Below are 57,671 nucleotides of genomic sequence, written 5' to 3'. Positions count from 1 at the left end.
GTTTCATCCAATGTAAACGATGTGTGGCAAAGAAAACAAGTTTATGATTAAACAAGGACATCATCGTTTCTTTCAATTCATATTCTGTTTCAATATCCAGATGGGCGGTCGGTTCATCTAGTAAAATGATCGGACGCTGGCAAAGAAAAGCACGTGCTAGGGCTATTCGTTGTTCCTGCCCACCACTCATCATTCTCCCACCATTTCCTATTTGTTCTTTTATCCCATCTGGAAAGCCTTCCACCAGTTCGGCTAAGCCTGCTTGTTCTAGTGCTTTTTCAACTTCAGCAACACTCGCATTGGGTTTATAAAAACGGACATTATCTAGAACACTCTGACTAAAAATATAAGGAGTCTGAGGAATATATGTAATATGCTTTCGCCACGCTTCATGTGTTAAAGAAGTTAAAGAATGTTCATTTTCTGATAATTTTATCTCACCTTCCGATGGCGTCATAAATCCACTTAAGATGTCAATTAATGTGGATTTACCAGCTCCACTCTCACCTATTATACCGACTTTTTTAAATCCCTTTACACTTAAATTGATACAGTTTAATGACATTTTCCCTTCTTCTTCTCGAAATACGGATACTTTGTTTAATGTCAATTCACTGTTTTCATCCCATTTACTTAAACTGAATAGATTTTTCTTTTTTTGTTCAATTGGAACGTCAATAATGGATTGGATAGCCTCGGCTGCTTCCTTTCCATTTAAAGTCGCATGATAATCAGCGCCAAGTTCGCGAACAGGAAGAAAATATTCTGGAGCAAGAATTAAGATCATAAGAGCTGAATTCAAGAAAATTTCGCCGTTAATTAATTGTAAACCTAACATAACAGCAACTGTAGCAACCGATAACATTGTAAAGAAATCAAGAGCAAAGGACGAAAGAAAAGCAAGACGTAACGTTCCCATGGTCATCGTACGATATTTCTCACTGACACGTTTAATGGAAGTTCCATGCTTTTTACTTAACCCTAAGAACTTTAGCGTCTCAATTCCCCTTAAAGAATCAACAAAATGATTTGATAAAGTTTGATAAGCCGACCACTGCAAATCCATTTTCTTTTGCGCGGCCAATCCCAATAAAATCATAAAAACAATTAAGATAGGCATCGTAACAAGTAATATGACCCCAGACGTTCTATTTTCAATAAAAACGACAGCAAGGATCACGACTGGCGTTATTCCCATACTAGACATTCTTGGCAAAATAAGCTCAATAAATGTTTTTACCTGACTAATCCCTTCCAATACTAGAGTAACAAGATTTCCTGTACCTTCTCTTCTAACAAATGCAGGGCCAAGCTGAAATAGCTTGGCCATCATTTGTTCTCTTAGTCTAGTTCCCGTTTTCTGAGCAAAACGATATGCTCTTCTTTTAATAAGAAGAGAAAGGGCATATCGTGCCGTGAACGCCATAGCAAAATAGATAATCTGATGTGAAACGCTAGAAAGACTATGCCCCGCAAATAAGCTGGATATAATATCAGACAACCATTTAGCTTGAAATACGATACAGATGCTTTGAATCATTGTGATAACACTAATCAAAGCTAGAATTAATTTGATTCCTTTATACGACATTAATTCGCGATTCATCAGTACTCTAAATGCTCCTCGGTCACCCTTTTACGGAAGATATAATAACTCCAAATTTGGTATCCTATTACAAAGGGGAGTAATGTAAGTGAAACGATCGTCATGACTTTCAAAGAATATGATCCTGAAGCGGCATTATGAATCGTTAAATCATTAGCCGCGCTAATACTGCTTATCATCACTCTTGGAAATAGTCCAATAAACATAGAACCAACAGCAAGAGCAATCACAATACCTGTCATAGCAAATGCAAAACCATCTCTCTTTTTATTCATAAATAATCCTGCTAAAACAAGGGCAATAACAACAGCTACATAGATGACTGATAATACGATCCCTTTTCTTGCAAAAATATCGGTTGATAAATACGTACCAACAACAAACGCAACAAGAAATAATCCCACAAAATAGATGAGTGTCTTGGCAAAATTCCGTGCTCGAGCTTGAATATCTCCTGTGGTTCTGAGTGTGATAAAAATGAGTCCATGTAATAAACATAACACTGTGACTGCGATGCCACCAATTAATGTATAGACATTAATATAGTCTGTAAATGAACCATGAATATTCATAGATTTATCAATAGGCATCCCTCTCAAAATCGCTGAGAAGGCTACTCCCCATAGTAAAGGGGGTAGTAAGCTGCCAAAGAAAATGACCCAATCCCAAAGATTTTTCCAGTTTGAATGTCTTACTTTTCCTCTAAATTCAAATGCAACCCCGCGTCCAATTAACGCAAGAAGCATCACAGCAAGTGGAATAAAGAACCCGCTAAACATAGTAGCATACCAGTTTGGAAAAGCTGCAAAAGTTGCTCCTCCTGCGGTTAATAACCAGACCTCATTAGCATCCCAAAAAGGTCCTATCGTATTTATTAAAAGTCTTCTTTCAAGATCATTACGACCTAAAAGGCGAACCGCCATTCCTACTCCAAAATCAAACCCTTCTAGGAAGAAAAAACCGATAAACAAAATAGCAACAAGTATAAACCATAACTCATTCAGCGAAAGCATGATAATCCTCCCCATCAAATGGATCATTAGAATTTGGTTCTTCTACCGTAGGTTTTGCTGGACCCTGTTTAATGACTCGAATAAACAAGTAGACCATAACACCAGCAAGGATGGCATACATAAATGAAAACGAGAGAAGTGCAAATAACATTGAACCAGCCGAGACGTTAGGTGAAACCCCATCAGCCGTTTGCATATACCCAAAAACAGTCCATGGTTGACGACCAATTTCTGTCATGATCCAACCTGTTGAACTTCCGATAAAAGGTAGGAAGATAGCTAGAATCATCAGGCGTAAGAACCATTTTTTCGTCATGATTTTTTTGCGCCAGACTAAAAACGCCCCATAGATGCCTAATAAACACATGATGCCTCCAGCAATGGTCATAATTCTAAAACTCCAGAAAGTTGTTTTTACTGGCGGAATATAATTTCCTTCTCCATATTTTTTGACGTATTGTTTTTGAAGGCTTTCCATTCCTTCGACGTTACCCGTGAATTTCCCATATGAAAGAAAATTTAATAGATAAGGAATTTTGATTTCTCCGGTGTTTTTATGATTTTTCTCATCGATAAAAGCTGTAACGGTCCAATCCCCGCGTTCACCGCCATCTTGCCATAACCCTTCACTAGCCGCCATTTTCATGGGTTGCGTTTTAACTAAATATTGGGCCTGTTCATGTCCAACTAGAGCAAGACCTATACCTGTAATCAATCCAATCGTAATAGCGATATTAAACGACCTCTTAAAGAAATCGAGATTTCTTTTCTTTAATAAGTTAAAAGCACTTACACCAGCGATGAAAAAAGCACCGGTTGCGAAAGATCCCAGGATGGTATGTGGAAATTCAACCCAAAGCTGACCATTTTTTATTAGAGCAAAAAAGTCATTCATTTCTGCTCTACCATTTCGAATAACCATGCCAACGGGGTGTTGCATAAACGAGTTAGCAGCTAGAATCCAAAACGCTGAAATCATTGTACCTATAGAAACTAACCAAATACTTAATAAATGAACTGGTTTAGACAGACGATCCCAGCCAAATATCCAAAGACCAATAAAAGTAGATTCCATGAAAAAAGCAAGTAAAGCCTCAATGGCTAGTGGTGCGCCAAACACGTCCCCTACAAAACGAGAATAATTTGACCAGTTCATACCAAATTGGAATTCTTGTAGAATTCCTGTGACAACTCCAACGGCAAAGTTGATTAGAAATAAGTGTCCCCAAAACTTCGCCATCTCTTTGTACACGTCTTTCTTTTTTACAACATACATCGTTTCCATAATTGCAATTAAAAAAACTAGTCCAATGGAAAGTGGAACAAAAATAAAATGAAAGAGTGTTGTCGAGGCAAATTGAATCCTCGATAATAATAAAGTATCCATTGACTTCCCCTCTTTATCTTTTTATTAAGGCCTTATATAAGTTAAGGGTCTATAAAATTTAAGGAAATAACTTAATTTCCATCCATAAAAGATTTAAAAAAATGTATTTGCTAACATTATTGGCCTTAATACAAGGTTACTACCGAATACCCGTCCTCGACATACCTCTTTAGAGCTATTATCGTGTCATTTCTGTGTCAAATATTTGTCTATTTTTTGAACACGTTTCAATTTTAGAACATTCATCCCATATAATTCTTCTTTTTATCATTTTAAAGCCACTAAAATGTTTCGATATTCGTAACTATCTTTTAGCGATCAACATTTCGAATAACTTGTGACATTTCTTTGTACTGTGACTTTTGATACTGAAACCCGTTTATAAGTTATCTCAAAAACTTGATTTGAGTCTTTTTCATTATGTAAGCGGTAACAAATTGATCCGTTTAATAACTAAATTCTTTCTTTTAATTAAACGATGTAACTCATGGATAAAACGGTTTTTAATTCCTTCATTTTAATTGTGACCTTTATCATTGAATTAATCGAGATTAGCATAGATCTATCGACTTCAAAGTCATTGGTCTAATAGGGCGATATACCTTTTAATCAACATGCTAAAGAATATAATATCTTTTTTGTTGCATAATAAGAAGTATTATATCCAACAGTCATGTGTTTTTGATAAATAAAAAAAACCCACATAATATTGTGGATTTATAAAAGTAAGACGTGATGAAATTAGAAAGTTTGTTAAACTCAAAGATGACGGTGATATTTACATCTTAGCGTTAATCATCCGAGAAGTTTAACTACAAAGAAAAAAGAAGCTTCGGCTATTGTCTCTTGTTGAAATAGGCATTTAATTGACCTCTTATCATGGTTTCCTTAACCGCATGATCATAACTTGAAGATTGCTTCATATTAAGTTCTTTTCTTAATTCAGACGTTTGCATGCCCTCCTCTATTTTATTGGCAATTTCCATTAATGCTTCAACGTCTGAAAATGAATACTTTCGATTACCACGTTCTGATCGTTCCGGGAAAATAAGCTTTCTTTTTTCATAATAACGGATTTGTCGTTCACTTAATCCCGTTAGTTCACATACCGTACCTATGGAGATTACTTTTTTAAAAATATATGATTCCGCCTTTGAAGACATTGGGCATCCTCCTAGGTCTTTTTCTTAATTATACGATAAATCTTAAATTAATCAAACTTATTTGTAAGGAAATCTTACATCAATAAAATTGCTCTTATTTTCTGTAAACATTTCTTACATTAAAAGTATATATTTTCAGCGTGATGTTTTTTTACTCGAATAATTGGGTATACGTATAGATAGTGGAAGATTTACCTATACATCGTTCGTAAATAAGAAAAAAGTTAGAAGGGGTTTTTCTAATGAGTACTTACCTCCACAAAGCAGAAGAGAAAAAGAAAAATAGATATATTAACAGGTTATTAAATTTAGGCGTGTATAAAACGAAGAATAGACAGCTATATGAACTATCACTTCAGCAGCTTGAACAAGAATATGATAAAGTTACCAGTAAAAATCCATGAAAAAAAGAGTCAATTCTATTGGCTCTTTTTTACGGTTCTAATTCAATCAGTTATTGTCTAAATTTGTCGTTGACAATCTATTAATTTTCATTTATATTTATAAATGTCCTAAAAAATGATCCGTTAGCTCAGTTGGGAGAGCGCTACCTTGACAGGGTAGAGGTCACTGGTTCGAACCCAGTACGGGTCACCATACATAAACCCATTAACAACGCGGTTTCTCGATACAGATCGAGGGGTCGCGTTTATTTATGCCTAAATTAAACCCTCATATGCTATTTAATTGTTGTCATTTAATTCTTCTAGATCTCGGATTCGATGTGCTAAACGACTAGATGCATTTGCCGCAATACTAGCGACAAGATCATCTAAAAATGTATTGACATGACCGCCTTCACCATTATCCAAACGTTTGATTATCCCTGTCTTCACTTTATCCAAATGGCCAAAAGTAGTTGCTGCTATGCTGCCATAACTTAAAACAGCCCCAATAGCAATCGTCTCATCAACGCCAAATAATCCTTCATCCTGCCTTATTATGGTCTGTAGTGGTTCGGATAATTTACCTTCTTCCGCTAACTTATCTAACTCTACTCCAACTAAAATGGCGTGTTGTAGTTCTCTTTTTTCAAGAACGGCTTCCACACTTTCTATACATGCTTCTATCGTTAAATTTTTTTGATAAGGGGCTTGCATTAAGTAAACAATATTGGCTATATCAATAATTTGGACTCCTCGTTCAATCAGCAATTCTTTTGTTTTTTCAAAGATAACATGACTTGGAACAAAATTTTCTTTCATTATAAAAGCTCCTTTTTCTATCTCTTTCTTGTGACTTGCCCTTTTGATATTCTTTTTAAAAATTTTTTATTTAATGAGGTATGATATTTTCAAGATTAAGAATCAAGCTATTGATGTATTTTTTCTATAATCAATTAATTAGTGAATAGTTACATAAAAATCACATGTATGGTCAATCTTAATCTGAGATACCTTTTGAAGTTGATTTTGGCAGGGGGAATTTTATGGAATCTTATCTATCATTAACTGTTGAACTCATTGTTGGACTGTTTGGTTTGCTAATACTTACCAGATTAATGGGTAGAGCGTCGATTTCAGAAGCAACACCTTTTGATTTTGTTTCCGTCCTTATCGTTGGGGATTTTGTCGGTGAAGCGATATATAATAAAGAAGTTAAAGTTTTTTTCATCCTATATGCCATTTTTCTGTGGGGACTACTCATTATCTTGATAGATTTAATCACACTAAAATTCAATAAAACGCGTTATATTTTTGAAAGTACGCCATCACTTATTATTGATAATGGTGTACTTGATAGAAAAGAAATGAAAAGAAATAAATTAGACATAAATAAGCTTCAAATGATGTTGCGGGACAAAGATGTCTTTTCAATAAGGGAAGTTGCTTTTGCTATTTTAGAGCCTAATGGTAAGATATCAGTTATTAAAAAGCCTAAATATGAATCGCCTCCAAAACTTGAAAAGTCTTCCTCTATAAACACTGTTTCATTACCTGTCACTCTAATAAGTGATGGTAAAATTCTGCTAAATAATATTAAAAAAATCGGGAAAACGAGTTCCTGGTTAACCGATGAACTTCATCTTCGAGGAATTCAAGATCCTAAGACGGTCTTTTTTGCTGAATGGCGACTTGAAGACGGTCTTTTCATTCAAACGTCTAGTCCCAAAACTTCCTAATTGAATAAAGTGAAGCTTCCATCGTGGGGGTTTTCTTCATCCCCCACTGATGGTTAGCTGAACCAATCGGACCTTTACGGGCAGTTGATCCCCCACCTACCTTCTTTGACTACTCAGAATCTTGAGGTGGGGGTCTTACTGCCCGTTAAGGCGGGATAAATCTAAAATTATATTTTATTAAACAGATAAAGCTTCAATTAGTGGATGTATTCATTATCACCAACATAGAATGCTTGGTTACGCTCCTTGTCTTAAGGTGGGAGTCAATACTCGCTGTTGATGCGGACAAGTTATCCGTCTATAATTGATAAAATTAAGGGAGAAATAACAGAGCAATCACGATTGCTCTGTTTGATCTTTCATGCTTCATATATTAAAATGCCTATTGCTTTTTAGATGACGATTCATCACTTTCTGTTTCAGCTTCATGGTGTGATTCATAGCGTGGAATCGGAAATCCCCAAAAATCCCTCATAATAGGCTCTTCGTTATCTACACGACTTGAATGGGGTTCATGATGACTAGGTTGATCGGACTTATGTTCAATGATCACTTTATCAGCAACAATACGAAGAGTATCAACATGGATTGTTTTGGGTTTATGCTTTTCTTCTGACATGTCAAGTTCCTCCTTTTTTTAGGTCACTTTCACTATATGCAGCTCAGTTGTATTTGATATAGACATACACCTACTTAGACATTAATAAGAATTTGATTTGCGCTTTTTACTTTATAATGATTATCTTGAAAAAAAACAAAACACTCTATCGATACATGATCGTTATACTCATTTTCTATTGGAATTTGAAAATCGGATACTTTTAGTGTTTCATTCGAAGCGAGTGAAAGAGGTTTTAAAGGATGAATCCATATTTCACCTCTCTCTCTTGCTTCTTCAGACCACTCATTTTCAAGGAATACCCATCTCACTTCATCCTCCTGGTCCAGACCATTGACATCAATGTCATTAGCATCGCTTATATGCCCCTTCAACAGGGCTGCATCGCCAGGATAAAATCTAAAACAGATAATCGGGTTACTAAGTGATTCTAAACCTATATTTTCAATAATGAGGTCTCCTCGGATGATTGTTTTTTTCTCTCCAAAAATAATGGCATAGTCTGTGTAAACCATGGCTCTGACTTTTGATTGTTTTGGTGTGCTGGTTATTTCTTGTGGCCTTTCTTTTATTATCCTGTCTCCATTTGCTTTTAATCTTTTTTCCAAAATCGCCATCCGTCTCTTGTATATATCAATCTCTTTCTCTTTTGCATTCATTTCCTCTTGTACCTCGGCTAATAAAGCTTCATATCCCTCAATTCGATGATATAAATCCTCTTGCTGCCGGTCATCTTCGGTTTTTTGATTTTTTTGAAGTTCATCGATTCTCTTCATTTGTTCGTCATGATCTTTTGCATATTGTTCTTTTAATGTATTATAAGAATTTAGTAGAGTTTGATATTTATTTTGAAGATCATGATTTAATGATGAAACTTTCTCTGATTCAATTTGAGATTCTTTTAGTTTTTCTTCTAATTGATGGAGCTTTTCATTAACAAATATAAAATCCTTTTCCAATTTCAAGGATTTTTCCATGTAATATTTATGCCGATTGACCAATCGTGCATAGCTAAGGACCTCTTTACCTTCATCCAAGACGTTTCCCCCTCAAACATGGTCTTTAGATAGTATATGAACCGTTCAGGCTAAACATGATTAATTCCATTACAAGCTGATCAAGAAGTGGTACTCCAGACACCGTCTAGAACCATTTAGGTTTTAAATAGCGAAGAGAGTGGTTACCCGTTGAAAGATTAAAAGTGACTCGTCTAAGTATCTTTACTTTACCTCTATTTAATTAGAAGCCCTTACTTCTTGGCATGTATTAATTGTTTATGGAAGAAAAAATGAAAGGTGCTAACTAAATAACCTTTTATAGAAAAAAGGTATAAGTCAGCACCCAACTTCGTTTATATCCAAAATTAAAATAGAGTGAGCCTACCTTAATTGACTCACTCTTGTAATGTTAGAAAGATAAATCTGCAGTTTCACTATCATCAATGACAATAGCTCCCTCTGTTACATCAACAACACCTGTATCAAACACTTTGCGTCCAGAACGTTCTTTTATAAGTTGTACTTGGAATTTATCTCCGTATTTGCTTTGAACAAGAGCAAGATTGAAATCTAGCTCATCGCCGTGATCCGTTTTACCTTCGCCACTAATAAGAAGCTTAACTCCACCTTTTACTTCATCCATTTCTAACGTGTCGGGATCAAATTCAGTCGCTACGAAGTTAAAACTTTTTAGTCCATCCTCGCGGGATCGATCATCAAAGGTAAACTTAAATTTACTGTTTGAGAGAACTCCTCCTGGACAAATATCGAATAGGATACCTGCTACTCCTTCTTCAGTTGCATCTTCTCCAGTTTCACCACTTGCTTCACCTTTCGCCTCCGCGTCACATGGTTTACCAGGGAAAATATCTGGACATTGTTTTGGAAATTCGATTGGTGGGCAATTTCCATCTGGATCTTCAATTGGATCAATGTCATTTCCACGAGGTGTACAGAATTTCGCAAGAACTTCTAACTTCACTTCAGCTTCAACCTGTACATCTACGCAAAAAGTAACTTCAAATTTCACGCGACTTGGTCCTGGAGCATTCAATATGAGTGATCCACTGGAAAGTTTTGACCAGATTTTTGATACACGGCAGAATAAATCAGTACCATCAGGATAGCAAAGAACAAACGATTCAAGAGCAGTCACATCAGTTTTAATTTTAGTTACTACTTCACCATGACGGTCAACAACTTTAACGATCACGTTTGCTGTGAATAGCAAGTCAACCAGCTCAGCATCAACAAATTCACCACTAATCGGTACCGTTACATCTCGTTTATCTCCAACTTGTTCACAGAAAAATTGACTATCTTTTAAAGATGATGATTCACTACCACTTATAGGAAATAAAGGAGGTACCGTTGGAGTTTTGACAACGATACGCAATGGACGACGAGAAGGGTCATCTAATGCACATTGAATGTCTTCTAATTGCTCATCTGTAAATCTAAGTTCCTTTTTCACTGTTAAACTATCCGTTACCCAGTCATAAACTTTGGGTACACGAATACATTCATCTTGAAGGCCAGAAGCCTTAGGGTGCATTGGTTTATGTTTGTTACCCATTTCATACCTTCCTTTCTAATCAACAACTATCATTGTTGGTTGGTTCCCTACATACTATGGGTATAACCAAGATATTGGCACACTTCTGATAGCCCAATTTTTAACCATTTACCCTAGTACCTATTATAAGCGGCTTAGCTTTACCTATATTTACCCAGTCTTATCTTAATTCTTTTAAATAAAATTAATGATGTTTAGACCAAATATGAAAGTGGTGAAAGAATGCCTACGATTTATATTCATGATCAACCGTTCGTTTTACATAGGACTGCCTTTGATCAATTAGTTAAACTTCTTCCCTATTGGGGGCTTCAATTAACAGACGACAATAAAATAATAGGGGCTCTCAAAGGGAAACGTTTATTTATCAAGACTCATCATCAAGAGTTAATTTCACAAGCAAACCATCTTTTAAAACATACATCGATCGGTCTTTATCCAGCGAATGATGACCAAATGGATCTGATAGCATCCTATGTTAATGACTCATCAGAGCCGTTCATGACCATTAAAGATACAGATAGAAAATATTGTCTCATACCCTCTTATCACCTTAATGTGAATCAATCTCGCTTTATCTATAAAGGAATCTGGATACCTAAACAAAATAAAAAGTATCATATAACGTTCCATTGTCCGTCTGTTTACTTGGCGAGTGAGTGGCTATCCTATTTAATTTTACTTCACCAATCTAAACATTTACCTTTCCTACCTCCATTCAAACAAGATTCCTATAACTATCTTGTCGATCACGTACTAAATAAAGTAAATCCATCATTTGCTGCCTACCAAAAACCGACTAAAACACAACCTGAATTTTTGTGGCCAGTTTTACCTCCTCAACAAACTCTAAAATCTAAGAAAAAACGGATTAATAAATTAAAACATGACACTATTCAGGCTTTTAAAAATGAACCCATGACAACAACTACTTTTAATCCTTTCAAAAAAGAACGGTCAACTAGTACAAAAATGAATCCGTTCACCAAAAAAAAGCATGATTATTGAAACGAAAGGCGTTTATCATGAATATACTTAAATTGGTTAAAATTTAACTTAAAAAGTGAGGGTTATCTTAAAGTGAATAAACATGAGGTTAAAAAACTTTATCGGAAAACCAAACGTAAAAATTATAAAGAGAGAGTAGAAAATTCTAAAAAGTCTCTCTTTGATCCGCCAGAGACGAAGGGTTGCCGTACTTGTGGTAAAGTCACTTGGAGACCCAATTAAACGTTACGGCTCGAAGATTTTGCTTTCTAGATTAAGGTTAGTTTAAATGTTTATGTATGGGTAACTCGTCATGGTTACCTGTGTGTGCGAATTTCAAGGCACTGTTTCTCTATTAAAATAGCCATTCAAAACATTAAAATAGAGCCGACATATTTAGTCGGCTCTTATTTTTGTATTATATACCAATCACGTGATAACCACTATCCACGTGAATAATTTCTCCCGTAATGCCACTTGCAAGCTGACTCATTAAAAATAGTGCTGTGTTACCAACATCTTCAGTTGTTATCGTACGACGAAGCGGTGAGCGTTCTTCAATCACCTTAACAACACTATTGAAGTCAGAGATTCCTTTTGCTGATAATGTACGGATTGGACCTGCTGATATCGCATTCACACGAATATTTTGTTTGCCGAGATCACTAGCAAGGTAGCGAACACTCGCATCCAAACTTGCTTTAGCAACACCCATCACGTTGTAGTTTTGAACGACCCGTTCTCCGCCAAGGTAAGTCATCGTCACAATACTACCGCCTTCAGTCATTAGCTCTTTTGCTTCTTTCACAACGGCCGTTAATGAATAAGAACTAATATTTTGGGCTAAAAGGAAACCATCGCGTGTCGTATTTAAATAATCGCCTTCTAACTCTTCTTTATTCGCAAAAGCGATACAATGGGCTAAACCATGGATCGTACCCACATCATCTTTAATGGCTGAAAAAGTGGATTTGATTTCTTCATCATTTGTGACATCACAAGGGTAGAATAAGCTATCTTTATTTTCTAGCGTTTCCGCTAATTTTTCAATTCCTGCCTTAAATCGCTCAGTGGCGTATGTAAAAATGAGTCTTGCGCCGGCTTTATCGAGTGCTTGTGCAATGCCCCATGCTATACTTCTTTTATTGGCAACCCCCATCACGACGATGGTACGTCCTTCTAAAGACAAATTCATTTGTTTACCTCCCGAAATCTTTCATAAAATCTATTAATCATATGAAAACAATTATATCACGAATGTCTGGATATTTGCCAACGTCACTGATTGCATTTAATTATAATCTAGTTCTTTTGACTCTATATCAAAGAAATAAGGTGGTAAGACTTACTTTATTTCCCAATTAAATTGAAATAGAGTTATCGTTTAGCTATATGAAATGTGTGTAAAGTTAAAGACTTCATACATGACCCAAAATTGTATATCCATTAAAAAACTTTTTATAAAAAGAAAAAGGCAAATCAAGGTATCATTCTCATACCTGATTTACCTACCTGCCTATTATTCCAATCGCTCTCTAAGTTTATCTACATGCTCTTTACTTCCAGTTACAACTAAGCGGTCGCCTACTCTTATTCGAGTATCACCTTGAGGAAGAATAGAATCTCTGCCTCTATAGATTCTTACAACGACAAGATCTCCTAAGAATGGTAGTCGACGCAACGTCGGCCCTACAATTTCTCTATTATTTACTTTAAGTGAATAGAGACCATTGTCTTTTTCATTTAGAAGTTTGACTAAGTCAGGAGATTGGATGATCGCTTTTAAAACGGATTTTATAGAGAAATACGTAGAAAACGTGTCAATGCCTTCGTCTTGTAGTTCTTTCATAAGTTCAGGACTTTCAATGCGTGAAACTATACGATTAATTCCACGTTCTTTCGCCTGTTTACATATTATAGCATTGGTATCATCTACTCCTGTCGAGGCGACAAGAATATCAGCTGCAAAACAACCGGCTTTTTCCAACGTTCTTTCATCGTAATTTTCCAATTCGATGACATCAAAATCGGTATCATCCTCATTAGACTCTAGCTTTTGTAATTTTGTATGGTATATTCTTGTTTCAAATGAACCTTCATTCATTTCTAGAGATAATGGCAAGGTTATTCTGTTAGCACCAATAAAGACAATCCGTTTCTTCTTATCCACTGTTGTTTTTGGAAAGACCTTTCGGAAAACGACAGGCGTAATAATACATGAAACAACAGCCAGTAGAATTAATGCTGAAGACATCTTATTATCTATCACATGGATACGTTCTCCAACTTTAGCTGCAGCCACGACAAGAGATAGGGTTGATGTCAACAAAAAACCTGATCCAATCACGGTTCGCCAATCATACCATTTTTTTAGAATTAAAACAGGAATTAACTTAGATACTAATAAACCTACAAATAAAACAGGAATCATAAGGAGAACATGAAAATCGCTAAATAGTTTCCAAATATCTAAATCGACCCCTATCATCACGAAGAAAATAGGAATAAGAAAACCGTAACCGAACGAGTCCAGTTGTTGAACCATTTCCCTATTAGGGGATAATAAAGATACTAATACTCCGGCCAGAAAGGCTCCTAATATATTTTCAGCACCAACAGTCTCCGATAGCCCAACAAGCAATATAATGAGAGCAAATATGGCACGCATCCCAATTTGCACAGTTCCTTTTGATAAAGATTCAAAAAAAGTTCTGTGACGCAAAGTCTTAGCGATGAAGTATATGACAACACCAACGACAAAGAGTATCAATAAGAGACCCATTCCGCCTGAACTTTTATCATAGAATGAGACAAAGACGGACAAGAGAACCATCGTAACGAGATCCGCGATAACCGTGATTAATAGAATGATTTGCCCCACTGACGTTTTCATCAGTTTTGCTTCTTTAAGAGTAGGCATGACAACGCCTAATGAAATCGTAGAGATAACGAGTGTCATGAAGTAATAATTGCTTGTTAAATTGACCAATACTAAAATAACAGAAATAATAAAGGATATGACGAGAATGGCTAGAAACACAAGACTAGATATAACTAATCCGTTAGGTTCGGTTTTTCTACCTTTCTCTTTCTTTTTATTTCCACTAGAGGTGAAGACTGAAAAATCAATTTCTACACCACTTAAAAACATAAGAAATATAAATCCTAAGGTTGACAGTGTATCAATCCAAGCACCATGTCCAACCAGGTTAAATCCACTTTTTCCTATAATTAAACCAGCGATAATTTCTGCCACAACGACTGGGATAATATTTAATTTAAATTTTGTTAATAAAATAGGGGTAACTAACGCTGCGAGTAATACAACGACTAACGAAGTAACTGTTGAATGCATACCTTCCTCCTACAAATATTTTTTTACTATTCTAATGAAATTCTTATTATCTTTCAAACAAAACAAAAAGTCCACTCATTCGACTTAGTTAGGTGCAGAAATTTAAGATATACGTTTCATAAAACGATTATTATGTAATTCTACAACGATGAATTATTCGATTTCTTCTATTTGGTTTTGGCAATCTAACGAACTATAACTATTATCAAAATCTGAAAAAGATCCTTTTTTTAAAACATTTCCGTTCCATACTGACTCAACATAAGGTATCATTGAATAGAACTCAGTTATTATTTGCAAAAAGGAACGGTATTATGAACAATCATCAATCCATTTTTTCAAAACTTGATTATACGATGATCTTTATCATTTTTTTGCTTTTTTGTATTAGTCTTGTGGCTCTGTATTATGCCCCTGATGGTGGAAGACATTTTATTTCCCCCCAAATTCGATGGTATTTCTTTGGATTCATTGTTTTTGTATTTTTCCTGTTAATCGATTATGAATACCTTAAACAGATTCATTGGTTCTTATATGGTTTTTGCATGCTATTATTGATCGGCCTTTCTTTGAAACAATTTCTCAATGCCCCCATACCTTTTGTTGCAAACCCAGAAGATACCATGGGTGCTCTTAGTTGGTATGCAATACCCGGAATTGGTAATTTGCAACCTTCAGAGTTTATGAAAATTTTTATGACTTTATCTATGAGTACGATCATTTTTAAACACAATGAAAATAATCCAATTAGAACCGTTCACGAAGATTTGGTACTACTAGGAAAACTTGCACTTATATCAGGACCGCCTTTTTTAATTGTCCTAGCACAACCTGACCTTGGAACAGCTCTCGTTATGTTTTCTATCATTTTTTGCATTGTGTTAGTTTCTGGAATACGTTGGCAATTCATCTTGGCGATTGTATCAACAATTATAGCTAGCGTAATTATGTTCTTTGTTTGTTGGTTTAAATTTCCAACCTTAATCGACCATGTTTTAGAATCTCACCAAAAAGCGCGTTTCTATGGTTGGTTAGATCCTGTAAAGTATTCAAATGAACAAGGGTTTCAATTAATTCAATCACTGCACACCATTGGGCCAGGACAAATGTTAAACTTCGGCCTAGATACAACGTCTGTTAATATGTCTGAGGGGCACACAGATTTTATCTTTGCGGTTATTGCAGGTAGTTTTGGATTTATTGGTGCCTCCATTGTTATTGGACTTTATTTTATCTTAATTTACCGTATGGTCCATGCGGCGATTTCTACTCACGATCATTTTGGAAGTTATATTATTACCGGATTCATCGGCATGTTTATGTTTCAGGTTTTTGAGAACATTGGAATGACCATCCAAGTTATGCCAATTACTGGAATCACCCTTCCCTTTTTAAGTTATGGAGGGAGCTCCATTATTACAAGTATGATGGCTATTGGAATAACTTTAAGTATTCAATCACGTAAAAGAACCTACATGTTTCATTAGGATTCCTACTTGTCTATGAACGATTATTTTTATTTACATTTAAAACTTCCTATTCACCTGTAGGAAGTTTTTTATTTTCATTATCTTATTACTTCATACTAAATTTATCATTATCATTTAATTAGGTTAATGTTATACTTTTTGTTATGGTAAACGATTCTAGGATTTTTAACATTAAGAGGTTTCTCTATGTTTGCCAATTTTTTTAATAAGTAAAATATATATACTATGGACAAAAAAACGGATACATGAAACGAAGGTTTTATATTGCCATTTTTGTATGGCAAAGGATGATGATTAATTAATGAAGAGATCTACAACTTAGACAAAGGAAGTTCATTTATGTATAAGGATACTATTTTCTCAAAACTAGATTATACACTCGTTTTCACCGTTTTCTTGCTTTTTTGTACCAGTCTTATTGCCATTCATCAGGCTCCTTTAGACTTTAATCTTCGTCATATCAATTTTGTTAATAAACAAATTCAATGGTATGTGATCAGTGGGATCATGGCTGTGCTGATTATTTTGTTTGATTATGAACGTCTCAGACAGATACATTGGTTTTTTTATGGGTTTGGCATATTTCTATTATTGGGTATTTCAATGGCTCAATTCTTACATGTACCCGTGCCTTTTGTTCACCCAATTAAAGGAGCATGGAGCTGGTATCAATTACCCGGAATTGGTCAAATTCAACCGTCTGAGTTTATGAAATTATTTTTGATTATTTCAATGAGTGCCGTTATCTTCAATCATAATGAAACATACGCCGTAAGAACGGTGCGTGAAGATTTTCTATTGCTCGGGAAAATAGCTCTTGTCGCAGGACTTCCATTTTTACTTGTTCTCGCTCAACCAGACTTGGGAACAGCACTCGTCATGTTTGCCATTATCTTTAGTATCGTTATCATTTCAGGGATCAGATGGCAGTTGATTTTAACGATGGTCCTCTCTTTAATCGTTGGAGTGATTGCCTTTTTTATAGCTTGGTTTCAGTTCCCTTCGTTGATTGGATTAATTTTAAAACAACACCAAAGTGCGCGGTTTTATGGATGGCTTGATCCTTATAAATATACGAATGACCAAGGTTACCAACTCATCACCTCTCTAAATGCCGTAGGAACCGGACAATTGTTTAACAAAGGACTTGACCCAGCCGTATTCTTTCCGGAGGCTCATACGGACTTTATTTTTTCTGTTATAGCGGGAAGTTTTGGATTCATCGGTGCATCCATTGTCATTGCCTTATATTTTATCCTTATTTATCGTATGGTAAGAGCAGCTTCTCTAAGTCATGATCCATTTGGCAGCTATATGATTACTGGATTCATCGGTATGTTTACCTTTCAAATATTTGAAAACATTGGTATGACCATACAAGTCATGCCGATTACTGGCATCACGCTTCCATTTCTAAGTTATGGGGGGAGTTCATTATTAACCAGTCTTATGTCAATTGGACTCATCCTTAGTATACAAGCTAGAAAAAGGACCTATATGTTTTCTTAATATGAATGACACATGCTACTATTTGAAAAGGACATTAATTGGATGTTCTTTTTTTATTTCTCATTATTAATCCCGCATTAATGACGAGTCTTGACCCCCACCTCAAGGTAATGAGTGGAAGTTTCATTTTATTCTTCTAAATGGATCTATTTTGATCCATGATATAGGTAAATGATGAATAACATTTTGAAGGAGAGAATGATCTTTGAAATTTGATATTATTGGAGATATCCATGGGTGTTATGACGAGCTCATTCATTTACTTAAAGCAATGGGGTATGTGTGGGAGAATAACGTCTTTAAACATCCAGATCGTCGGAAAATAGTCTTTGTTGGAGATATAACGGATCGAGGGCCAGCTTCCCTTAATTGTATACGTCTTGTCTATGATTTAGTTCAATCTGAAAAAGCGATTTACGTACCTGGTAATCATTGTAATAAATTGTATCGTTACTTAATTGGACGAAATGTCCAAATAAAACATGGTCTAGAAACGACCGTGGCAGAACTTGAAAATCTTAATCCGCGTGAAAGAAAAATCGTCTCTCATTCTTTTCGCATGTTATATGAAACTGCCCCACTCTACACTGTACTAGATGAACAAAGACTTATCGTCTGCCATGCAGGAATTAGAGAAGATATGATAGGTAAAACAAGTAAAAAAGTGGAATCCTTTGTTCTTTATGGCGATATAACAGGACAAAAAGATATCAACGGATTACCTGAACGCCGTGATTGGGCTAAATCCTATACAGGCAAGGCATTGATTGTCTATGGGCATACCCCGGTTTCCGAACCAAGGTGGAAAAATAACACAGTAAATATTGATACAGGATGTGTGTTTGGTGGAAAATTAACGGCTTTACGCTACCCAGAACGTGAAACCATCTCTATTCCTTCTGAGCAACCCTTATTAAAAGAAAAATTTAGATCGTTTCCAGATTGATGTCTTCCCCAATTAAGGCGCGCATATCATCCGGGTAATTAGCTCGAAATAACATCGAATTATGGGTAAAAGGATGCACAAAACTTAGCTCAAAACTATGAAGAGCCTGTCTCTCGATATAATTTAACGACCCACCATAGATGTCATCACCAGCAAGTGGATGACCTAAATAGGAAAAATGGACTCTTATTTGATGTGTTCGGCCCGTTTTTAACTGGACCATCACTGTACTATGATTATGCTCTTCTTTAATAACTTTATAATGAGTAATGGCCGTTTTTCCGCCTTTTTCTACGACTGTTCTTTCAATTATACTCCCTTCTTTTCGACCAATAGGCGCATCAATAACACCTTGTTTTTTATCTAGTGATCCTTCTACAACGGCAATATAACGCCGATGTACAAGATGATCTAGCTGCATTTTAAAAAAAGCATCATGGGCATGCCGGTGCTTTGCGATAAGAATAAGTCCAGATGTATCTTGATCCAGTCGTGTAACCGTATGGACGGTATAAGCTAAATTTTGTTTTTCCAAATGAGCTAATACACCGTTAGCAAGACTATGAGTAGGATATCGATAGGAGGGAATGACGGGCATTTGACTTGGTTTATTGATAACAAGGAGATGCTCGTCTTCAAACACGATATCTAGCGGAAAAGGTGTAGCAACTAATGACGTACTCTTCTCTTCAGGAGGAAAAAGAATCGTTACCTTGTCTCCTTCTGAGAGCACATAACGAACAGTCTGGTGCACGCCATTAACAAGAAGATCGCCCCCATTAAACTTAATTGATTTTAGTGCTGATTTAGATATTTTTTGTTCTTGTAACAAATAGTTTTTTAAGAGCAGACCATCGAATTTGGGGCTTATGACGGTTTCAACTCGATACGGTTGTTTCATTTTTGAGATCCTTTCAAAACTTTTAAATGTCTTTTTTCTTACCTATAAATGAATCTCTCACTCTGTTCCAAAAAGGGAAAGAACGAATACGAGCAAACTGGATTTTCTCAGGTGCAACTCGGCAATGGATGGATTTGACGTCATTATGTACCAGAAAAATATGATCAATTGATATATGATATTTCGAATTTTTCAATGGGTATAATTTCAAGACATGTTCTTTCGGCATGACAAGTGGCGAACCAATGGTACGATAAACTCGATTATTAATCGAGGCCATTTCAGCCAATTGAATGGCTTCAATTGATGGATGGATAATAGCTCCTGTTAAGGACTTATTATAAGCTGTAGACCCAGACGGCGTTGAAATACATAAACCATCGCCTCGGAAAGTCTCAAACAAATCATCTTTTATTTTTATATCCATAACAACAGAACCAACTTCACTCTTCACTGTACATTCATTTAAAGCAAGATATCGTTCATCAGGCTTCCCATTGTGATACTTAATGACCACTTCCAGTAAGGGATATCGTACGATTCTTAGTGGATCATGAACGATTTTATAAACCAGTTCTTCTATTTCAGTTGTTCTCCAATCTGCATAAAAACCAAGATGACCTGTGTGAACCCCGACAAAAGCGATTTTCTGGAGTGTATTTAAATATTGATGAAAAGCATGTAATAACGTTCCATCTCCTCCAACTGTAATGACAATGTCTGGATTCACATCATCATATTCTATTTGGTAACCTTCGAAACAACGAATAATTTTATCTCTTGTTTCATTGGATCGATCATCACCCTTTGATTGGATTGCATATTTCATTCGTTTCACCCTCACTAATCATTATCTTAAATTTCATAAGGTCTTTTTATTTTATTATCTTTTTCTTGCTCTTTGGCTCTAAAATGTTGTTGAGCGATCTGGATTTCTTCCCTGATATTTGACATTTCCTCATCTAATCTAAAGGCTGCTTCTGCCGCACGCAATAGTCGTGTTTGAATTTCCTCAGGGATTCGTCCTTCATATTTATAATTTAAGGAATGTTCAATGGTTGCCCAAAAGTTCATTGCTAGCGTTCTAATTTGTATTTCCGCTAGAATTTTGTGTTCTCCATGAATCGTTTGAACAGGATAGTCGACAATGAAATGGAAAGAGCGATAACCGCTTTTTTTCTGCTCATCTATGTAATTTTTTTCCTCTATAATTTTAAAATCCGTTCGACTTCGAATCAACTTTATGACTGTATTAATATCATCAACGAATTGACACATAACCCTTACTCCGGCTATGTCTTGGATCTCACTTTGGATCTTATGAATCGGTATCCCCTTTTTTCTAGCTTTGTGCTGAATACTTGCAACTGGCTTAACTCGACCTGTAACAAATTCAATGGGTGAATGCTGTGATGCGACTTCATATAAATCACGATAGCCACGTAATTTTATTTTCAATTCATTTACAGCTTGTGTATAAGGGGCAAGAAACTCATCCCATTTCATTTGTACATCACCTCGGAACTATTTTGATCCATTTATTCGATAGGCTTATTTCAAGAAAATATGAACATAAAGGTTTTATCTTTCATCCATCAGATTCCCCTGTTTGACATTGTTTCTACCCCTTCATTATGGCATAATTATAGTAATCATTCCAAATTATTTAACAAGATTAGCCTATAAAAAAAGTTTTAAAATAACTTCCTTATTGTAAGGTGCTTATTAGGAGAGTTCAATATGAAGCAAGAAATTGAAATAGAATTTAAAAATATGTTGAACAAGGATGAATTTCATCATCTTTGTCAGGCATTTAATATCACAGCGGCAGGTTTTAAAAAACAGACAAATTATTATTTTGATACAGAGACGTTTGAATTGCGAAAAAAACAGACTGCACTACGAATTAGAGAAAAAAAAGATCAATTTGTTTTAACATTAAAACAGCCACATCCTAAGGGAATATTAGAAACCCATCAATCTCTAACAAATCAAGAAGCTAAGCAGATGATTGAAAGTGGGCAACTTCCAACTGGAGATGTTTCACTTTTATTAGTAGAAAACAACCTTATCACGCAACCGCTAAAATCTCTTGGAGCCCTTTTGACCTATAGAGCTCAATTCCCCTATTTAAATGGTGAACTCTTCCTTGACCATAGCCTTTACCTCGGAATTGAAGATTTTGAGCTTGAGTATGAAGCAAAAGAACGGCATGAAGGAAAAAATACCTTTACGCAGTTATTGAATCAATTTGGCATTCCAGAAAGATCAACATTGAATAAAATAGTAAGATTTTATAAATATAAAATGGGAGACTTATCATAATGTCAAATTCATTGTTACCTCAAATTTTGCAATATGGCTTGTTTCAAAATATGAACAATACGTTAACTCCAGTGAATAATGACTCATCCCCTTTTGAAAGTGAGAATCGTTCATCTTCTTTTTCAACACTTTTCAGTTTGATCTTAAATGCTTTAGAACAGAAAGAGAATCTGCCGTTACCGGACTCATCATCTTCCAGAACAGGGACAAATTTTCTATCAAATCAGCTTAATTCAAGTTATTATGGCAGTGATCCTTTATCGAACGTTGTTTCTACTACCAATAAACCTGCTACAGATTTTAATAAAATAGATGATAACACCATAAACAATCTTATTAATCAAAGTGCAATTAAGAATCAGGTTGATCCGAAACTCGTTCAATCCATCATTAAACATGAGTCTAGTGGAAATCCTCATGCAACGAGCCCAGCGGGTGCAAAAGGAGTGATGCAGCTTATGCCGACTACAGCTGCTTCTCTTGGCATTACCGATGCCTACGATCCTAAACAGAATATCGAAGGAGGTACAAAGTACTTAGGTGACCTTCTTAAGAAATATAATGGAAATAAGGAACTCGCACTAGCAGCTTATAATGCCGGGTCTGGTAATGTCGATAAGTACGATGGTATTCCCCCTTTTAAAGAAACCCAAAAGTATGTACGTCATGTTCTAGATACATATTATAGTTAAGGGCTAATTAGCAAAATCAAAAGATAACCAATTTAAAAAAGGATTGTTTGAAAAACTTTTTTTCGAACAATCTTTTTTAGTTTAATCAACCGATTAGTCAAGCACCAACACATTGTCCTTCTCATAAACTAACCAGGTCTTAGATTTGATGAATGTGTCCATATCTTTAGGATAATAAAGATCCTCAAGCCGGAATAAGCTTGAGGATCCTAGAGCGTCCTTATCCTAATTTCTAACAATACTTTTTTTCACTTGTAAGACCGACTTATGATGTTGAATATAAGACGTTGAGACAGAAAATAGTATCGCAATGACGAGAAGGACCACGATTAAAGCGATGACACCAATCCAACCAAAATGGCCAAGAAAAACGCCGCCTGTTGCTCCTACAAAACTAGATCCTGTATAATAAAATAAAAGATAGAGTGATGATGCTTGGGCTTTTTGACTTTTTCCCGCTAAGATTCCGACCCAACTGCTTGTTACTGAGTGTCCACCGAAAAAGCCAAAGGTGAAGAAGCCGAGACCAATAATTTTTAAGACAAGAGGGCTAGATAATGTCATAATAGCACCTATGACCATCAACATAATACTGAAGATGATGACATTTGGTCGGTCGTGGTGGTCGGCCATTCTACCCATGAAAGTCGAGCTAAATGTTCCTACTAAGTAAATAATAAAGATAAAACCGACCAGAGTTTGACTTAAGTTATAAGGTTCTGATGTAAGCAAAACTCCAATGTAGTTAAAGAGAGTCACAAACCCTCCCATAAGAATGAAACCTATCCCAAACAATAGTAATAAGCTGGGTTGTTTTAATGTTTGAATAAAAGTTCTGAGATTCGTTTTAAATGTACATTTTTTATTTGTAAAATGATGTGATTCAGGTAACATCATTTTAAAGAAAATCCCAATGATAAGACTAATGATACCGAGTATTAAGATGGCGACTCTCCAAGAAGCTAAATCAGTTAAGACACCTACAATTAAACGACCCGAAAGTCCACCCACACTATTCCCACTGACATAGATCCCAATCACAAGTCCCATCGTTTTTTTATCAAACTCTTCATTGATATAGGCCATTGCTATGGATGGAAAACCAGCAAGAACGGCTCCTTGTAAAAAACGTATGGCAATAAGTAAATATAAGTTTCCTGTTAATCCAACACAGATTGATAATACGGCGGAAAGAATAAGTGAAACAGTCATTAACTTTTTCCGATCAAATGAATTAGAAACAAACGAAAGAATGAGTAAAAATAAAGCCAGCGCTCCAGTACAGAAAGATAGCGATAAACTAGCTATTGTCGGTGTAACTTGAAATTGTTTTGCAATAAGAGGAATAACCGGCTGAGTACTATACAAATCAGCAAATGTAACAAAACTTCCCAGAAACAAAGCTATAATTGTTTTTTTGTAGGCTTTGTCTGCTGGTTTTATGTAATCCATTTTTTTCAATCCTTTCGCATCTTGTGAATTCTTACTACCTATGGTATGTTGTTTAATTGATAATGTCTAATATGTTCTTTGCATGTGATTGATGCATTTTATACATATGTATTTTTTTCCATTTTATTATTCAAGGGATCAGGATAAATCTTTAAACCAATCTGGCCGTTTTATATAAGATGAATTAAACTTAAATTGAATGGAGTGAACAAATCTATGGAGTGGCAGCAAATTGAATATTTTTATACTGTAGCTAAAAGCCAGCATATGACCCATGCCGCAGAAGAGCTTTCCATTTCTCAACCGGCATTAAGTCGGTCTATCTCGCGTTTGGAAGATGAACTTGGTGTTCCATTGTTTCAACGACAAGGTAGAAATATTATTTTAAATCGTTATGGAAAACTCTTCTTAAATCGTGCTGAAAGGATATTGCGAGAATTTGAAGAAGGAAAACAAGAAATTCAAGATCTTTTAGACCCTGAGTTCGGAGAAATTTCTCTAGGGTTTTTACATACATTAGGGATCAACATTATTCCTGACATGGTTAGAACGTTTCATCAACATTATCCTAAGACTAAAATTAAATTACATCAAAATGATAGTGCATCCTTATTACATGATGTAGTATTAGGTGAAATTGATCTATGCCTCGTTAACCCTGTTGATGAGAAATTGAATGTTCATTGGGAAAACTTATGGAATGAAGAGCTGTTTGTTATGGTTCCAAAAAATCATCGTTTAGCTAAATACGATACAATCACATTTGAAGAAATTAAGGATGAACCTTTTATCTCTTTAAAAGAAGGTATCGCCCTTCGCTCTATTACAAATAAACTTTGTGATGAAGCTGGTTTTGTTCCAAACATGACCTTTGAAGGTGAAGAGATCACAACCATAGCGGGACTCGTGGCAGCTGGTCTCGGTGTAACCCTTATTCCTGATTCTAGGGAAATTGATAGTATTCCACTTGCCAAGCTACGCGTTCGCTGGCCAAACTGTGAGAGACAAATTGGTCTCGCTTGGGGAGAAAATCATTATATGTCACCCGCAGTGAAAGCGTTTCGCTCTTTTATTTTTGAACATTATCAGAGATAAAGTTTGATCAATCTAATTTGATCAAACTTTTTTTATCTTTAAAAACCCAAATCCTTCTTTTGTATTGTGATGAAGAGTCTTTTAGTCTTTGCTTGCATCAAGTACCTCCGGTTCGAGGCAACCGTTGTGGGGGAGCGCAAACGGCTCTTCGATGGGGTGGCATCTCCTTTCCATCTGCTCTCTTCGTTCGCACTTGCTTCGCAAGTTCTAGATACAAATCCTAAACGATTCGCCATGCAAGCATGGCTCGGTCTTGATACATACGGTTGCATCAAGCACCTTCGGTTCGAGGCAACGTTGTGGGGGCAAACGGTTCTTCGATGGGGGTGGCATCTCCTTTCCATCTGCTCTCTTCGTTCGCACTTGCTTCGCAAGTTCTAGATACAAATCCTAAACGATTCGCCATGCAAGCATGGCTCGGTCTTTTTAGGGTTTGTATCTAAGATGGAAAGGAGATGGGGCTTCGAGTAGATTGTTTGCTCTTGTGGTGTTAGGTTGATAAAATGTAGTTAAAAGAAATGATATTGGGGATAGATATATAATGAATAGAGAAATGCAATCTCCTTTTGAGGCGATTGGTGGGGGGAAGGTTGTGGAGCGTTTGGTCAAAACGTTTTATTCGCGAGTTCGTGTTCATCCAGATCTTGCACCACTTTTTCCGGATGATTTGACTGAAACGATGAGAAAACAGACTCAGTTTTTGACACAGTTTCTCGGAGGACCTTCTCTTTACTCTCATGAACATGGTCATCCTAGACTTCGGGCTAGACATTTAAGATTTCCGATAAGTCAAATTCAAGCGAATGCTTGGTTAGATTGCATGTCAAAAGCATTAAATGATGTCATTATTGATTCTGAATGGCGCGAAAGATTACTTGAACGTTTTACGTTAACTGCACATCACATGATAAATCAGCCTGCATCGAAAGACGACATCTAAGAGGTGAGTTCACATGAATAATACTTATATAGGTTCGATATGTGAGGGCACTCCTGGAAACTTCACTTGTTCAACAATAACCAAATCGAATCAACATAAACGTGTTGAAATATATGCCTTTATTGATCCTCTTTGTGCCGAGTGTTGGGGGCTTGAACCCGTTATAAAAAGACTGCACATCGAATATGGACAATATTTTACTTTTAGATATTTAATAACTTTAAAGAAACGTGATTTAGATAACCCAAAGCAATTATATAAAATGGCCGAGCATTGGAATAAAGTTGCACAATTAACGGGGATGTTTTCAGATAGTGATGTGTGGTTCGAAAGTCCTCCATGTGCTTCAAATATTGCTTTAGCTATTAAGGCCGCAGAATTTCAAGGTCGAGCTGCTGGATTACGCTTTTTAAGACGGATTCGTGAACAAATCTTTATATGCAAGAAAAGCTTCCATCGTTATGATGAATTTATTGACGTTGCCAAAATGGCTAAGTTAAATATTGAAGAGTTTGTTAGCGATATGATTTCAAAACGTCCTGAAAAAGCCCTTCTTTGCGATAAACGTTTTTCATACGAAATGGAAATTGAAGATTTTCCCACATTAGTTTTCTTTAATACAGACACAGATGAAGAAGGAATCAAAATACCTGGCCGCTATAATTACGATATTTATGTACAAGTGCTAACAGAGATGCTAGGTGAAACTCCCATACCACAATCTCCTCCTTCTCTTGAAAAATTTGTGAAAAAACATCCATTTATTGCGACTAAAGAATTGGCTACCATTTATAATCTGAGTGAGCAAAGTATTCGCTGTAAAATGAAAAAACTAAAATTAAAACAAATCGTTGAAGAAGTCCCTTTAAAGTTTGGAAGTTTTTGGCGTTATATTAATTAATCTCTTTGCATAAATATGTGCATACAGAAATGCAGAAACATGGTTAGCTATTTGTCTTGCTTGTTTCTGATTCTAAAACATAGAGGAAAAGTGATGTGATATAACGTGAGACGACTACTTCAACTTCTCTTTACTTTTTTAACATTATTAACATTTGGATTCTATTTTCTAGGCTTAATGCATTTAAAACCTCTTTTCTTTGTTGGGCTTCTCTTTTTCACTTCATTATTAATCACTATTTATCTTTGGACAAATTACCCTAAACACAAAAAGGATAAATTGATTAAACCTTTCGATAAAACCTCCTTAACAAAAAGTAACAATGGTATGGAAAAACAATTGTGATTAACTGTCTTAAAATTTGAGTCAATATTACTTCAATCAGTGGGGTCAATACTCGCTATTACTTCGGGACAAAGATGAATTCCATTAAAACTACTCTTATATATTTTTTACGAGGTTTTTCGTTTTAAAAAAAGTTGAAAAAGGACACCCATGCAAGCATGGGTGTCCTTTTAGCCTTATTTTTTAACCAAATAATAATTTTTCTGTTTCATCTAGGACAGATTCGAAGACTTGCATGGCTTCTTCGATTGGTTTAGAGGTTGTCATATCCACTCCTGCCCCTTTCAACACTTCAATTGGATAATCTGAGCTTCCAGCTTTCAGATAGTTTTTGTAGCGCTCAACAGCAGGTGCACCTTCTTCTAAGATTTGTTTTGATAGTGCTGCAGCGGCGCTGTAACCTGTAGCATATTGATAAACATAAAAGTTGTAGTAGAAATGCGGAATTCTTGACCACTCAAGTCCAATTTCTTTATCCACTACAAGATCTTTTCCAAAATAACGTTCATTAAGTTCATAATAAACGGATGTTAATAATTCCGGTGTTAAGGCTTCACCAGCAGCCGCTTTCTCGTGAATTGACTGTTCAAACTCTGCGAACATCGTTTGACGGAAGACCGTCCCTTTAAAACCTTCTAGTTGATTATTAAGTAAATATAATTTTTTCTTTTTGTCATCTGTTTCATTTAATAAGTAATGGTTAAGTAGAGCTTCGTTACAAGTCGATGCCACTTCCGCTACAAAAATGGAGTAATTTGCATATGGATAGGGTTGATTTTCTCTTGTATAGTAACTATGCATGGAATGTCCAAGCTCATGGGCTAGTGTAAATACATTATTGACGTTATCTTGCCAATTCAACAAGATATATGGCATCGTACCATATGTACCAGAAGAATATGCACCACTTCGCTTGTTTTTTGTTTCTCTTACATCAATCCAACGACTTTCATAACCTTTTTTTATGATATTCGTGTAATCCTCACCTAAAGGTGCGAGACCTTTTAATACTATTTCTTTTGCTTCTTCATAGGGTATTTGCATTTTAACATTTTTAACCAATGGCGCATATAAGTCATAGATGTGAAGTTCATCCAGCTCTAAGGCTCTTTTACGTAAGCTGACATAGCGGTGAAGCAAATGTAAATTATCATTGACTGTTTTTACAAGATTTTCATAAACAGCTTCAGGGATATTATTTCCTGAAAGAGCTGCAGCCCGAGCTGAAGGATGATTTCGTACATTAGCATAAAAGTTATTGCGCTTAACTTGGCCACTAAGCGTGCTTGCAAACGTGTTTTTAAAAGAACCATAAGTGGAATATACAGCGTCAAACGCATCTTTTCGAACTCTACGATCTTCACTTTCCATGAATTTTGAATAACGGCCATGAGTAACTTCGATTTCTTCACCGTTTTCATCTTTAATTTCAGGAAATTTTAGATCCGCATTATTTAACATACCAAAAGTATTTGACGGATTACTTGTCACTTCACTTGCTTGAGCAAGTAAGGCCTCTTTTTCTTCATCTAAGACATGAGGACGCATCCTTGTGATGTCATCTAATCCATGTCGATATAATTGCAAATCTTTATTTTCATCTAAAAATCGAGCCAATTTTTTTTCATCAATATCAAGGATTTCAGGAACGGCGTAAGCTAATTTACTCCCCACCATCGTCGCCAAATTTCTGACGCGGTCATTCAAGGCTTGATAGGTTGAATTTGCGGTATCACCATCTGCTTTCATGTGCGAATACGCAAATAGCTTGTTTAGAATAAGATCAAGTTCATCTTGTTTTTTTAACATGTTAAAAAGTGTATCCGGGCTCTCTCCAAGTTTTCCTTTGAAAGATTCAAGTTCTGGAATAAGTGACTTCACTTTCTCAAAATCACTTTCCCATTCATCGACTGACGGATAGATCGCTTCTAAATTCCATTTTTCATTTTCAGGTATTTGATCTCTTGTTGGTAATGATTTTTTAGATTCCTCACTCATAAAAGCACCTCCGCAACAATTAGGAATATATATGGACTTGTACCACATACATAAAAATGGACTAAAATATTCCTTATTTTTATACTACTTCATTTTTATTATATACACAAAGAATTAATGTTATTTATGTTTATTATGAAGGTTACGCAGAATTTCAATATCTTTTTGTAAAAGAGTTTCAATCGGTGCCCTGTCATAATTGGGCCAATCCGGATGAATAAAAAAATTATTTTCAACTTTGTATAAAACCCTCAAATAACAAAGCTGATTCAAATATACTTTAATGACGAATTCGAGACTTGGGGCAAAGATATTTTTACGTTCCCGAAGAATCCCTTTTTGAATACGGTCTTTCATTTCCTCAATAATTCTTTTTATTGATAGGTGTTCATGAGATTTCGTATTATTGATATAACGGAGAAAGATCCAATATTGCCAATGTATGGGGGATGTTTCTAAACGAATATACGAATAATGCGGTAAGCCGATAAAACTTGGAAATTGGCTATATACTCTATTCTTCTTATAACAGAGGGTACGAATATAATGTTCAGTTGAGCTCGTATATTTACGGGGAATTAGCCGTTCACGTTGTTTGTGTTTGTTCCACACGTTCATTAGCGGTTTTGGTAAATGGCTCAATGGCATGGTAAAAAGATGGTTTGGGTTAATATGATTCATCATAATATCTTTACGTTCTGAAATAAATTGTGTAGGTGTCAAAGGGATAATATGATAGATATAAGTGAAGATTTTTGACGAAGGATTGAAAAATAGGAGCTTATAGGGTGAAACAAAAGGAGATTGATTTAAGTTTTGAGAAACTGATTGGTAATGCATCATCATCAGATCCATCTGTGATAACTTAATTTTTAATCCTTTCCGCTTGAGTCGGTTCTCCCCAAGTATCCAAACGCTGGCCAGTTTTTCTTGATGATAACCTTTGATTCTTCTTGTTATAATCTCCAAAGACATATTACTACATTGATACTCAATAGCTACACGTTTCTGAGGTAAATAAAGATCTGGCCTTTGATGTAACTCAGGTAAATAATGTTCCAATATGGGTGCATGGTGATACGTCTCAAACCAAGCAAAAAGTTCTTTTTTCCCTTTGAGATGCCGCTCCGACTCTGCTTCACATTGAGTAAGTGTACACGGAAGATGATAATGATGGGCAAAATGCCAAATCTTTTTTTGTCCTAATTTGAGGATAACTTTTTGTTTGCAGACCGGACAATAAAACTGAGTGGATTTTCTTAGAGAGTGGAGAAATTCAGGAGTATAAATTGGCGTGACTAATGAAACAACTTGACCTTTACTCGTATGGGCAACGAGCATTTGATCACATCCTTACAGAGGTATACTTTAGTTTAAGGGGTTATTAGAGGAAAATACTAAATATCTTACATATCTATATTCTTCGAAAAAAGCTGAATCCCTCCTAACTATAACCGATTTTTTATTAACTTTTGGTTAATGGCTATAAAGTAGGAATTCAAACGATATGATATAAGCAAATATAATCGACGCAGCCAGTTTTACCAAAGCTTAAAAAAACCCTAGTTTTAAACTAGGGTTCTTAAAGCAGTGGAGAGAGTAATCTAGACGTCGATTCTACCACTCTGAAAAGTATGGATCGCTTACTAAAATCTTCTTGATCAATTTCATTTGAATTCTCGAAGTCGTCAGTGAAATCAATCACAATGTCTAAAATGCTCTCTGTTTTATAAAGAAAAGCATTCACTTCAAAATTCAAATGAAAACTTCTCATGTCCATATTTGCTGTTCCAATGGAAGCCAATTCATGATCAACAACGATTAATTTACTGTGCATAAAGCCGTCCTTATAGGCAAAAATTCGTACACCTGCTTCCAATAAATCAGGAAAATAAGATCGACTGGCATAATAAACGATTTTCTTATCTGGATGCCCTGGTACGAGAATGCGTACATCAATATCTGATAGAGCTGCTACTTTTAAAGCACTTAGGATATCTTCATCTGGAATTAAATAGGGAGAAGCTATCCAAATGGATTTTTTAGCTGAGGTAATCATGGAGAAGAATATATTTTTGATTTCTTCCCATCGACCATATGGTGATGAAGCGATCATCTGCACAGCCCCTCGGTGAATTGAACCCGTCCGTTTAGGTTTTAGATAGACATCATCAACTATGGCATGGCCAGTCATGTAAAACCAATCTTGCAAGAAAACCAACTGTAGACTCTGTACCCCTTCTCCTTTTACTTTCAAGTGGGTATCGCGCCAAAAACCATACGCTTTATTTCTTCCTAGGTATTCATCCCCTATATTCAATCCCCCAATAAAACCAACCTCATTATCAATGACAATGATCTTCCTATGATTTCTAAAATTAATTTTATTATTTAAAACAGGAAGTTTTACAGGAAAGAAAGGAATAATGTCAACGCCCGCTTCGGTTAATTCACGAATAAAACTTTTAGATAAACGCCAGCTGCCAACAGCATCAAACATAAAGCGAACAATGACACCCTCCTGTGCTTTATTGATCAATGCATCTTTAATCTTATTACCAATATGGTCGTTCCGCACGATGTAATATTCAATATGAATATGATGTTTAGCGTTACCTATGGCTTTCAGTATGGCTGAAAAGGTTTGCTCTCCATTCGTTAAGATTTTGGTATCTGTCGCAAATGAAACCGGATACGCTCCAAGTTTTTGAGCAAGATTCATTAATGCCCGATGATGATAGTCCAGATTATCAAGTTTACTTCTCTCAACAGTCATCGAGGGTTCTTCATGGAATTGTTCAATATCATCTAAAAAAGCGTGCTTTTGGAACAACCGTTTCTTCCTTGCACTCTTTCCAAAGACAATATAAAAAATAAATCCGACGACAGGGAAAACAACTAAGACAAGAAGCCAAGTAATCGTTCGTGAGGGCTGTCTATTTTCTAAGAAAATCACAATAGCAATGAAATAAACAGTTAATGTAATCCCAATATTTAATGATTCTAATAACCATCTTTGCCAATCTTGGACGAAAAGTAATAAAATAAAAATACCAATAACTAAAGCTAATAATTGTAATTTACGCTTCATGGTGGATCTCCTTCACTACAATGACAAGACTCTGCATACATATTGTACCCCAATAAATCTTAGAAGGAAATGTGATTGCATTTGCCTAGTTTGTTAGCGCTGTCATAAGGGATTAACTTCAATCAGTGGAAATTTTTTGATCTCACTGATTGAAATCCTGAACTAATCGGGCTCATACGGGTGTGATCCCCCACCTTGGATTACTCTGTTGCACTCGTTACATTGAAGTTGGGTTCAAACGTTAATAGCGATAAAAATAGACGACCTTAACGCTAAATTTTTAGGCCGCCATGAATTTAACTACAAATCCTGTTTGTTATAATTATTTTGTAAAGCTTTTTCTGATATTTGATAAAACGTCTTTTTCTAAGACCAGTTTCCCGTATTCTTGTAAATAAGCTAATGTACGATTGGTTTCAAAACCATATTCTAAAATAATACTTAAACAATTGTCTTGATCGATTTCTTCTAAGAAGTCATTAAATTCAACATTTAAGAAATAATGATTGTCAAAGGCATAGAGTGACGTGTTAAATAAGTTATTCTCTACAAAAACTTGACTTAAGGAAATTAGGTCTTCGAAATCCTTAAAACAGATCACGAACGCTAATGATTCAGCTTCATTTGCACGATCTTCTTGTTCATCTTTGCTATCTATTGTTAGTTGTTCATTAATCAATTGTTCAAGCCCATCTTTAACAGGTATATCGAGATGTTTTTCAGGAGAGATAGGTAATTCAAGGTTAGTACCATCCTGAGATACCTTGGCTCTTGTAACAATAATCTCCATACCCTTCTCTAATGCCTGAACTTGAATCCATAATGGACCCTCAAGTGGAAACGATTCTTGATTATGGGCTTCATCCATCATTTGCCAAAACAACTCTTCGCTTCTTTCTCGATTGTACCAGATTTCTTCTCTGTCAAAACCTCTTGTCTCTATATCTAGATAACTAATATAAAACTTCAATGTATTCTCATTAATTCTTTCAATTTTCATAGTAACTCTCCCTTCCTTAATGTATTGTGGGGAGCAACGATTCCATAAAGGGACAACATCGTCATCTTGTACTTCTATTGTATGATAAATCTTCCCCAAATGAAATAAAAAAGATTGTAATTTCTGATAATCCACGTTTGCCCTTATTAAGTTGTGGAGGCTAAATGAAAAAGTTGTGTACGTCACACCTACGCTATTTTCACCGCCTTTGTTTTTCATTAACTCCATTTATAGGGATAATGCACCTTTCTTCATAGTACTTATCCAATACAAGGATTATGCATGTATCATCCGGAATAATTAAAATATATTGTTTATGATAATTTAAAAGTAATCATTATAAACATTGACATGAATAAGGACAAGTCAGCATATGCTAAACCATACATAAGAAAGGAGCTTTATGATATGTCTGTCGATCTCCTCTCCATTTTAAATATCATATTTATAGATATTATCCTCGGTGGTGACAATGCGGTCGTCATTGCTTTAGCTTGTCGACGATTACCTGAAACTAAACGAAATAAAGCCATCTTTTTAGGCACAGGTCTTGCAGTTATTTTAAGAATCCTCCTTACAGCTGTGTTAGTTTCATTGCTAAATGTCCCGTTTCTTTTGTTTATTGGAGGCATCTTTTTAATTATTATTGCAATAAAATTATTAATTAATCACGATGAAGGTGTAAATGTACGTGCTGGTCAATCTCTATTTAGTGCTGTGCGAACCATTGTATTTGCAGACCTTGTCATGGGACTTGATAATATTTTAGCTATTGCTGGAGCTTCCAAAGGACACATCGGATTGGTCGCCATTGGTTTAATCTTCTCTGTTCCGATCATTGTATGGGGAAGTAAGCTTATTCTTATCGCTATGGAAAAAATTCCGGGATTAACTTATATTGGAGGAGGCGTGCTAGGATATACCGCCTCTGAGATGATTACAGAAGAACCAAAAATCCAGTTTATCTTTGAAAACAATCCGCACTTACAACATATACTGATGACGAGCATTATTGTTAGCATTTTGATCTTCGGTTGGGCTGTAAATGTAATAAAAAATAGAGGACATGAAAGGCGCACATAATATACAGTGAGTTCATATATATACTAAAATAGCAGGACATTCACTTGAGGAATGCCTGCTATTTTTAAATTAATTGACAAGACGTTGTGCTTCCTTTAATTGAAATGTGCGAACTTTTCTTGGTAAGAAACGACGAATCTCATCATCATTATAGCCTACTTGAAGTCGTTTATCATCAAGGATGATCGGTCTTCTAAGCAAACCAGGATTTTCGCTTATCAATTCATATAAATCTTGAATTGACATGGCATCTAATTGTATATTTAATTCTTGAAATGCTTTCGAACGTGTTGAGATAATTTCATCTGTTCCATCTTCTGTCATGCGAAGTATTTCTTTTATTTCTTCGATTGATAAAGGTTCCGAAAAGATATTTCTTTCTTGAAAAGAGATGTTGTGTTCCTTGAGCCATGCTTTAGCCTTTCTACAAGACGTGCAACTCGGTGACGTATATAAAGTGACCATTGTTCACCCTCCTTAAAGGACTTATCACTTACTCTCTAGACTACCTTTTAATATTATTATATTATAATATTTCTAATTTGGCTAGTCTATATTTTTCTTTAAAAAATTAATTTTTAACTGACTTTATTATAATTGTTTAACTAATACCCCTTCTTCCTTAAGAATAAACTCTTATTATATATTTTTTATGAATATATCGTTGAATAATTAAATAAATATAAATATGGCTATTAAGGAATTCCTAACGATAAAATTGGAATTTTTATAAAGAATATTAAAGATAAAAAAAAGAGACCTTATCAGTCTCTTAAGCAGGTAATTTACTGCTAGATGCAGGTGTTTCTTTAGTTTTTGGTTGCCAATGTCCTAATTGTTCTCTAAGCCATTTTTTTAGTGCGTTTTTTCTTTTCCGAATAGCTGTTTTATGTTTCATTTGGTTCGCCTCCTTTTCAGACGAAATAGCCTTTTCTCCCAAGATGCAGCATTTGATTTAATTCTATTGTCAACCCTTTTATCGGAGCCTGTCAACCCCATATCCTCATCATTTTCAAAAAGATAAACCTTTTCTCAATAAGCTTCAATTTTTTATTAAGTCCCTCTATAATAAATTACGCCGTTAAACATTAGATGTGCTAAATGAGGGCACTTAATTTGGCAACCATTGGTCAAGGTCTTTCTGATTTATGACACCAGGAAATGTACGAATGATTTTTCCATATGGGTCAATTAGAAAAGAGATGGGTATACCATAAATTCCATATCTTTGTTTTACGATTCCTTTTGTATCAAAGAGAACAGTGGCTTTCATGGGCTCATTTCCTAAAAAGCGTTTCACATTCTCTAAAGATGTCTCTTCGGTTGTTAAATTAACAGCAAGGACCTTTAACTTATTTTCTGGATAATGTTGTTGAATATGATGGAGGGTTTCTAATTCCTCTCTACACTCCCCACACCACGTTGTCCATGCTGTCATCAATACAGTTCTTCCTTTAAAATCACTTAGACGGACCGTATTCCCATGTCGATCTTCCAATGAAAATGGTTTTGCATCTTTGTAGGAATTATGAACAATAGATGTCGCATGCACAACTTGTCCATTTGGTTCACTTTTTGATACGAGGACGGTATAGAAACCAATAATCATCACAAACAAAACTATAATTGATCTCATTGTTATTTTCTTGATATTCATTCCCTTTGCTCCCTGTGAGCTCCTTATATTGGTTTCCTCTTTTATTTTATGTATTTATTGTTGATTTATGCTAAAAAAATGTCTAAGCTTATAGAGCAGCAGAAAGGATGTGTGCTTGTTTGACTAGAATACTTTTAGTATGTTCTGTACTTATATTGTTAATATTGATCTTTCTTCAATACTTTTTCCACATAGAATATCCCATTTTATTAAAAAGTTCATTAATCGTAACGATTATTTTCTATATTGTTTATTCCCTACAAAAGAAAAATCGAAACCGACAATGATTGTTTCAATCAGCTCCTAAATACATATGCTAAAAAAGATGTCGAAATAAATTTCGACATCTTTTTTTTAAAAATTAATCTTCTTTTGTTTCGTTAGCTTCTTCATTATGAAGATGACAAGCCACCCAGTGTCCCTCTCTTGCTTCATGCCACTTAGGTCGTACTTTTGCACATATTTCCATAGCCATTGGACAACGTGTACGAAAACGGCAGCCTGAAGGTGGATCAATTGGACTTGGTACGTCACCTTCTAGAATAATACGTTCACGAGTACGTTCAATCTCAGGATCAGGAACAGGTATCGCAGATAATAAAGCTTGAGTATATGGATGAAGTGGATTATCGTATAATTCATCACTTGGTGCAAGCTCAGCCATATTACCTAAGTACATAACGCCAACACGATCACTAATGTGTTTGACCATTGATAAGTCATGGGCTATAAATAAATAGGTTAAGCCATGCTCTGCTTGAAGTTCTTGAAGCAAATTCACCACTTGAGCCTGAATAGATACGTCAAGCGCTGAGATTGGCTCATCCGCAATAATAAATTCAGGTTCTACTGCTAGGGCTCTAGCAATACCAATCCTTTGACGCTGGCCACCACTAAATTCATGCGGATAGCGGCTCGCATGTTCCCGGTTTAAACCCACTGTTTCAAGCAACTCATAGACACGTTCATTTCGTTCCTTTGTACTTTTGGCTAAATCGTGAATGTCAATACCTTCCGCAATAATATCTTTAACCGTCATACGAGGGTTTAAGGAAGCATAAGGATCTTGGAAAATCATTTGCATTTTTCGGTTGAGTTCTTTTAATTCTTTCTTAGATTTTCGCCCGTGTACATTGTTCCCATCGAAAATAACTTTCCCATCAGTAGCATTATACAACCGGATAATGGTTCTACCTGTTGTTGACTTTCCGCATCCTGATTCACCTACAAGCCCAAGTGTTTCTCCCCTATAAATATCAAACGAGACACCATCAACAGCTTTTACAATGACATTGTGGCCAACATCAAAATATTGTTTTAAGCCTTTTACCTCCAGTAATTTTTCTTTATTCAACGTCACCATTTTATTCCCCCCCTATTCCAATGGTTGCGGGTGGCTTAACTTTTGGAGCCCTTTCATCAAGAAGCCAACAGGCTGTTTTTTGTGTATCAGACTCTTCGAAATAATCCGGCATGTACTCAGTACATACTTCCATCGCATGTGGACATCGAGCAGCAAATGGGCAACCTTTTGGTGGATCGGATAAATCAGGAGGTGTCCCTGGTATAGCAATTAATTTATTTGAATGATTATGCAGTTTCGGCATAGACGAGAGTAATCCCCAAGTATATGGGTGCTTTGGATTGTAGAAAATCTCATCTACTGTTCCCGTTTCAACAACTTTTCCTCCATACATAACAGCAACTTTTTGTGCTAGATTAGCCACAACACCCAAATCATGTGTAATGAGTATGATGGCAGTCTCCATTTTTTCTTGTAAATCCCGCATGAGGTCTAAGATTTGCGCTTGAATTGTCACATCAAGTGCCGTTGTTGGTTCATCTGCAATGAGTACTTTTGGGTTACAAGCAAGCGCAATGGCTATAACTACACGTTGTCTCATCCCACCTGAGAATTGGTGTGGATATTGTTCAACTCTTGCTGTTGGATTTGGAATCCCTACTAGCTCTAAGAGTTCAATAGCCCTTTGTTTTGCATCCTTCTTACTCATAGATTGGTGTTTAATTAATCCTTCCATAATTTGCGCACCAATCTTCATGGTTGGATTAAGAGCCGTCATTGGATCTTGAAAGATCATTGAAATTTCTTTACCTCTAATTTTTTGCATATCACGCTTGGAATAATTTAATAGATTCTTTCCTTCAAAATTTATTTCCCCACCCTTAATACGCCCTGGTGGTGAAGGAATTAACCCCATAATGGCTTTTGAAGTCACTGATTTACCTGAGCCAGATTCTCCAACAATCGCCAATGTCTCACCCTTTTGTAGTGTCAAGTTCACACCACGAACTGCTTGTACTTCACCGCTAAATGTATCAAAAGAAACCTTTAAATCTTTCAGTTCGAGAATATTTTTCATGTAAATTCACCTACCTTCTTTGCTTAGGATCAAATGCATCTCGCAATCCGTCGCCTAACATGTTAAATGATATTAATAGAATACAGATAATAATTGATGGATAGAGTACTTGGAATGGGAAGCTTTGCAAATTTGCAAATCCATCATTAATAAGTGAACCAAGGGATGCGTTTGGCGCTTTAATACCGAGACCGATGAAGCTAAGAAATGCTTCAAAGAAAATTGCATTTGGAATGGTAAACATCGTTGTAATGATAATTTGACCCGTTGTATTTGGAATCAAATGCTTCATGATTAACCGTGGACTTCTAGCACCTAATGTTCGCGATGCTAAGACATACTCGGAGTTTTTCAATTTGAGAATTTGTCCCCGAACAATCCTCGCCATGCTCGTCCAACCGGTCAGAATCATGGCAATAATAATTGATGTGATTCCTGGTTTCAACACAATGATAGCTAAGATGATCACAACGAGATTGGGTATGCCCATCACAACCTCAATGATTCGTTGCATAATATTATCAACACGCCCACCATAATAAGCGGATATTCCGCCATAAGCGATACCAATGATTAAATCAATAAGTGCCGCAACGAGCGCGATAAATAGTGAAATTCTTGTTCCGCTCCATACTCTTGTCCATTGATCTCGTCCAAAACCATCTGTACCGAACCAAAAATTTTCCTTAATATTTCTTGATTTATACTGATCAACGCCGTTTTTATCTATACCATCAAAAGGAAGTAAGTGAATATTGGCTAGAGCCCCTATTTTGGGTGGCATATTTGCTCGCGTTAAGTCTTGATCATCAATATTATATTTATTCATATGAGGTCCAACAATAGCCATAATGACGAGGATAATAATTAAAATCGTTCCAACAAGTGCCCCTTTATTATTAAACAAACGGTGCATGACATCTTTTCCAAAACTTAAACTTGGCTTTCCAATTTTCTCATTGACAGATGGGTCAATATGAGCGGGCTTAAAAGAAGCTTTTGTGATGTTTGAATTGACATTTCTCATATTATTTCCCTCCTGCCAAACGGATTCTTGGATCAATCACACCGTAAAGAATATCAACGATGAATATAATTAAAATAAACATCGCACTATAAATAATCGTTGTCCCCATGATCATTGGATAATCGTTTGTATAAATAGATGTTACAAACTGTTCCCCAATACCTGGGATTGCAAAGATTTTTTCAATAACTAGGGAACCTGTAATGATATTGACAAATAACGGTCCCAAAATTGTAATAACAGGAATAATCGCATTACGAATGGAATGCTTAAAAATAATTTGCATCGTCGTGATACCTTTTGCTTCAGCTGTCGTAATATAATCCGACTGCATCACTTCCACCATTTCTGTTCGCATGAACCTGGCGACGGTTGCAATAACGACAGTTGATAAAGAAATGGCCGGTAGTATCCGGTTGGCTGGTGTTTCCCAATAAGCAATTGGAAATATTTGGTATTTCACACCTAACCAATATTGAAGTAGAGCAGCGAAAATAAAGGATGGTATGGAAATACCTAATACGGCAATGACCATTGAACTATAATCCCATATTGTATTGCGTTTTAATCCTGCAAAAATACCAAGTAGTAAACCAACGACCACTCCTAGGATAATCGCTTCCACACCAAGTTCAATCGATATAGGAAATTTTTCACCTATAATTTGAGTGACAGGTCTTCCGTCATATTGGAAAGACTCTCCTAAATTCCCTTGAAGCATATTGCCTACATATTTCAAGTATTGAACTGGTATTGGTTTGTCCAAACCATACGTTGCATTTAAATTTGCAATTTGTTCTTTAGTCATCTTTGCAGCATTGCGATACGGCGTTCCAGGCAGCAGTTTCATTGAGAGAAAGGTCAAGGTCACAATAACAAAAAATGTCACAACCATATAACCAAATCGTTGTAATATATACCGAATCAAACTCGTATTTCCCCCCCGTTTGTTATAAACACTCATTCACTCAAACAAAAGCTTGTCATAATTCAGTTGAAAATAAAAAGAAGGAGGGGTATATGTTTCATGACATATACTCCCCCCTCCAAACCTTGATATCTCATGTCGTCCTAATTAATGTTTTAAAATTTTAGCATGTTCGAAGTTTTCTTCAAAACCAGATGATGGTCTGTAGAATCCTTTAACATAAGGTTTAGTTACAAAAGATGAACCTTTTTGATAAGTAGGTGCAACTGCTTGGTCTTTTTCAAGCAAGATGCGTTCTGCTTCTTGAAGTTTTGTAAAACGTTCTGCTGGTTTGTCACCAAGATTTTGAGCATCTTCAATTAATTTGTCGTATTCTTTATCTGAATAGCCAAATGGATTGTAGACACTATCAGATGTGAACAAGTCAAGGAACGTCATTGGATCAAGATAATCTGGTGACCAGCCACTTGTATTCATTTGATAGTCGCCAGCTGTATCAAGTTTCAAGAATTGTGCCCAAGGCTGTTTGTTTACTGTAATTTTCACGCCTGGAAGATTAGAACTAATTTGATTTGCGTAATACTCAGTCAGTTTTGCTGCTAAATCATTGTCACTAGTTAAAAACTCAAGGTTAAGTTTTTTCACACCTGATTTTTTCCAAAGTTTTTTGGCTTCAGCTTTATCTGTTGCATTAAAGCCATTTGGATATTTATCACGGTAGTCTTTACCACTTTCATCTTTTGCAAATCCTTTTGGCACGATATAATTAGCACCAACTGCACCATTATTCAAAAGTACTTTTGCCAAGTTTTCACGATCAATTGACATTGAAAAAGCTTTCCGTACATTCACATCTTTAAATGCTGGTACCGTTTTTTGATTAAAACGAATCCAATAAGTACCTGCAAACAGTATATTATGGAATTCATCTTTGTTGTTTTTGTATTCATCAACAAATTGTGAATCTAAAGGTGCATAATCAATTTTCCCTGTTTTATAAAGGTTAACCGTTGTTGCTGTGTCTTTAACAACTTTAACATTAACTTTCGTTAAGTGTATGTTTTTTGCATCCCAGTAATCTTTATTTTTTTCGTAAGTCCAACCTTCACCATGTTTCCATGAAGTTAATTTAAATGGACCGTTGAAAAGAAGGGTATTAGCTTCTTGACCAAATTTTTTCCCTTGTTTTTCAACAAAAGATTTCTTAGCTGGGAAGAACGCAGCATTAGCTAATGAGCTTAAGAAATATGGAGTTGGTTTGTCTAATTGTACTTCTAAAGTTTTCTCATCTAATGCTTTAATTCCAAGTTGATCGACTTTATCAAATAATTTGCTTTTTTTGTCTTCAATTTGAGCCGCATTTTTAACATTTACAGCTGGAAAAATGAAAGCATATTGGGAAGCTGTTTTTGATGCTACCATCGTTTGCCATGCATAAACAAAGTCGTCAGCGGTTACTGGTGAACCGTCAGACCATTTCGCATTATCACGAATTTTAAAAGTATAAGTCTTTTTATCATCACTGACTTTAGGTGCCTCAGCAGCCATATCAGGCTGTGGAACCATATTCTCGTCCATTCTCATGAGCCCTGCATTCACATGACCAAGAACTGTTGAAGATGTTGTATCTGTTACTTGACTCCAGTTTAATGATGGAATGTCAGCAGATGAAGTGTAACTAAATTCTTGTTTGTCTGCTAATTCATTTGAACTCCCTTTACTATCTTTCGTGCTAGATTTACTTCCGCCACAAGCGGAAAGTACTAAACTCAATACTAAAACGATTGATAGCACGAGTGACCACTTTGCTTTACCTCTCATAAAGTAATGACCTCCCTTTAATTTTAAAACTTTGATGGATGTTTATGTATTTTTCTGACTATTTAAACAGTAATCATCCACAAAAACTATTATACAATTAAAATATAACTTTTGCATCTTTTTTTTACATTTATTTGATTTATTTAACATCTTTTGACGAAATAAGTAACTTTATTTGAAATTATGTAAAATGTTCTTAACTCTTTTTCTAAACATTGAATATAGGTCATATATTCGCTATGATTGAGTTTGGAGGGTAACCGTTTATGGCAAATTATAAGAGAACATTTATACTATTTAGTATCATTTTTTTAATAGAGAGCATAGCTTGCCTTGTTGGACTGGCGTATGTATATCACCATTATACATTTCTTTATCTACTAAATGCGTTGTCGATGACAGGTCTGACCTTTTTAGCCTTAGGTTTAATCATTTTTATTGTACAATCGGGTTTTTTTGATGCTACTATTTATAGTTTTCATCGTTTTTTTAAATCAAACAGAAAAAAACAATTGATCGATGACGAAGATGAAATAGATGATAACTTTGCACCTCAGTTAAATAAGAAAGCATCCAGAGGGTTTGCTGTTCCTTTAATAAGTGTTAGTTTGATTTTTTTTATCATGTCCCTTATTTTATCAATTATTTTCTATTGATAATTAGCATACATATATGAAATCAAAGTTGCAAATCATTTATGAAATAGTCGAAAACACTTGTGACTTTAGTCATGAGATGAATCGGCTTCGGATACGGTCTACAACCAGTAGATACCTGCAAGGATATCGGTTGTAGGTTAAGTATCCGACATGGTATAATCCCCCTATAACGTTTGCCACGTATCAATCTTAAATAATAGTCTTGAATCGGGCTAACAGGACGCTAATCGATACACAGGTATCGTTGTCCACGAAAGTCTAAGGGAAACCAAACAAGTGGTTGGTGTCAGCTTTTCACTTAGTGGAAAGTCATCCAAAAGAAGTTTGGTCAGTACCTTAGAACCTCGTGACTTTAGTCATGAGAGATTCAGTAATTCGCTATACTATTGCACAATAAAACATATGAATGCGATGAGAAAGAATAGTAAACAACTGAGAAGCGTTTAGAGAGCCCGTGTTGGTGGGAACCGGGTCGTGGATCGTTGTTGAATGGGCTTTTGAGCATCTTCCTGAACGTGATGAATGAATGCTATTAGGGTAAGACGTCTGCCAAACGATATCTTGGCTCTAGTGTTCTTTAAGTGCGAGTTCAAAAAGTGACAAATGCTTATCATTTTGGTGACTTTTTGAACAACCTCTTTAACTAGACTTAAGTGATTCTTATTAAGTTAAGAATTATTAGGGTGGTACCGCGGTCTAATCGTCCCTTTTTGGGTGATTAGACCTTTTTTAATTTTATTAATAAAAATTAAGGTTGGTGATTTTAATGTCCATTATTTTTTCAGGAGTTCAACCTACATCTACTCCAACGCTAGGAAATTATCTTGGTGCAATTCGTAACTTCCCAAATCTACAAGAAGGAAATGAATGTTTTTACTGTATCGTCGATCAGCACGCCATTACCGTTCCACAAGACAGTCAACTGCTTCGCGAACGGATCAGAAAACTTGCTGCCATCTATCTTGCGGTTGGCATTGATCCGAAACAATCCACTCTATTTATTCAATCGGAAGTTCCAGCACATGCTCAGCTCGGTTGGATTTTGCAGTGTAATTGTTATATTGGTGAACTCGAGCGGATGACTCAGTTTAAAGATAAATCAAAGGGAAAAGATGCTGTATCGACGGGATTATTGACATACCCACCTCTTATGGCAGCAGATATTCTCCTTTATAATACGAACCTTGTTCCTGTTGGTGCCGATCAAAAACAACACCTCGAATTAACACGTAACGTTGCTGAGCGTTTAAACAATAAATTTGGCAAACTTTTTACGGTTCCTGAGGTTTACATTCCTCCTGTAGGCGCCCGTATCATGTCTCTTGTTGAACCTACCAAGAAGATGAGTAAATCTGATGATAATCAGAAAGCAACGATATTTATTTTAGATTCTGAAAAAGATATAACAAAAAAAATTAAAAGTGCCACAACGGATTCTGATCAATCCATCTATTATGATAAAGAACAAAAGCCTGGCATCTCGAATTTACTGGATATTTATTCATTATGCTCTGGAAAATCTATTAAAGATCTTGAAAATGAGTACCGTGATCAGGGATATGGATCCTTCAAAACAGATGTCGCTGAAGCGGTAGTAAATACTCTCAAACCAATACAGGAAAAGTATTTCAACCTTATAGAAACGAATCAATTGGATGAAATCCTGGATGAGGGCGCAAGTAAAGCCCAATCCGTCGCAGCAAAAACCTTAGCTCGTGTTGAAAAAGCCATCGGATTAGGTAGACATTCGTAATAAACTATAGAAGCCTAGTAAAAAGCAAAAGGCAGGTAAAATACATTACCTGCCTTTTGCCTATTATAAAACATAACATTATTAATGAATGAAAAGTTTAGGGCATCTACTTGAATAAGTACCCTTTTGATTTAATTAACGGTTGTTCCATGTTCGAGTTCCCAAATTTTTTCAAAGTACGTTTGACCTTTGATCAGACGTTCACAAATATTATGATGTTTTTCTGACCAACCAGCTTTAACGGCGTCATAAAGTGCTTCCCATGCTTCTTCTTTTGTTAAATGGCGACTTTCTTGGTACTGTTTTGGGAACCATTCCGTATACCAATATCGTATCTCCTCGATGTTTCCTGTGGTATGTAATTGGTCTAACGCCATAAATAATAATTGTTTAAGTTGGCGCTCTTTTCGTGTTAACCCAAACATAACCTCAGGATCTGGCGACAAAATATGATATTCTCTTCCTCTATAATTTTTCGGAAGTGGATAACGTATGGTTTCACATTTTTTGGCTTTATCAATCACCATTTGTTCCTGTCTAGGCACTAGCCGACTTTTCCGAATAGGAATCGTGTAACCTAAAGTGTCAACAACGAGATGTTGTTCTCCATCGGTGACTAAAAAGCAGTACTCGATCACTTCTCTTTGATTGTTTTTTCTTATGTAGCTTTTATTCCGGATAGTATCTAACAATTCATAAGGAAGATCTCTCAAATCATTCTCGATGTAATGAAAAAAAACTTTGTCCACTTTAACTAAAGGTACTTGATCTAAAAGTTCGATAAAATCATGTCTACGCCATTCATGGAATTCGCATACGTTATATCCATTCTCTTCACCTTCAAACCAATTAACCCAAACATCTCCGATTAGCTCCATGATTATCGTCCCTCACTTTTAACTATTTGAAAACAGTATGGACAGTCTATAGAAAAATTATTCCAATTAATCATACTAACTCTCTTATTTTCTTTTATGAGTAGGCAAATAAATACTTAACCAAATGGATGTCATCCCAATGATGAAGAGGTAAAAGGATCCTTCAGTGAAAATATATTGGGCATAGTGAACAATATTATGCCCCGTTCTCAGCATATTCATAAAAACAATGATGGTTACTCCACCTGAAACAGCGAAACCAAATCCAATCATGAGAAAGAAAAGTCGTATTAACATGTTAATCACCGCTATTCATATCTTGATTGCAGCTTGTCTCTATTAACATATGCCTTGTTAAATCTATTAATAACCTAAATATCGAGTCAATACGTTATTCAAAATTTGATTTTTGATCGTCCAACATTTTTAATTAGTTAAATAGCTCTTATTTGTCTAAAGAAACCGAGAACTATAAAAAAGAACGCTGAATGTCAGCGCTCTTTCCTTAAATTATTTATTTTTTTATTATGCCTCGTACTTCTTGAAAATGAGTGTTGCATTATGTCCACCGAAACCAAATGAATTCGTCATAGCAACATTAACTTTTGCCTTTCGTGAATGATTTGGTACATAATCTAAATCACACTCTTCATCAGGAGTTTCATAGTTAATCGTTGGTGGAATCATACCATTTTCGATCGATTTGATTGATAGAATCGCTTCGACCCCACCGGAAGCTCCAAGAAGGTGGCCCGTCATAGACTTTGTTGAGCTTATAGCCAGTTTATAAGCGTAATCACCAAATAGAGTTTTAACCGCAGCTGTTTCATTGGAGTCATTAAGAGCTGTACTTGTGCCATGAGCATTAATATAATCGACATCTTCCGTACTTAGTTCTGCATCATCAAGTGCCTGCTTCATGGACCGAACAGCACCAGTCCCACCCGGTGCAACAGCTGTTACATGGTAGGCATCGCTTGTTGAACCATACCCCACGATTTCAGCATAGATCTTAGCTCCACGAGCAAGTGCTGAATCAAGAGATTCAAGTACAATGACACCTGCTCCTTCACCCATAACAAAACCATCTCTATTCTTATCAAACGGGCGACATGCTTTTTCCGGGTCCGGATTGGTTGACAAGGCTTTAGCTGATCCGAATCCTGCAAATGCCATATTCGTTAATGGCGCTTCTGCTCCCCCAGTAATAATAATGTCATTGACACCACGTTGGATAGCTTTAAAAGCATCACCAATCGAATTTGTGCCTGTTGCACAGGCTGTTACCGTGCAAGAATTAATTCCTTTTGTTCCAAGTTGGATTGATACTTGTCCAGACGCCATATCTGGAATCATCATAGGCACAAAAAATGGGCTTACTCGGCGAAAACCTTTTTCAAGACCTTTTTTTAATTCGTTTTCGTATGTTTCCATACCGCCAATACCTGAACCAATCCACACACCCACGCGTTCCGTATTATCTGAATCAATGGTTAGGTTGGCATCCCTAACCGCCATTTTTGAGGCTGCTACAGCATATTGTGTAAAACGATCCATACGTTTCGAATCTTTTTTATCCATATATTGCAGCGGATCAAAATCTTTCACTTCACCCGCGACTTTTGCTTGGAATTCATCCATGTCCATTCTTGTTACAAGTCCGATTCCGTTCTTACCCTCAATGGCATTTTTCCACGTTTCCGCCACGTCATTCCCGAGGGGCGTAACGGCACCTAATCCTGTCACGACGACTCGTCTATTCATCATGCGTTTCAACTCTCCTTTTTATTTTCCCCATCGAAGGGCTACGGCTCCCCAAGTAAGTCCACCGCCGAAGCCAACTAAAACGAGTACATCACCATCTTTTATTTTTCCATTTTCGACGTTAACGGCTAACGCTAATGGAATTGATGAAGCCGATGTGTTTCCAAATTTATGAACTGTTTTTATTAATTTTTCTTCTGGAATATCCAATCGTTGCCGGGAAGCTTCCATAATTCGAATGTTGGCTTGATGAGGAATTAAATAGTCAATATCTTCTTTCGTTAATCCTGCTTTTTCAACAACGTGAACGGCTGACTCACCCATTTGCCTTACAGCAAATTTGAATACTTCTCTCCCGTTCATGACAAGCTTCGATCCTTCTTGATAGAGATACTTTCCTCCACTTCCATCTGAACCAAGTTCAAAAGAAAGGATTCCTTTATCATCACTGACAGGTCCCATTACGGCTGCTGCTGCAGCATCACCAAAGAGTACTGCAGTACCCCTATCATTCCAGTCCGTAATTTTAGATAACTTCTCCACACCCACAATGAGAATATTTGTATATGTTTTTGTATCAATAAACTGTTTTGCGGTGATCATACCATACATAAATCCAGAACAAGCAGCACTAATATCCATTGCCGGCACGTGATTTGCCCCTAATCTATCTTGTAACATACATGATACAGACGGAAATGGTTGATCAGGTGTCACAGTGGCAACCAAAATTAAATCTAAGTCTTTTGCTGTTATCCCAGCATTTTTAATGGCTTCTTTCGCCGCATAATAGGCCATATCTGATGTGTCTGTGTTATCATCAGCGATTCGCCGTTCTTCTATACCAGTTCTGGTTTTGATCCATTCGTCAGATGTATCCATCATTTTTTCTAAATCAAAATTGGTTAATACGCGTTCAGGAATATATTTTCCGATTCCTAGTATTCCAGCACCCATTAATCTTGCTCCTCTCAAAAACTTAACAGTAAACATTATGACTTGGTACTAATATTAATATGAATTTATAAATTTGTCCAATACTCACTCAGAATAATAATACACTATTGTTTTAGAATTATCATCCTTTAGGAAGAATTACATTCTTATTTCTTTAAAAAGCTTACCTCATAGAGTATTATTTTTTTGATCTGAAAAACAGGTAATCATGCCCCTTCACAACTAATCCAGTACAATCATATTTTGTAATATAGATGAGTGTTCAAAAGTGTTTATCATAATGAATCACTCATACCTGAACACCATGTAATAAAGGAGGAGATATGCCATGCCACAATATAACCATCATCCACAAGATAGACCCGTTGATCCCTTTACACAAATGATGTTTGGCCAACCGTATCATGGTCCATATTCAAATCAAGTACCATCAAATAACGTTCAGCAACAACCAAAAGAATTGCCACAATTTATGAAAATTTTCTTCAATGATGAAGGCAAATTCGACTTTAATAAGATCAAACATGGAACCGATACAGTATTTAATGTGATTGACAAAACAGGTCCAATGATTAAACAAATTTCACCTTTTTTAAGTATGTTCAAAAAGAATAAATAAGTTCTAACCCTTTTATCTATTTAATTATAAAATTTAAGAACAAGAAAAAAGCCATCAGATCGGACTCTTTTCTTGTTCTATTTTTCTTTTCCATATAAGAAGTGACATCTATGGCACTTTAATAATTAATCGGATATATCAACTGTAAGCATCTGTTGAACATCTTTCATGTCATCGGATGAAAACAATGTTGTAACCTTTGAACAATCCCTATCGTCTAACGATGTTTGGATAATTTCTAAACGATGAATAGCTGCATGAACCGTTGTCTTAATAATTTGGACAAGCTCATCAAATGTTGATTCTGCCATACCATTCGATCTGATAATGGCGATTTTATCATGATGTCTGATTAAGTCATTTTGGTTTAACTTTGTTACCATCTGTTTTTCTATTTTATTTTTCAGTAGGACAGGACGTTGACTATTGGTCTCAGGTGAAGTAGATGAGGACACTAAAATAAATAAAATAGGTTGTGATTGTTGGATAACTTTATTGTAAATGGAATCTATATTAATGTGTTGTTTATCATTTTGATGTGTTAATAAAAAAACAGTTGATATGGATTGATTAATCTTATCTAGTTTTTCAACATGTTTAAACAAAGCATTTCTTCCTAAAAACAGTTCATTTTCTTCTTCTAATTCACGTTCTTCTTCAGTAGAAGCTGAAGAAACCGAAAGAATAGGCATATCATCGTCTAACAATGATTCACATAGGTTCAATCCTAAGGGAGTTAAACCACCATAAACAATTGAACATTTATTTGTCATGCGTCATCCCTCCCTTTTCATACTGATCAAAATGAATAGGTTCCCTCTCTAGAAATCCTCAATGATTCTATTTTTCGTTAAAGTTTTGATATATATCTTGGAGTTCAGATAGGCGTTCTAAACCAAAAGAAGTCAAATTACTCAATTCTTGTTCTAATAAAGCGATTAACTCCTCGTATTCTTCATTTAACACTCGCGCCTGCACCTACTTTCTAGAAGCACTCATCTTGAAGTGTATGCAAATATCCATGATTAAATGAATAAAAATCCATTGAAATTTGAAAGGAGTAAGAGAAAAAGCTGCCCTATTTAAAGGCAGCTTACGTTTTTTTTATTATGAAATACCTAAAGCAATTTTTGCATAACGTGACATTCTGTCTTTTGACCATGGTGGATTCCACACAATATTGACCTCTACATCATTTACCTCTTCAACGACTGAAAGTGCTCGCTTCACTTCATATTGAATTGACGCAGCAAGCGGGCATCCCATGGCAGTAAGTGTCATCGTTACAACGGCATCTCCGTTGTCTTGTATATCAACCCCGTAAACGAGACCTAGATTAACAATATCAATACCTAACTCTGGATCTATGACTTCTTCCAAAGCTTCCATAACTTTATCCTCTAAATTCTGAGACATATAGCATCTCCTTTCTATCCTTTGCTATTAGTATAGTACAACTTTTTCACCTATTTATGCAATGAATGTGACAGTCTTTTGACCTTAAGTTATATTTTTATGATCAATAGGTCCAAGTATATAGATTCGCATTCCTGGTATATTAAGATAGGGATGTTTTGTTATAATGTTAATTAACACGATTTATTATATCCAATTTGAAAAGAACCTAGATAGTCTTACCCATTGCATCCTAAGGAGTGAACATTAGTTGCGAAAACATTTAATTGCAGTAGATCTAGACGGAACACTCTTAACTGAAGAAAAAACCATATCAAAAAGAACAAAAAAGGTGTTACAACAAGCCGCAAGTGATGGTCACGTTGTTGTTATTTCTACCGGAAGACCTTATCGTGCAAGCAAAATGTATTATCATGAATTAGGTTTAACTACACCAATAGTAAATTATAATGGTGCTTATGTACATCACCCTTTAAACCTTCATTGGGGTGTAAAACATACTCCTCTTGACAACAAGACAATAAAAACCATTTTTCAAACATGTTCAGCTTATGACCTGCAAAATATTATTGCTGAGCATCTTGATGATGTGTATATCAGGAACGATGAACCTGACACTGTCTCTTTTTTCAATGTTGGAGATCCCAAAATTTATAAAAATGAAAACTTAAGAGAAGAATTGACCATTAATCCCACGTGCCTTTTAATTCAACCAAGGCCGAAAGATATTGTTTCTTTGACTCAAGATTTGTTTAATTCGCATTCTGATCAAATTCATCACTGTACCTGGGGAGAGCCTTGGAATATTATTGAAGTCTATAATCCTATTGTAAATAAAGCATATGGTCTTCAAATGATTGCACAAGATGTCGGTGTCACCCCTGAGGATATTATTGCCTTTGGTGACGAAGAAAATGACATTGAAATGCTCCAATATGCAGGAAAAGGGGTTGCCATGGGGAATGCAAATGTTAAAATTAAGTCGATCGCGGATGACGTCACTTTATCAAACGAAGAAGATGGTATTGCGACTTATCTTGAACGTGTATTAAAATAGAGTTATTGTGAAAGGCCATTGACTTGACATCCTCAACACTCGCCTAATCTCTTGACATAGGTTACAATACATATATAATGAATTGAATCTTTTCTTTTTATAGAATGGATTTCTGTGCTTTGATCATCTGATAGCTATAATAAAAACCTCTAATTTCTATTAGAAAAGATAAAGTGAAACTTCCATCAGTGAGGGGCTTTCTTCATCCCCCACTGATGGTTAGCTGAACCAATCGGACCTTTATGGGCAGTTGATCCTCCACCTATCTTCTTTGAATACTCAGAATCTTGAGGTGGGGGTCTCTACTTGCCGTTAAGGCGAGATAAAAAACCAGTCAAAAAATAAATAGACTTTCACGTCTTATATTTCTATTGATAATGACTTATTAAAGGAGAGAAAGTTTCATTATGGAAATACGTGCTGAATCAACACCAAATCCAAATGCTATTAAATTTACTTCAGTAAATGCTCTTTTCGAAAATCGAATTTCCGCCAAAAAAGGTGAGGATATTGATCACCCTCTTGCTTCAAAAATTATAAAGTTAGAAGGCGTCGATAATGTGTTTGGATTTGGCGACTTTCTTACAGTAAATAAAGTATCAGATGTATCTTGGGAAGATTTACTACCAAAAGTAGAAGCCATCTTCAAAAATTATCAAGGTTAAGCCTTCTCAAGCCGAAGAACACCCTACACACGGAGGTAGGGTGTTCTTTGCTTTATCTAAGCTTAACTTTAATCAATCTGTTTTTCTAAATTGGCCAAACACGCTAACCGTTTCAATGATATTTGTAAAAGCTTGAGGATCAACCTTTTTAACAATCTGTTCGAGAGTAAAAAGTTCATACCGTGTTAAGACAATTAGAAGAATATCTTTATCTTGATTAGAATAAGCGCCTTTTGCTGGTACTTTAGTGATCCCCCGGACCATTTTTTGCAGAACGGCTTGTTGAATTTCTTTACCATGATTGGTAATAATCATGGCCGTTAGTTTGACATGACGAGTATGTATAACATCGATTACTTTTGAAGTGGCATAAAGGGAAATTAATGTATACAAGGCTTTCGTCCAACTAAAAAAGAATCCAGCCGATAGGACAATTAATGCATTCAGTCCAAAAAAATAAATGCCCATAGGTTTATCCTTTTTTCGAGATATAATCATCGCAAGAATATCTAAACCACCCGTTGATGCCCCGTATTTCAAAGTTATTCCTACTCCTATTGCTAGGATAACTCCGCCAAAAACACTATTTAGCATAATATCTGGTGTGATACTTTTTACTGGTATAAAGTTTAAGAAAATAGTGGTTAAAATAACACTCATGATGCTGTATAATGTAAATCGTTTTCCAACTTGACGCCAACCTATCCATGCTACTGGAATATTGAGTATAAAAAGAATGGTACCCGTACTAATGGGAAAAGGAGAATGTTGAAAAAGAATAGAAAGAAGTTGGGAAATTCCTGTAAAACCACTTGATAATACTTTCGCTGGTATCAAAAACAAATTAAGGGAAAGAGCATTTAGAAATGACCCAATACTAACAATAGAAACCATTTCTATGTTTAAATGTTTTAAATAAGTCAACGCCATCCTCCTTTTCTCACTTTACTTAGTATTGTGGGTTTTGACGGTATTGATTATACTTTATTATTTCTTTGAGTCATTCGGCTACATCTTTTGTTTCCACACCATCATTTACTAACTTCATTTTTAAGAAAAACGATGTTTCCTTATCATTTGTGGTTATATAGATTTCCCCTTGATGTTTTTCAATAATTTGTTTACATACAGACAACCCTAAACCTGTTCCTAATTCTTTGGTGCTCACAAAAGGTTGAAAAATATTTTCAAGAAGGTGTTGTGGTATTCGTTTACCATTATTTGAAATTGTTATAGTTGCTAAATCATCTGTACTCTCTAAATTTATATTTATTTTTCGTTGATGATGATGATCGATTTCAATTACCGCATCAATGGCATTGCTCATTATATTTAACAACACTTGATTAATCTGTTCCGGAACTCCATACATCATTATTTTTTTATCTGGTATACGTATCTGTAAGTTAATATTTTCAATAACAGATTTAGGCTTCATAAATTCAGTCGAATATTGGACTAATTCACCTAGATCAAAATGAGTCATTTCATCGCTTACATTTGGCATCTTAGATAAGAAAAGAAAACGGCTTACATTACTCTCTAAACGATCAATTTCCGTATTGATCAAATTGAAATAATGACCCATTTGTTCATCATCATCATATTTTCTTTGAATTAATTGAACAAAACCTTTAACTGTTGTTAAGGGATTCCGAAATTCATGAGCAAAACTTGACGATATTTTCCCAAGTATAGTCAAACGATCGCTATTCATTTCTTGAATAAATTGCGACTTTTCAAGAATAATACGATCTTTCATTTTTGTATATTGACGAACGACGTAATAAATATATCGGTCACTAAATTGATTGATAAAAATAGTTGTTCGCAAAATAATGTCTTGTTCAAGAGATGATTGACATAATCTTTCTAATAGCACTTCTTTGCCTATTTGAATATTCATTAAAAAAGTACTTAAATCAACATCTGCTTCAATTCGTTGAGTGACGATTTGCTTTGTCATTCGTCTAAGTAATGAATCATTTCGTTTTCTTAAAAACAATTTAAGGATACGGAGGCTACTTATAATATTCCCCTCAATATAGTGTCTATTTTTATCGTTCTCACTAATTTTCATTTTAGTTAAGCACGTTTTTTTAAACGGGGTTTCTTCCTGATTTAAAAATTGGATGACTTTCTCTTTTTCATTGATTGATAAATAAGTTCGCATTTGTCTCTCCCCCCTTATGGAAAAAGGTTCTATCATATATTTTAACGGTTTTAGCCAATCTAAAGAAGAAATATAAAAACTTTTCCATATAAAACTTTACCGAAATTTATTTTGTAATAAAAGTGTCCTATGGCCTGGCCAAATAATATAGTCAATTTTTTGATAACGCGATTGATAACATATGTAAACAAAAATTCCCACATATACTATTAATGGAGAAAAAAATGCAAAGGAGATGCCAACATGCATACGATGTGGAAAGGGTCCATTCGTTTCGGTTTAGTTCATATTCCTATCAAACTATACGCCGCAACAGAAGAAAAGGGGGTCAAATTTAGACTCCTTCATCAAAAATGCTCGACGCCAATTAAGTACTCAAGAGTTTGCCCTCATTGCGATGTTGAAGTATCGAATGATGATATTGTTAAAGGCTATGAGTATGAACCCGGTCAGTTTGTTACGTTAGAACAATCTGAATTAGATTCTATAAAAGGTGACGTTGTTCGTGCAATTGAAATATTGGATTTTGTCAATCTTCACGATATTGATTCCATTTATTTTAATAAATCGTATTTTATTGGACCTCATGACAACGGTGAAAAAGCCTATGCCTTGCTTAAACAAGCGCTGCAAGATACTGAAAAAATTGGTATGGCGATGATCACCCTTCATTCAAAACAACATCTAGCCATCGTTAGACCATATGAACAAGGTTTACTTCTTGAAACCATTTATTACCCAGATGAAGTCCGATCCGTGGCAGATGTGCCAAATATTCATTCCCTAGGTGAGATTAATTCTAAAGAATTAAAGACCGCCATTCAATTTATTGATCAACTTACCGTTCCATTTGATCCCGCAGCTTATCAAGATGATTACCGTGAGAAGGTCATGGCCCTCATAGAAGAGAAGGCTACTGGAAAACATGGGGTTACAAAACAAAAAACTAAAGAAAAAACAAATATGGTCGATCTTTTATCAGCGCTTGAAGCTAGTATAGCTGAAACAAAGCCTAAAGCAAAGTCAACAACAAAGACAACAAAAACAAAACGAAAAACCAAAACCATTAAGAAAGCAAGTTCATAATGAACTCTCTTACACCGTTTTCACCTATGTTGCCAACTTTACATCACATCATTCCAACAGGTTCAGATTGGATTTATGAACCTAAATATGATGGATACCGTATGCAAGTGATATGGCAAAGTGAAAATAATATTCATTTCTTTAGTCGCAGGTTAAGAGAAATAACCGATCAATTCCCGGATATTGTTATACATTTTAAAAACTCATCTCAACATTTTCTCCCCTTCCTTCCACTTATCTTAGATGGGGAATGTTGCATTCTAAGTAAAGCCTATAAAGCAGATTTTTCTTTAATCCAAACGAGAGGAAAAGCCAAAAAAAAAGAACAATCGATTTACTTTGTCAAAATGTCCCTGCTTCTTTTGTTATTTTTGATGTACTTTATCAAAGTGGAAAAGATTTAAGACCACTTCCCCTTCAAAAAAGGCGTGACATCCTAAATCAATTTCCCATTATCACTTTAAATGAAACAACATTTACTTCACAAGGAATATATAAGATTGAATCTTTTAGTGATGCAGATAAATTATGGACTCAAATAATGCAACATCATGGTGAGGGAATCGTCTCAAAAAGAAAAAATAGTAAGTGGCTTGCAGGAAAAAGGACGAACACATGGGTTAAGGTGAAAAACAAACAGCATGGCTTATTTATTTTAACGGCTTACAATAAAGAAAACGACTACTTTCAGGTAGGTTTGGTCAAAAACAATCACATTGTTACGGTTGGATCATTTACCCATGGATTAAACGACATGGAACGAAAGGCCTTAAAAACAATAATCAAGAAGCATACCATTAAAGAAGATCAAACGTACTTATATATCAATCCTGGCCTTTGCATCGAACTTAGTTTTTTGGAATGGACCAAAGAAGGTTTCCGTGAACCAAGATTTGAGTCGTTTCAAATGGATAAAAACTGGGAGGATTGTAGATGGGACAAGATCATGATAAACAACCAGTCATAATCGAAGGACATTCAATCACACTTACACATCTATCGAAATTACTTTGGAAAGAGAAAAAAATGTCAAAAGCCCATTACTTACACTATTTGACCTCTATTGCACCTTATGTACTTCCTTTTTTTAAAAATAGAGCCTTAACACTGATTCGATACCCTCATGGCGTCCCGGGAGAATCCTTTTTTCAGAAAAGTATCCCCGATTATGCACCAGAGATGGTTCGTTTTAAAGGCCATATTCATTGTGATCATTTGGCGTCCCTTATTTGGCTAGGTAATCAATCGACTATTGAATTTCATATCCCTTTTCAATATATAGGGGAAACAAATCCATGTGAAATTGTATTTGATCTGGATCCCCCTTCTAAAGAAGATTTTTCAGTTGCTGTATTAGCTGCACAAACCATAAAAGAAATACTTGACCGTCTACATCTGATTGGTTTTATTAAAACATCTGGAAGCAGAGGCATTCAAATTCATATTCCGCTCATCAAAAGGCAATTTACTTACCGTGAGACACGTTTATTTACAACATTTGTAGCTAAATTACTGTTGGAAATGCATCCAAATCAATTTACTACCGAACGATTAAAACACAAGAGACACAATAAATTGTATCTAGATATTGTTCAACATGGAAAAAACAAAACCATCATTGCACCTTACTCAATGCGGGCTAATGAGCAAGGGCTTGTTGCCGCCCCTTTGGAATGGAAGGAAGTCAATTCATCGTTAAGGCTCGAAACTTTCACGCATGAATGTGTTATTCATCGCCTTCATACTAAAGGCGATCCTTTTCAATCCTACTTCAATGTTGAAAATGAACAAGCATTGAGGTCTGTTCTTAAGCAATTAAATGAGAACAATGCCACATGAATTAAAAAGCTTAAAAAATCCCTTGAAATAGGGGTTTTTTTACCGTTATAGCCTTCATATACATTGACTGAACTTGTTCTAAAACCTTTTAAAATTTAATATTCTACTTAAATCTTGGGGATTCATTCAAATGATACAACGAGCACATAATCAGAGGAATAGGATATTAACTATTTCTGTCTTCCTCGGCAGTTCCTTATTTCTTTTCTGAATTTCTCATTAAAAGTTCCACGCTTACATTTTCATTCTTCTGTATTATGTTTTTCAACACGTTTATTTAACACGTCTTTACCACCTGTAACAGAAATGACAGACCCTGTAATGAAATCCGAGTCTTCATTACAAAGGAAAGAAATAACACGAGCAATATCTTCTCCGGTACCAGTTCGCCCAACCG

At 35.5% G+C, this 57,671-nt stretch carries 56 protein-coding genes, 1 tRNA gene, 1 pseudogene and 1 other annotated feature (2 of these 59 running past the window's edge); of the genes and pseudogenes, 21 read left to right on the top strand and 37 right to left on the bottom strand.

What is annotated here, in order from left to right; translation table 11 throughout:
- From cydD to GMB86_RS01030, 4 genes are all read right to left on the bottom strand, one after another.
- On the bottom strand, positions 1–1,606 hold the 5' portion of the coding sequence (gene cydD / locus GMB86_RS01045) for a thiol reductant ABC exporter subunit CydD (protein WP_155215921.1). It extends 125 nt beyond the left edge of the window; the window shows 1,606 of its 1,731 coding nt (coding positions 1–1,606); it begins with the start codon at positions 1,604–1,606; the stop codon falls past the left edge of the window.
- On the bottom strand, positions 1,606–2,619 hold the full coding sequence (gene cydB, locus GMB86_RS01040; protein WP_155215919.1) for a cytochrome d ubiquinol oxidase subunit II: 1,014 nt from the start codon (positions 2,617–2,619) through the stop codon (positions 1,606–1,608). The genes cydD and cydB overlap by 1 nt, the downstream gene beginning before the upstream one ends.
- Positions 2,603–4,006: a cytochrome ubiquinol oxidase subunit I gene (locus GMB86_RS01035; RefSeq protein ID WP_155215917.1), complete on the bottom strand. Its 1,404-nt coding sequence runs from the start codon at positions 4,004–4,006 to the stop codon at positions 2,603–2,605. The genes cydB and GMB86_RS01035 overlap by 17 nt, the downstream gene beginning before the upstream one ends.
- 836 nt (positions 4,007–4,842) lie before the next feature.
- Positions 4,843–5,169 (bottom strand): MerR family transcriptional regulator, encoded by a 327-nt coding sequence (locus GMB86_RS01030; protein ID WP_155215915.1) that lies wholly within the window; start codon positions 5,167–5,169, stop codon positions 4,843–4,845.
- A gap of 242 nt (positions 5,170–5,411) precedes the next feature.
- On the opposite strand from GMB86_RS01030, the gene GMB86_RS01025 reads away from it, so the two are divergent.
- Together GMB86_RS01025 and GMB86_RS01020 are read left to right on the top strand one after the other, a co-directional pair.
- Positions 5,412–5,573: a Fur-regulated basic protein FbpA gene (locus tag GMB86_RS01025; protein ID WP_155215913.1), complete on the top strand. Its 162-nt coding sequence runs from the start codon at positions 5,412–5,414 to the stop codon at positions 5,571–5,573.
- Between the two features lie 117 nt (positions 5,574–5,690).
- Positions 5,691–5,766: transfer RNA gene (locus GMB86_RS01020), tRNA-Val, on the top strand.
- An 86-nt stretch (positions 5,767–5,852) separates the two neighbouring features.
- Here GMB86_RS01020 and GMB86_RS01015 read toward each other — a convergent pair.
- On the bottom strand, positions 5,853–6,374 hold the full coding sequence (locus GMB86_RS01015; RefSeq protein WP_155215911.1) for a phosphatidylglycerophosphatase A family protein: 522 nt from the start codon (positions 6,372–6,374) through the stop codon (positions 5,853–5,855).
- Between the two features lie 224 nt (positions 6,375–6,598).
- Here GMB86_RS01015 and GMB86_RS01010 point away from each other — a divergent pair, with 224 nt between their 5' ends.
- Positions 6,599–7,291, top strand: a complete 693-nt coding sequence (locus GMB86_RS01010; protein WP_155215909.1) for a YetF domain-containing protein — start codon at positions 6,599–6,601, stop codon at positions 7,289–7,291.
- 382 nt (positions 7,292–7,673) lie between these two features.
- Here GMB86_RS01010 and GMB86_RS01005 read toward each other — a convergent pair whose 3' ends face one another.
- The 3 genes from GMB86_RS01005 to GMB86_RS00995 form a co-directional block, all read right to left on the bottom strand.
- Positions 7,674–7,910 carry a hypothetical protein gene (locus GMB86_RS01005; RefSeq protein WP_155215907.1) on the bottom strand — a complete coding sequence of 79 codons (237 nt, stop codon included), beginning with the start codon at positions 7,908–7,910 and terminating at the stop codon, positions 7,674–7,676.
- Positions 7,911–7,984: 74 nt separating this feature from the next.
- A complete protein-coding gene (locus GMB86_RS01000; protein WP_155215905.1) occupies positions 7,985–8,947 on the bottom strand; it encodes a coiled-coil domain-containing protein in 963 nt (320 codons plus the stop codon).
- A 370-nt stretch (positions 8,948–9,317) separates the two neighbouring features.
- Entirely contained in the window at positions 9,318–10,484 is a 1,167-nt protein-coding gene (locus GMB86_RS00995) for a BMQ_0737 family morphogenetic spore coat protein (RefSeq protein ID WP_155215903.1), read from the bottom strand.
- Positions 10,485–10,706: 222 nt separating this feature from the next.
- Between GMB86_RS00995 and GMB86_RS00990 the strand changes: the two genes are divergently transcribed.
- A complete protein-coding gene (locus GMB86_RS00990) occupies positions 10,707–11,492 on the top strand; it encodes a hypothetical protein (protein WP_155215901.1) in 786 nt (261 codons plus the stop codon).
- Between the two features lie 397 nt (positions 11,493–11,889).
- Here the strand turns inward: GMB86_RS00990 and fabI are convergent, their stop codons facing one another.
- Both fabI and GMB86_RS00980 read right to left on the bottom strand, forming a co-directional pair.
- The gene (gene fabI / locus GMB86_RS00985) at positions 11,890–12,666 is read right to left on the bottom strand and encodes an enoyl-ACP reductase FabI (RefSeq protein ID WP_155215899.1); all 777 of its coding nucleotides are present in this window, start codon (positions 12,664–12,666) and stop codon (positions 11,890–11,892) included.
- 324 nt (positions 12,667–12,990) lie between these two features.
- On the bottom strand, positions 12,991–14,826 hold the full coding sequence (locus tag GMB86_RS00980; RefSeq protein ID WP_155215897.1) for a monovalent cation:proton antiporter family protein: 1,836 nt from the start codon (positions 14,824–14,826) through the stop codon (positions 12,991–12,993).
- Positions 14,827–15,140: 314 nt separating this feature from the next.
- Here GMB86_RS00980 and GMB86_RS00975 point away from each other — a divergent pair, with 314 nt between their 5' ends.
- The 3 genes from GMB86_RS00975 to prpE all read left to right on the top strand — a co-directional run bounded on the left by GMB86_RS00975 (position 15,141) and on the right by prpE (position 18,771).
- Positions 15,141–16,313, top strand: coding sequence for an FtsW/RodA/SpoVE family cell cycle protein (locus GMB86_RS00975; RefSeq protein ID WP_155215895.1), 1,173 nt, complete (start codon positions 15,141–15,143; stop codon positions 16,311–16,313).
- Between the two features lie 342 nt (positions 16,314–16,655).
- Positions 16,656–17,825, top strand: coding sequence for an FtsW/RodA/SpoVE family cell cycle protein (locus tag GMB86_RS00970; protein WP_155215893.1), 1,170 nt, complete (start codon positions 16,656–16,658; stop codon positions 17,823–17,825).
- A gap of 205 nt (positions 17,826–18,030) precedes the next feature.
- Complete coding sequence (prpE, locus tag GMB86_RS00965; protein WP_155215891.1) at positions 18,031–18,771, top strand: bis(5'-nucleosyl)-tetraphosphatase PrpE; 741 nt, start codon at positions 18,031–18,033, stop codon at positions 18,769–18,771.
- Here the strand turns inward: prpE and GMB86_RS00960 are convergent.
- The 3 genes from GMB86_RS00960 to GMB86_RS00950 are packed head-to-tail and all read right to left on the bottom strand — an operon-like array spanning position 18,752 to position 21,178.
- Positions 18,752–19,672: an RluA family pseudouridine synthase gene (locus GMB86_RS00960; RefSeq protein WP_155215889.1), complete on the bottom strand. Its 921-nt coding sequence runs from the start codon at positions 19,670–19,672 to the stop codon at positions 18,752–18,754. The two genes, prpE and GMB86_RS00960, sit on opposite strands and share 20 nt — an antisense overlap.
- Positions 19,673–19,694: 22 nt before the next feature.
- Entirely contained in the window at positions 19,695–20,501 is an 807-nt protein-coding gene (locus tag GMB86_RS00955; RefSeq protein WP_155215887.1) for an NAD kinase, read from the bottom strand.
- 26 nt (positions 20,502–20,527) lie between these two features.
- Positions 20,528–21,178, bottom strand: a complete 651-nt coding sequence (locus GMB86_RS00950) for a GTP pyrophosphokinase (RefSeq protein WP_155215885.1) — start codon at positions 21,176–21,178, stop codon at positions 20,528–20,530.
- Between the two features lie 234 nt (positions 21,179–21,412).
- Between GMB86_RS00950 and GMB86_RS00945 the strand changes: the two genes are divergently transcribed.
- Positions 21,413–21,997: a CYTH domain-containing protein gene (locus GMB86_RS00945; protein ID WP_155215883.1), complete on the top strand. Its 585-nt coding sequence runs from the start codon at positions 21,413–21,415 to the stop codon at positions 21,995–21,997.
- Complete coding sequence (locus GMB86_RS00940; protein ID WP_230458940.1) at positions 21,997–22,689, top strand: lytic transglycosylase domain-containing protein; 693 nt, start codon at positions 21,997–21,999, stop codon at positions 22,687–22,689. Before GMB86_RS00945 ends, GMB86_RS00940 begins: the two co-directional genes overlap by 1 nt.
- A gap of 225 nt (positions 22,690–22,914) precedes the next feature.
- Here the strand turns inward: GMB86_RS00940 and GMB86_RS00935 are convergent, their stop codons facing one another.
- Positions 22,915–24,141 carry an MFS transporter gene (locus GMB86_RS00935; protein ID WP_155215881.1) on the bottom strand — a complete coding sequence of 409 codons (1,227 nt, stop codon included), beginning with the start codon at positions 24,139–24,141 and terminating at the stop codon, positions 22,915–22,917.
- 216 nt (positions 24,142–24,357) lie between these two features.
- Between GMB86_RS00935 and GMB86_RS00930 the strand changes: the two genes are divergently transcribed.
- Positions 24,358–25,236 carry a LysR family transcriptional regulator gene (locus GMB86_RS00930; protein WP_155215879.1) on the top strand — a complete coding sequence of 293 codons (879 nt, stop codon included), beginning with the start codon at positions 24,358–24,360 and terminating at the stop codon, positions 25,234–25,236.
- 271 nt (positions 25,237–25,507) lie between these two features.
- On the opposite strand, the gene GMB86_RS15895 is transcribed toward GMB86_RS00930, so the two are convergent.
- Positions 25,508–25,642: a hypothetical protein gene (locus GMB86_RS15895; protein ID WP_268987276.1), complete on the bottom strand. Its 135-nt coding sequence runs from the start codon at positions 25,640–25,642 to the stop codon at positions 25,508–25,510.
- A gap of 135 nt (positions 25,643–25,777) precedes the next feature.
- On the opposite strand from GMB86_RS15895, the gene GMB86_RS00925 reads away from it, so the two are divergent.
- Positions 25,778–26,176, top strand: coding sequence for a globin domain-containing protein (locus GMB86_RS00925; protein WP_155215877.1), 399 nt, complete (start codon positions 25,778–25,780; stop codon positions 26,174–26,176).
- Positions 26,177–26,189: 13 nt separating this feature from the next.
- On the top strand, positions 26,190–27,077 hold the full coding sequence (locus GMB86_RS00920) for a DsbA family protein (protein ID WP_155215876.1): 888 nt from the start codon (positions 26,190–26,192) through the stop codon (positions 27,075–27,077).
- A gap of 528 nt (positions 27,078–27,605) precedes the next feature.
- Here the strand turns inward: GMB86_RS00920 and pepF are convergent.
- From pepF to mecA, 4 genes are all read right to left on the bottom strand, one after another.
- A complete protein-coding gene (pepF, locus tag GMB86_RS00915; protein ID WP_155215874.1) occupies positions 27,606–29,420 on the bottom strand; it encodes an oligoendopeptidase F in 1,815 nt (604 codons plus the stop codon).
- 120 nt (positions 29,421–29,540) lie between these two features.
- Positions 29,541–30,761, bottom strand: a complete 1,221-nt coding sequence (locus tag GMB86_RS00910; RefSeq protein ID WP_155215872.1) for a competence protein CoiA — start codon at positions 30,759–30,761, stop codon at positions 29,541–29,543.
- A 241-nt stretch (positions 30,762–31,002) separates the two neighbouring features.
- Entirely contained in the window at positions 31,003–32,511 is a 1,509-nt protein-coding gene (cls, locus tag GMB86_RS00905; RefSeq protein ID WP_155215870.1) for a cardiolipin synthase, read from the bottom strand.
- A gap of 322 nt (positions 32,512–32,833) precedes the next feature.
- Complete coding sequence (mecA, locus tag GMB86_RS00900; RefSeq protein WP_155215868.1) at positions 32,834–33,511, bottom strand: adaptor protein MecA; 678 nt, start codon at positions 33,509–33,511, stop codon at positions 32,834–32,836.
- A gap of 408 nt (positions 33,512–33,919) precedes the next feature.
- Between mecA and GMB86_RS00895 the strand changes: the two genes are divergently transcribed.
- Complete coding sequence (locus GMB86_RS00895) at positions 33,920–34,594, top strand: TerC family protein (RefSeq protein WP_155215866.1); 675 nt, start codon at positions 33,920–33,922, stop codon at positions 34,592–34,594.
- Positions 34,595–34,663: 69 nt separating this feature from the next.
- On the opposite strand, the gene spxA is transcribed toward GMB86_RS00895, so the two are convergent.
- The 8 genes from spxA to GMB86_RS00860 form a co-directional block, all read right to left on the bottom strand.
- On the bottom strand, positions 34,664–35,059 hold the full coding sequence (spxA, locus tag GMB86_RS00890) for a transcriptional regulator SpxA (RefSeq protein WP_155215864.1): 396 nt from the start codon (positions 35,057–35,059) through the stop codon (positions 34,664–34,666).
- Between the two features lie 307 nt (positions 35,060–35,366).
- Positions 35,367–35,492 (bottom strand): hypothetical protein, encoded by a 126-nt coding sequence (locus GMB86_RS15890; RefSeq protein ID WP_258311526.1) that lies wholly within the window; start codon positions 35,490–35,492, stop codon positions 35,367–35,369.
- Between the two features lie 213 nt (positions 35,493–35,705).
- Positions 35,706–36,230: a TlpA disulfide reductase family protein gene (locus GMB86_RS00885; RefSeq protein WP_196220084.1), complete on the bottom strand. Its 525-nt coding sequence runs from the start codon at positions 36,228–36,230 to the stop codon at positions 35,706–35,708.
- Between the two features lie 382 nt (positions 36,231–36,612).
- Positions 36,613–37,614 carry an ABC transporter ATP-binding protein gene (locus tag GMB86_RS00880; protein ID WP_155215860.1) on the bottom strand — a complete coding sequence of 334 codons (1,002 nt, stop codon included), beginning with the start codon at positions 37,612–37,614 and terminating at the stop codon, positions 36,613–36,615.
- Between the two features lies 1 nt (position 37,615).
- The gene (locus GMB86_RS00875) at positions 37,616–38,632 is read right to left on the bottom strand and encodes an ABC transporter ATP-binding protein (protein ID WP_155215858.1); all 1,017 of its coding nucleotides are present in this window, start codon (positions 38,630–38,632) and stop codon (positions 37,616–37,618) included.
- A 10-nt stretch (positions 38,633–38,642) separates the two neighbouring features.
- Positions 38,643–39,659, bottom strand: coding sequence for an oligopeptide ABC transporter permease (opp3C, locus tag GMB86_RS00870; RefSeq protein WP_155215856.1), 1,017 nt, complete (start codon positions 39,657–39,659; stop codon positions 38,643–38,645).
- Position 39,660: 1 nt separating this feature from the next.
- On the bottom strand, positions 39,661–40,587 hold the full coding sequence (locus tag GMB86_RS00865; RefSeq protein WP_155215854.1) for an ABC transporter permease: 927 nt from the start codon (positions 40,585–40,587) through the stop codon (positions 39,661–39,663).
- A 147-nt stretch (positions 40,588–40,734) separates the two neighbouring features.
- The gene (locus tag GMB86_RS00860; RefSeq protein ID WP_155215852.1) at positions 40,735–42,408 is read right to left on the bottom strand and encodes a peptide ABC transporter substrate-binding protein; all 1,674 of its coding nucleotides are present in this window, start codon (positions 42,406–42,408) and stop codon (positions 40,735–40,737) included.
- A gap of 266 nt (positions 42,409–42,674) precedes the next feature.
- Here GMB86_RS00860 and GMB86_RS00855 point away from each other — a divergent pair, with 266 nt between their 5' ends.
- Complete coding sequence (locus GMB86_RS00855; RefSeq protein WP_155215850.1) at positions 42,675–43,064, top strand: DUF3899 domain-containing protein; 390 nt, start codon at positions 42,675–42,677, stop codon at positions 43,062–43,064.
- Between the two features lie 405 nt (positions 43,065–43,469).
- Positions 43,470–43,778, top strand: a binding site (T-box leader).
- 55 nt (positions 43,779–43,833) lie between these two features.
- On the top strand, positions 43,834–44,820 hold the full coding sequence (gene trpS / locus GMB86_RS00850; RefSeq protein ID WP_155215848.1) for a tryptophan--tRNA ligase: 987 nt from the start codon (positions 43,834–43,836) through the stop codon (positions 44,818–44,820).
- A 131-nt stretch (positions 44,821–44,951) separates the two neighbouring features.
- Here trpS and GMB86_RS00845 read toward each other — a convergent pair whose 3' ends face one another.
- From GMB86_RS00845 to GMB86_RS00830, 4 genes are all read right to left on the bottom strand, one after another.
- On the bottom strand, positions 44,952–45,698 hold the full coding sequence (locus tag GMB86_RS00845) for a YjbA family protein (protein ID WP_155215846.1): 747 nt from the start codon (positions 45,696–45,698) through the stop codon (positions 44,952–44,954).
- Between the two features lie 84 nt (positions 45,699–45,782).
- Positions 45,783–45,995 carry a hypothetical protein gene (locus tag GMB86_RS00840; protein WP_155215844.1) on the bottom strand — a complete coding sequence of 71 codons (213 nt, stop codon included), beginning with the start codon at positions 45,993–45,995 and terminating at the stop codon, positions 45,783–45,785.
- A 228-nt stretch (positions 45,996–46,223) separates the two neighbouring features.
- Complete coding sequence (fabF, locus tag GMB86_RS00835; protein WP_155215842.1) at positions 46,224–47,465, bottom strand: beta-ketoacyl-ACP synthase II; 1,242 nt, start codon at positions 47,463–47,465, stop codon at positions 46,224–46,226.
- An 18-nt stretch (positions 47,466–47,483) separates the two neighbouring features.
- Positions 47,484–48,419, bottom strand: coding sequence for a beta-ketoacyl-ACP synthase III (locus tag GMB86_RS00830; RefSeq protein WP_155215841.1), 936 nt, complete (start codon positions 48,417–48,419; stop codon positions 47,484–47,486).
- A 328-nt stretch (positions 48,420–48,747) separates the two neighbouring features.
- Between GMB86_RS00830 and GMB86_RS00825 the strand changes: the two genes are divergently transcribed.
- A complete protein-coding gene (locus tag GMB86_RS00825) occupies positions 48,748–49,038 on the top strand; it encodes a YppG family protein (protein ID WP_155215839.1) in 291 nt (96 codons plus the stop codon).
- Positions 49,039–49,163: 125 nt separating this feature from the next.
- Here GMB86_RS00825 and GMB86_RS00820 read toward each other — a convergent pair whose 3' ends face one another.
- The 3 genes from GMB86_RS00820 to GMB86_RS00815 all read right to left on the bottom strand — a co-directional run bounded on the left by GMB86_RS00820 (position 49,164) and on the right by GMB86_RS00815 (position 50,454).
- Complete coding sequence (locus GMB86_RS00820) at positions 49,164–49,811, bottom strand: hypothetical protein (RefSeq protein WP_155215838.1); 648 nt, start codon at positions 49,809–49,811, stop codon at positions 49,164–49,166.
- Positions 49,812–49,878: 67 nt separating this feature from the next.
- Positions 49,879–50,004: a hypothetical protein gene (locus tag GMB86_RS15885; protein WP_268987275.1), complete on the bottom strand. Its 126-nt coding sequence runs from the start codon at positions 50,002–50,004 to the stop codon at positions 49,879–49,881.
- 141 nt (positions 50,005–50,145) lie between these two features.
- The gene (locus tag GMB86_RS00815; RefSeq protein WP_155215837.1) at positions 50,146–50,454 is read right to left on the bottom strand and encodes a metal-sulfur cluster assembly factor; all 309 of its coding nucleotides are present in this window, start codon (positions 50,452–50,454) and stop codon (positions 50,146–50,148) included.
- A gap of 250 nt (positions 50,455–50,704) precedes the next feature.
- Between GMB86_RS00815 and GMB86_RS00810 the strand changes: the two genes are divergently transcribed.
- Both GMB86_RS00810 and GMB86_RS00805 read left to right on the top strand, forming a co-directional pair.
- Positions 50,705–51,511: a Cof-type HAD-IIB family hydrolase gene (locus tag GMB86_RS00810; protein WP_155215835.1), complete on the top strand. Its 807-nt coding sequence runs from the start codon at positions 50,705–50,707 to the stop codon at positions 51,509–51,511.
- A 407-nt stretch (positions 51,512–51,918) separates the two neighbouring features.
- Complete coding sequence (locus GMB86_RS00805) at positions 51,919–52,176, top strand: NifU N-terminal domain-containing protein (protein ID WP_155215833.1); 258 nt, start codon at positions 51,919–51,921, stop codon at positions 52,174–52,176.
- A gap of 72 nt (positions 52,177–52,248) precedes the next feature.
- Here GMB86_RS00805 and GMB86_RS00800 read toward each other — a convergent pair whose 3' ends face one another.
- Both GMB86_RS00800 and GMB86_RS00795 read right to left on the bottom strand, forming a co-directional pair.
- Positions 52,249–53,106 carry a YitT family protein gene (locus tag GMB86_RS00800; protein ID WP_155215831.1) on the bottom strand — a complete coding sequence of 286 codons (858 nt, stop codon included), beginning with the start codon at positions 53,104–53,106 and terminating at the stop codon, positions 52,249–52,251.
- A 70-nt stretch (positions 53,107–53,176) separates the two neighbouring features.
- A complete protein-coding gene (locus GMB86_RS00795) occupies positions 53,177–54,349 on the bottom strand; it encodes an ATP-binding protein (protein WP_196220083.1) in 1,173 nt (390 codons plus the stop codon).
- Between the two features lie 243 nt (positions 54,350–54,592).
- Here GMB86_RS00795 and ku point away from each other — a divergent pair, with 243 nt between their 5' ends.
- The 3 genes and pseudogenes from ku to ligD (GMB86_RS00775) all read left to right on the top strand — a co-directional run bounded on the left by ku (position 54,593) and on the right by ligD (GMB86_RS00775) (position 57,274).
- Entirely contained in the window at positions 54,593–55,435 is an 843-nt protein-coding gene (gene ku, locus GMB86_RS00790; RefSeq protein ID WP_155215826.1) for a non-homologous end joining protein Ku, read from the top strand.
- A pseudogene (gene ligD / locus GMB86_RS15420) lies at positions 55,435–56,402 on the top strand (non-homologous end-joining DNA ligase). Before ku ends, ligD (GMB86_RS15420) begins: the two are co-directional and overlap by 1 nt.
- Entirely contained in the window at positions 56,369–57,274 is a 906-nt protein-coding gene (gene ligD / locus GMB86_RS00775) for a non-homologous end-joining DNA ligase (RefSeq protein ID WP_155215821.1), read from the top strand. Before ligD (GMB86_RS15420) ends, ligD (GMB86_RS00775) begins: the two are co-directional and overlap by 34 nt.
- A gap of 242 nt (positions 57,275–57,516) precedes the next feature.
- On the opposite strand, the gene GMB86_RS00770 is transcribed toward ligD (GMB86_RS00775), so the two are convergent.
- Positions 57,517–57,671: the 3' end of an SDR family oxidoreductase gene (locus GMB86_RS00770; protein WP_155215819.1), read on the bottom strand. 634 nt of this gene lie beyond the right edge of the window; only the last 155 of its 789 coding nucleotides appear in the window; its start codon lies beyond the right edge, outside the window; its stop codon occupies positions 57,517–57,519.

The sequence above is a fragment of the Terrilactibacillus tamarindi genome, assembly GCF_009718825.1.
Classification (GTDB): domain Bacteria; phylum Bacillota; class Bacilli; order Bacillales; family Sporolactobacillaceae; genus Terrilactibacillus; species Terrilactibacillus tamarindi.
This window is presented reverse-complemented; position numbering and strand designations above follow the sequence as displayed.

Coding starts and splice junctions, on each gene's coding strand:
- GMB86_RS00845 (WP_155215846.1), bottom strand. CDS start 45,698: ATGGAGCTAATCGGAGATGTTTGGGTTAATTGGTTTGAAGGTGAAGAG.
- GMB86_RS00990 (WP_155215901.1), top strand. CDS start 10,707: ATGCCTACGATTTATATTCATGATCAACCGTTCGTTTTACATAGGACT.
- cls (WP_155215870.1), bottom strand. CDS start 32,511: ATGAAGCGTAAATTACAATTATTAGCTTTAGTTATTGGTATTTTTATT.
- cydB (WP_155215919.1), bottom strand. CDS start 2,619: ATGCTTTCGCTGAATGAGTTATGGTTTATACTTGTTGCTATTTTGTTT.
- GMB86_RS00880 (WP_155215860.1), bottom strand. CDS start 37,614: ATGGTGACGTTGAATAAAGAAAAATTACTGGAGGTAAAAGGCTTAAAA.
- GMB86_RS00800 (WP_155215831.1), bottom strand. CDS start 53,106: ATGGCGTTGACTTATTTAAAACATTTAAACATAGAAATGGTTTCTATT.
- GMB86_RS00920 (WP_155215876.1), top strand. CDS start 26,190: ATGAATAATACTTATATAGGTTCGATATGTGAGGGCACTCCTGGAAAC.
- GMB86_RS00840 (WP_155215844.1), bottom strand. CDS start 45,995: ATGTTAATACGACTTTTCTTTCTCATGATTGGATTTGGTTTCGCTGTT.
- GMB86_RS00945 (WP_155215883.1), top strand. CDS start 21,413: ATGAAGCAAGAAATTGAAATAGAATTTAAAAATATGTTGAACAAGGAT.
- GMB86_RS00940 (WP_230458940.1), top strand. CDS start 21,997: ATGTCAAATTCATTGTTACCTCAAATTTTGCAATATGGCTTGTTTCAA.
- GMB86_RS00995 (WP_155215903.1), bottom strand. CDS start 10,484: ATGGGTAACAAACATAAACCAATGCACCCTAAGGCTTCTGGCCTTCAA.
- GMB86_RS00855 (WP_155215850.1), top strand. CDS start 42,675: ATGGCAAATTATAAGAGAACATTTATACTATTTAGTATCATTTTTTTA.
- ku (WP_155215826.1), top strand. CDS start 54,593: ATGCATACGATGTGGAAAGGGTCCATTCGTTTCGGTTTAGTTCATATT.
- GMB86_RS01005 (WP_155215907.1), bottom strand. CDS start 7,910: ATGTCAGAAGAAAAGCATAAACCCAAAACAATCCATGTTGATACTCTT.
- GMB86_RS00925 (WP_155215877.1), top strand. CDS start 25,778: ATGAATAGAGAAATGCAATCTCCTTTTGAGGCGATTGGTGGGGGGAAG.
- fabF (WP_155215842.1), bottom strand. CDS start 47,465: ATGATGAATAGACGAGTCGTCGTGACAGGATTAGGTGCCGTTACGCCC.
- GMB86_RS00830 (WP_155215841.1), bottom strand. CDS start 48,419: ATGGGTGCTGGAATACTAGGAATCGGAAAATATATTCCTGAACGCGTA.
- GMB86_RS00805 (WP_155215833.1), top strand. CDS start 51,919: ATGGAAATACGTGCTGAATCAACACCAAATCCAAATGCTATTAAATTT.
- GMB86_RS00980 (WP_155215897.1), bottom strand. CDS start 14,826: ATGCATTCAACAGTTACTTCGTTAGTCGTTGTATTACTCGCAGCGTTA.
- opp3C (WP_155215856.1), bottom strand. CDS start 39,659: ATGAGAAATGTCAATTCAAACATCACAAAAGCTTCTTTTAAGCCCGCT.
- GMB86_RS00875 (WP_155215858.1), bottom strand. CDS start 38,632: ATGAAAAATATTCTCGAACTGAAAGATTTAAAGGTTTCTTTTGATACA.
- GMB86_RS15895 (WP_268987276.1), bottom strand. CDS start 25,642: ATGGCGAATCGTTTAGGATTTGTATCTAGAACTTGCGAAGCAAGTGCG.
- GMB86_RS00975 (WP_155215895.1), top strand. CDS start 15,141: ATGAACAATCATCAATCCATTTTTTCAAAACTTGATTATACGATGATC.
- GMB86_RS00795 (WP_196220083.1), bottom strand. CDS start 54,349: ATGCGAACTTATTTATCAATCAATGAAAAAGAGAAAGTCATCCAATTT.
- GMB86_RS00950 (WP_155215885.1), bottom strand. CDS start 21,178: ATGAAATGGGATGAGTTTCTTGCCCCTTATACACAAGCTGTAAATGAA.
- ligD (WP_155215821.1), top strand. CDS start 56,369: ATGGGACAAGATCATGATAAACAACCAGTCATAATCGAAGGACATTCA.
- GMB86_RS00860 (WP_155215852.1), bottom strand. CDS start 42,408: ATGAGAGGTAAAGCAAAGTGGTCACTCGTGCTATCAATCGTTTTAGTA.
- GMB86_RS01010 (WP_155215909.1), top strand. CDS start 6,599: ATGGAATCTTATCTATCATTAACTGTTGAACTCATTGTTGGACTGTTT.
- pepF (WP_155215874.1), bottom strand. CDS start 29,420: ATGAGTGAGGAATCTAAAAAATCATTACCAACAAGAGATCAAATACCT.
- GMB86_RS00970 (WP_155215893.1), top strand. CDS start 16,656: ATGTATAAGGATACTATTTTCTCAAAACTAGATTATACACTCGTTTTC.
- GMB86_RS00895 (WP_155215866.1), top strand. CDS start 33,920: ATGTCTGTCGATCTCCTCTCCATTTTAAATATCATATTTATAGATATT.
- GMB86_RS00935 (WP_155215881.1), bottom strand. CDS start 24,141: ATGGATTACATAAAACCAGCAGACAAAGCCTACAAAAAAACAATTATA.
- GMB86_RS00910 (WP_155215872.1), bottom strand. CDS start 30,761: ATGCTCGTTGCCCATACGAGTAAAGGTCAAGTTGTTTCATTAGTCACG.
- GMB86_RS00885 (WP_196220084.1), bottom strand. CDS start 36,230: ATGAGATCAATTATAGTTTTGTTTGTGATGATTATTGGTTTCTATACC.
- GMB86_RS01030 (WP_155215915.1), bottom strand. CDS start 5,169: ATGTCTTCAAAGGCGGAATCATATATTTTTAAAAAAGTAATCTCCATA.
- GMB86_RS15890 (WP_258311526.1), bottom strand. CDS start 35,492: ATGAAACATAAAACAGCTATTCGGAAAAGAAAAAACGCACTAAAAAAA.
- GMB86_RS00960 (WP_155215889.1), bottom strand. CDS start 19,672: ATGAAACAACCGTATCGAGTTGAAACCGTCATAAGCCCCAAATTCGAT.
- GMB86_RS00825 (WP_155215839.1), top strand. CDS start 48,748: ATGCCACAATATAACCATCATCCACAAGATAGACCCGTTGATCCCTTT.
- mecA (WP_155215868.1), bottom strand. CDS start 33,511: ATGAAAATTGAAAGAATTAATGAGAATACATTGAAGTTTTATATTAGT.
- GMB86_RS00815 (WP_155215837.1), bottom strand. CDS start 50,454: ATGTCTCAGAATTTAGAGGATAAAGTTATGGAAGCTTTGGAAGAAGTC.
- GMB86_RS01035 (WP_155215917.1), bottom strand. CDS start 4,006: ATGGATACTTTATTATTATCGAGGATTCAATTTGCCTCGACAACACTC.
- GMB86_RS00820 (WP_155215838.1), bottom strand. CDS start 49,811: ATGACAAATAAATGTTCAATTGTTTATGGTGGTTTAACTCCCTTAGGA.
- GMB86_RS00955 (WP_155215887.1), bottom strand. CDS start 20,501: ATGAAATATGCAATCCAATCAAAGGGTGATGATCGATCCAATGAAACA.
- GMB86_RS00930 (WP_155215879.1), top strand. CDS start 24,358: ATGGAGTGGCAGCAAATTGAATATTTTTATACTGTAGCTAAAAGCCAG.
- GMB86_RS01015 (WP_155215911.1), bottom strand. CDS start 6,374: ATGAAAGAAAATTTTGTTCCAAGTCATGTTATCTTTGAAAAAACAAAA.
- fabI (WP_155215899.1), bottom strand. CDS start 12,666: ATGAATTTGTCTTTAGAAGGACGTACCATCGTCGTGATGGGGGTTGCC.
- trpS (WP_155215848.1), top strand. CDS start 43,834: ATGTCCATTATTTTTTCAGGAGTTCAACCTACATCTACTCCAACGCTA.
- GMB86_RS01025 (WP_155215913.1), top strand. CDS start 5,412: ATGAGTACTTACCTCCACAAAGCAGAAGAGAAAAAGAAAAATAGATAT.
- spxA (WP_155215864.1), bottom strand. CDS start 35,059: ATGGTCACTTTATATACGTCACCGAGTTGCACGTCTTGTAGAAAGGCT.